49 protein-coding genes (1 of these 49 running past the window's edge) are annotated in these 56,517 nt (G+C 65.4%); 27 read left to right on the top strand and 22 right to left on the bottom strand.

Annotation, left to right across the window (positions count from 1 at the left end; translation table 11 throughout):
- On the top strand, positions 1–1,054 hold the 3' portion of the coding sequence (locus KF796_12305) for a DUF853 domain-containing protein (protein MBX3587415.1). Its footprint begins 428 nt before the window's first position; only the last 1,054 of its 1,482 coding nucleotides appear in the window; its start codon lies off the left edge, out of view; its stop codon occupies positions 1,052–1,054.
- A gap of 16 nt (positions 1,055–1,070) precedes the next feature.
- Here KF796_12305 and KF796_12300 read toward each other — a convergent pair whose 3' ends face one another.
- Positions 1,071–2,303 (bottom strand): MFS transporter, encoded by a 1,233-nt coding sequence (locus tag KF796_12300; GenBank protein ID MBX3587414.1) that lies wholly within the window; start codon positions 2,301–2,303, stop codon positions 1,071–1,073.
- 114 nt (positions 2,304–2,417) lie between these two features.
- Between KF796_12300 and KF796_12295 the strand changes: the two genes are divergently transcribed.
- The 5 genes from KF796_12295 (at position 2,418) to KF796_12275 (ending at position 7,762) form a co-directional block, all read left to right on the top strand.
- Positions 2,418–3,713 (top strand): GTP cyclohydrolase II, encoded by a 1,296-nt coding sequence (locus KF796_12295; protein MBX3587413.1) that lies wholly within the window; start codon positions 2,418–2,420, stop codon positions 3,711–3,713.
- The gene (locus KF796_12290; GenBank protein MBX3587412.1) at positions 3,710–4,999 is read left to right on the top strand and encodes a URC4/urg3 family protein; all 1,290 of its coding nucleotides are present in this window, start codon (positions 3,710–3,712) and stop codon (positions 4,997–4,999) included. Before KF796_12295 ends, KF796_12290 begins: the two co-directional genes overlap by 4 nt.
- Before the next feature lie 33 nt (positions 5,000–5,032).
- Positions 5,033–5,662 (top strand): uracil phosphoribosyltransferase, encoded by a 630-nt coding sequence (upp, locus tag KF796_12285; GenBank protein MBX3587411.1) that lies wholly within the window; start codon positions 5,033–5,035, stop codon positions 5,660–5,662.
- A gap of 136 nt (positions 5,663–5,798) precedes the next feature.
- Positions 5,799–6,788 (top strand): BMP family protein, encoded by a 990-nt coding sequence (locus KF796_12280; GenBank protein ID MBX3587410.1) that lies wholly within the window; start codon positions 5,799–5,801, stop codon positions 6,786–6,788.
- A gap of 5 nt (positions 6,789–6,793) precedes the next feature.
- The gene (locus KF796_12275; GenBank protein MBX3587409.1) at positions 6,794–7,762 is read left to right on the top strand and encodes a 5'-methylthioadenosine/S-adenosylhomocysteine nucleosidase; all 969 of its coding nucleotides are present in this window, start codon (positions 6,794–6,796) and stop codon (positions 7,760–7,762) included.
- Positions 7,763–7,795: 33 nt separating this feature from the next.
- Here KF796_12275 and KF796_12270 read toward each other — a convergent pair whose 3' ends face one another.
- Positions 7,796–8,335 carry a thioesterase family protein gene (locus KF796_12270; protein MBX3587408.1) on the bottom strand — a complete coding sequence of 180 codons (540 nt, stop codon included), beginning with the start codon at positions 8,333–8,335 and terminating at the stop codon, positions 7,796–7,798.
- A gap of 63 nt (positions 8,336–8,398) precedes the next feature.
- Between KF796_12270 and KF796_12265 the strand changes: the two genes are divergently transcribed.
- The 7 genes from KF796_12265 to KF796_12235 all read left to right on the top strand — a co-directional run bounded on the left by KF796_12265 (position 8,399) and on the right by KF796_12235 (position 17,004).
- Entirely contained in the window at positions 8,399–8,863 is a 465-nt protein-coding gene (locus tag KF796_12265; protein MBX3587407.1) for a MarR family transcriptional regulator, read from the top strand.
- Positions 8,864–8,883: 20 nt separating this feature from the next.
- A complete protein-coding gene (locus KF796_12260) occupies positions 8,884–10,545 on the top strand; it encodes an ABC transporter ATP-binding protein (GenBank protein ID MBX3587406.1) in 1,662 nt (553 codons plus the stop codon).
- Positions 10,535–11,596, top strand: coding sequence for an ABC transporter permease (locus tag KF796_12255; GenBank protein ID MBX3587405.1), 1,062 nt, complete (start codon positions 10,535–10,537; stop codon positions 11,594–11,596). Before KF796_12260 ends, KF796_12255 begins: the two co-directional genes overlap by 11 nt.
- 4 nt (positions 11,597–11,600) lie before the next feature.
- A complete protein-coding gene (locus KF796_12250) occupies positions 11,601–12,524 on the top strand; it encodes an ABC transporter permease (protein ID MBX3587404.1) in 924 nt (307 codons plus the stop codon).
- Between the two features lie 267 nt (positions 12,525–12,791).
- Positions 12,792–14,327 carry a BCCT family transporter gene (locus KF796_12245; protein MBX3587403.1) on the top strand — a complete coding sequence of 512 codons (1,536 nt, stop codon included), beginning with the start codon at positions 12,792–12,794 and terminating at the stop codon, positions 14,325–14,327.
- A gap of 155 nt (positions 14,328–14,482) precedes the next feature.
- Entirely contained in the window at positions 14,483–15,721 is a 1,239-nt protein-coding gene (locus KF796_12240; protein ID MBX3587402.1) for a glycosyltransferase family 1 protein, read from the top strand.
- A 14-nt stretch (positions 15,722–15,735) separates the two neighbouring features.
- A complete protein-coding gene (locus KF796_12235) occupies positions 15,736–17,004 on the top strand; it encodes an amidohydrolase family protein (protein ID MBX3587401.1) in 1,269 nt (422 codons plus the stop codon).
- Positions 17,005–17,125: 121 nt separating this feature from the next.
- Here the strand turns inward: KF796_12235 and KF796_12230 are convergent, their stop codons facing one another.
- The 5 genes from KF796_12230 to KF796_12210 form a co-directional block, all read right to left on the bottom strand.
- Positions 17,126–20,122 carry a type I restriction endonuclease subunit R gene (locus tag KF796_12230; protein ID MBX3587400.1) on the bottom strand — a complete coding sequence of 999 codons (2,997 nt, stop codon included), beginning with the start codon at positions 20,120–20,122 and terminating at the stop codon, positions 17,126–17,128.
- Positions 20,109–22,214 carry a DUF1768 domain-containing protein gene (locus KF796_12225; GenBank protein MBX3587399.1) on the bottom strand — a complete coding sequence of 702 codons (2,106 nt, stop codon included), beginning with the start codon at positions 22,212–22,214 and terminating at the stop codon, positions 20,109–20,111. The genes KF796_12230 and KF796_12225 overlap by 14 nt, the downstream gene beginning before the upstream one ends.
- Positions 22,214–23,248, bottom strand: coding sequence for a hypothetical protein (locus KF796_12220; protein ID MBX3587398.1), 1,035 nt, complete (start codon positions 23,246–23,248; stop codon positions 22,214–22,216). Before KF796_12220 ends, KF796_12225 begins: the two co-directional genes overlap by 1 nt.
- Positions 23,245–25,626, bottom strand: a complete 2,382-nt coding sequence (locus KF796_12215; protein MBX3587397.1) for an SAM-dependent DNA methyltransferase — start codon at positions 25,624–25,626, stop codon at positions 23,245–23,247. The genes KF796_12220 and KF796_12215 overlap by 4 nt, the downstream gene beginning before the upstream one ends.
- A 249-nt stretch (positions 25,627–25,875) precedes the next feature.
- The gene (locus tag KF796_12210; protein ID MBX3587396.1) at positions 25,876–26,760 is read right to left on the bottom strand and encodes a GIY-YIG nuclease family protein; all 885 of its coding nucleotides are present in this window, start codon (positions 26,758–26,760) and stop codon (positions 25,876–25,878) included.
- A gap of 424 nt (positions 26,761–27,184) precedes the next feature.
- Here KF796_12210 and KF796_12205 point away from each other — a divergent pair, with 424 nt between their 5' ends.
- Together KF796_12205 and KF796_12200 are read left to right on the top strand one after the other, a co-directional pair.
- Positions 27,185–28,237 (top strand): alpha/beta hydrolase, encoded by a 1,053-nt coding sequence (locus KF796_12205; GenBank protein MBX3587395.1) that lies wholly within the window; start codon positions 27,185–27,187, stop codon positions 28,235–28,237.
- Positions 28,234–28,806, top strand: coding sequence for a hypothetical protein (locus KF796_12200; GenBank protein ID MBX3587394.1), 573 nt, complete (start codon positions 28,234–28,236; stop codon positions 28,804–28,806). The genes KF796_12205 and KF796_12200 overlap by 4 nt, the downstream gene beginning before the upstream one ends.
- Here the strand turns inward: KF796_12200 and KF796_12195 are convergent, their stop codons facing one another.
- Positions 28,807–29,925, bottom strand: coding sequence for a Fic family protein (locus KF796_12195; protein MBX3587393.1), 1,119 nt, complete (start codon positions 29,923–29,925; stop codon positions 28,807–28,809).
- 213 nt (positions 29,926–30,138) lie between these two features.
- On the opposite strand from KF796_12195, the gene KF796_12190 reads away from it, so the two are divergent.
- The gene (locus KF796_12190) at positions 30,139–31,191 is read left to right on the top strand and encodes a hypothetical protein (GenBank protein MBX3587392.1); all 1,053 of its coding nucleotides are present in this window, start codon (positions 30,139–30,141) and stop codon (positions 31,189–31,191) included.
- 76 nt (positions 31,192–31,267) lie between these two features.
- Here the strand turns inward: KF796_12190 and KF796_12185 are convergent, their stop codons facing one another.
- The 3 genes from KF796_12185 to KF796_12175 all read right to left on the bottom strand — a co-directional run bounded on the left by KF796_12185 (position 31,268) and on the right by KF796_12175 (position 32,068).
- Positions 31,268–31,381 (bottom strand): twitching motility protein PilT, encoded by a 114-nt coding sequence (locus tag KF796_12185; protein ID MBX3587391.1) that lies wholly within the window; start codon positions 31,379–31,381, stop codon positions 31,268–31,270.
- A 103-nt stretch (positions 31,382–31,484) separates the two neighbouring features.
- Complete coding sequence (locus tag KF796_12180; GenBank protein MBX3587390.1) at positions 31,485–31,814, bottom strand: CcdB family protein; 330 nt, start codon at positions 31,812–31,814, stop codon at positions 31,485–31,487.
- 8 nt (positions 31,815–31,822) lie between these two features.
- A complete protein-coding gene (locus KF796_12175) occupies positions 31,823–32,068 on the bottom strand; it encodes a type II toxin-antitoxin system CcdA family antitoxin (GenBank protein MBX3587389.1) in 246 nt (81 codons plus the stop codon).
- Positions 32,069–32,242: 174 nt separating this feature from the next.
- Here KF796_12175 and KF796_12170 point away from each other — a divergent pair, with 174 nt between their 5' ends.
- The 3 genes from KF796_12170 to KF796_12160 are packed head-to-tail and all read left to right on the top strand — an operon-like array spanning position 32,243 to position 34,501.
- Positions 32,243–33,247: a DnaJ domain-containing protein gene (locus tag KF796_12170; protein MBX3587388.1), complete on the top strand. Its 1,005-nt coding sequence runs from the start codon at positions 32,243–32,245 to the stop codon at positions 33,245–33,247.
- 2 nt (positions 33,248–33,249) lie between these two features.
- The gene (locus KF796_12165) at positions 33,250–33,549 is read left to right on the top strand and encodes a MerR family transcriptional regulator (GenBank protein ID MBX3587387.1); all 300 of its coding nucleotides are present in this window, start codon (positions 33,250–33,252) and stop codon (positions 33,547–33,549) included.
- Between the two features lie 58 nt (positions 33,550–33,607).
- Positions 33,608–34,501, top strand: a complete 894-nt coding sequence (locus tag KF796_12160; GenBank protein ID MBX3587386.1) for a hypothetical protein — start codon at positions 33,608–33,610, stop codon at positions 34,499–34,501.
- Positions 34,502–34,539: 38 nt separating this feature from the next.
- On the opposite strand, the gene KF796_12155 is transcribed toward KF796_12160, so the two are convergent.
- Positions 34,540–35,244, bottom strand: a complete 705-nt coding sequence (locus KF796_12155; GenBank protein ID MBX3587385.1) for a DUF899 family protein — start codon at positions 35,242–35,244, stop codon at positions 34,540–34,542.
- A gap of 231 nt (positions 35,245–35,475) precedes the next feature.
- Here KF796_12155 and KF796_12150 point away from each other — a divergent pair, with 231 nt between their 5' ends.
- From KF796_12150 to KF796_12140, 3 genes are read left to right on the top strand one after another with little or no spacing between them, the layout of a single operon-like run.
- The gene (locus KF796_12150) at positions 35,476–36,636 is read left to right on the top strand and encodes an FIST C-terminal domain-containing protein (GenBank protein ID MBX3587384.1); all 1,161 of its coding nucleotides are present in this window, start codon (positions 35,476–35,478) and stop codon (positions 36,634–36,636) included.
- The gene (locus tag KF796_12145; GenBank protein ID MBX3587383.1) at positions 36,633–38,840 is read left to right on the top strand and encodes a PAS domain-containing protein; all 2,208 of its coding nucleotides are present in this window, start codon (positions 36,633–36,635) and stop codon (positions 38,838–38,840) included. Before KF796_12150 ends, KF796_12145 begins: the two co-directional genes overlap by 4 nt.
- A 56-nt stretch (positions 38,841–38,896) precedes the next feature.
- Positions 38,897–39,613, top strand: coding sequence for a YebC/PmpR family DNA-binding transcriptional regulator (locus KF796_12140; protein ID MBX3587382.1), 717 nt, complete (start codon positions 38,897–38,899; stop codon positions 39,611–39,613).
- Positions 39,614–39,630: 17 nt separating this feature from the next.
- Here the strand turns inward: KF796_12140 and KF796_12135 are convergent, their stop codons facing one another.
- From KF796_12135 to KF796_12125, 3 genes are all read right to left on the bottom strand, one after another.
- Positions 39,631–42,666 (bottom strand): response regulator, encoded by a 3,036-nt coding sequence (locus tag KF796_12135; GenBank protein MBX3587381.1) that lies wholly within the window; start codon positions 42,664–42,666, stop codon positions 39,631–39,633.
- On the bottom strand, positions 42,663–43,631 hold the full coding sequence (locus tag KF796_12130; GenBank protein MBX3587380.1) for a c-type cytochrome: 969 nt from the start codon (positions 43,629–43,631) through the stop codon (positions 42,663–42,665). The genes KF796_12135 and KF796_12130 overlap by 4 nt, the downstream gene beginning before the upstream one ends.
- A 119-nt stretch (positions 43,632–43,750) precedes the next feature.
- Complete coding sequence (locus KF796_12125) at positions 43,751–44,692, bottom strand: 2-dehydropantoate 2-reductase (GenBank protein ID MBX3587379.1); 942 nt, start codon at positions 44,690–44,692, stop codon at positions 43,751–43,753.
- Between the two features lie 78 nt (positions 44,693–44,770).
- On the opposite strand from KF796_12125, the gene KF796_12120 reads away from it, so the two are divergent.
- Positions 44,771–45,223, top strand: a complete 453-nt coding sequence (locus KF796_12120; GenBank protein ID MBX3587378.1) for an EVE domain-containing protein — start codon at positions 44,771–44,773, stop codon at positions 45,221–45,223.
- Positions 45,224–45,253: 30 nt separating this feature from the next.
- On the opposite strand, the gene KF796_12115 is transcribed toward KF796_12120, so the two are convergent.
- Together KF796_12115 and KF796_12110 are read right to left on the bottom strand one after the other, a co-directional pair.
- On the bottom strand, positions 45,254–46,987 hold the full coding sequence (locus KF796_12115; GenBank protein ID MBX3587377.1) for a bifunctional protein-serine/threonine kinase/phosphatase: 1,734 nt from the start codon (positions 46,985–46,987) through the stop codon (positions 45,254–45,256).
- 61 nt (positions 46,988–47,048) lie between these two features.
- Positions 47,049–47,861 carry a formate/nitrite transporter family protein gene (locus KF796_12110; GenBank protein MBX3587376.1) on the bottom strand — a complete coding sequence of 271 codons (813 nt, stop codon included), beginning with the start codon at positions 47,859–47,861 and terminating at the stop codon, positions 47,049–47,051.
- A gap of 327 nt (positions 47,862–48,188) precedes the next feature.
- Here KF796_12110 and KF796_12105 point away from each other — a divergent pair, with 327 nt between their 5' ends.
- Positions 48,189–48,680: a DUF1499 domain-containing protein gene (locus KF796_12105; protein MBX3587375.1), complete on the top strand. Its 492-nt coding sequence runs from the start codon at positions 48,189–48,191 to the stop codon at positions 48,678–48,680.
- 5 nt (positions 48,681–48,685) lie between these two features.
- Here the strand turns inward: KF796_12105 and sbcB are convergent, their stop codons facing one another.
- The 3 genes from sbcB to clpS form a co-directional block, all read right to left on the bottom strand.
- Complete coding sequence (gene sbcB, locus KF796_12100; protein MBX3587374.1) at positions 48,686–50,131, bottom strand: exodeoxyribonuclease I; 1,446 nt, start codon at positions 50,129–50,131, stop codon at positions 48,686–48,688.
- An 85-nt stretch (positions 50,132–50,216) separates the two neighbouring features.
- Positions 50,217–52,556, bottom strand: coding sequence for an ATP-dependent Clp protease ATP-binding subunit ClpA (clpA, locus tag KF796_12095; GenBank protein MBX3587373.1), 2,340 nt, complete (start codon positions 52,554–52,556; stop codon positions 50,217–50,219).
- Positions 52,557–52,610: 54 nt separating this feature from the next.
- Complete coding sequence (clpS, locus tag KF796_12090; GenBank protein ID MBX3587372.1) at positions 52,611–52,970, bottom strand: ATP-dependent Clp protease adapter ClpS; 360 nt, start codon at positions 52,968–52,970, stop codon at positions 52,611–52,613.
- A 227-nt stretch (positions 52,971–53,197) separates the two neighbouring features.
- Between clpS and KF796_12085 the strand changes: the two genes are divergently transcribed.
- Positions 53,198–53,530: a cold-shock protein gene (locus KF796_12085; protein ID MBX3587371.1), complete on the top strand. Its 333-nt coding sequence runs from the start codon at positions 53,198–53,200 to the stop codon at positions 53,528–53,530.
- A 91-nt stretch (positions 53,531–53,621) separates the two neighbouring features.
- On the opposite strand, the gene icd is transcribed toward KF796_12085, so the two are convergent.
- A complete protein-coding gene (gene icd / locus KF796_12080) occupies positions 53,622–54,875 on the bottom strand; it encodes an NADP-dependent isocitrate dehydrogenase (GenBank protein ID MBX3587370.1) in 1,254 nt (417 codons plus the stop codon).
- Between the two features lie 186 nt (positions 54,876–55,061).
- Here icd and KF796_12075 point away from each other — a divergent pair, with 186 nt between their 5' ends.
- Both KF796_12075 and KF796_12070 read left to right on the top strand, forming a co-directional pair.
- On the top strand, positions 55,062–55,334 hold the full coding sequence (locus KF796_12075) for a hypothetical protein (protein MBX3587369.1): 273 nt from the start codon (positions 55,062–55,064) through the stop codon (positions 55,332–55,334).
- 64 nt (positions 55,335–55,398) lie between these two features.
- Positions 55,399–55,860 carry a DUF192 domain-containing protein gene (locus KF796_12070; protein ID MBX3587368.1) on the top strand — a complete coding sequence of 154 codons (462 nt, stop codon included), beginning with the start codon at positions 55,399–55,401 and terminating at the stop codon, positions 55,858–55,860.
- 69 nt (positions 55,861–55,929) lie between these two features.
- On the opposite strand, the gene KF796_12065 is transcribed toward KF796_12070, so the two are convergent.
- Complete coding sequence (locus tag KF796_12065; GenBank protein ID MBX3587367.1) at positions 55,930–56,511, bottom strand: superoxide dismutase [Fe]; 582 nt, start codon at positions 56,509–56,511, stop codon at positions 55,930–55,932.
- Between the last annotated feature and the right edge of the window lie 6 nt (positions 56,512–56,517).

Here is a 56,517-nt window from a genome sequence, read left to right as displayed (position 1 = left end):
CGCCGGCATGCTGCTGCTCGACCTGAAAGACCTGCGCGCCATGCTGCAGCACGTGGGCGACAACGCCAGCCAGTTCACCACGCAATACGGCAACGTGAGCGCCGCCAGCGTGGGCGCCATCCAGCGCGGGCTGATGCAGGTCGAAACCCAGGGCGGCGACAAGTTCTTTGGCGAGCCCATGCTCAACATCTCCGACTTCATGCAGACGGTGGACGGCAAGGGCGTGGTCAACATCCTGGCCGCCGACAAGCTCATGAACTCGCCGCGCCTGTACGCCACCTTTTTGCTGTGGATGCTGTCGGAGCTGTTCGAGCAGTTGCCCGAGATCGGCGACCCCGAGCAGCCCAAGCTGGTGTTCTTCTTTGATGAGGCGCACCTGCTGTTCAACGAGGCGCCCAAGGTGCTGGTGGAGCGCATCGAGTTGGTGGTGCGCCTGGTGCGCTCCAAGGGCGTGGGCGTGTATTTCGTGACGCAAAACCCGCTGGACATTCCCGACAGCGTGCTGGCCCAGCTGGGCAACCGGGTGCAGCACGCGCTGCGCGCCTTCACCCCGCGCGACCAGAAGGCCGTCAAGGCCACGGCCCAGACCATGCGGCAAAAGCCCGGGCTGGACATCGAGGCCGCCATCACCGAGCTGGCCGTGGGCGAGGCGCTGGTGAGCTTTCTGGATGCCAAGGGCCGGCCCTCGGTGACCGAGCGCGTGTATGTGCTGCCCCCCGGCAGCCAGCTGGGCCCCATCGCCCCGGCCCAGCGCCAGGCGCTGATCGCGGGCTCGCTGGTGGCGGGCGTGTATGAAAAGGCCGTGGACCGTGAATCGGCCTACGAGAAACTCACCGCCCGCACCGAGGCCGCCCAGGCCGAGGTGGCCCAGAAAGCCGAAGCCTCCGGCGGCTTCATGGGGGGCCTGAGCAACGTGCTGTTTGGCTCCACCGGCCCCCGCGGTGGCCAGCGCGACGGCCTGGTTCAGCAGGTGCTCAAGAGCGAGGCGCGCAACCTGGCGCGCCAGGTGCTGCGCGGGGCGCTGGGCGGGATCCTGGGCGGCAAGAAGCGCTGAGCTTCACCGCCCGGGTTCACCGCGCCCGGGCCGCCCCCGGCCACAGGCGCACCGCCAGCGCGGCCGAGGCCGACACCAGCGCCAGCACGGTCACGGCCAGCCACCCCCATCGCGCCAGCAGCAGGCTGCCCAGTGCCGCGCCCAGCGACATGCCCGTGAACATGCCGATGAACAGCACGGCGTTGAGCCGGCTGCGGGCGCCGGGTTCGATGCTGTAGACAATGGTCTGATGCGCCACCAGCGTCGCCTGCACGCCCAGGTCAAAGCCGATGGCACTCGCCACCAGCAGCCACAGCCCCACGCCCGGCCCCACCCAGGGCAAGGCCAGCATGAGCGCAAACGACCCCATGGCCAGCGCAATGCCCAGCCGCGTCACCAATTCCGGGCCCCGGCGGTCCGCCAGGCGCCCGGCCAGCGGCGCCGCCAGCGCACCGGCGGCGCCGGCAAGGCCAAAGGCCCCTGCGGCAGAGGCGCCCAGGTGAAACGGCTCGCCGTGCAGCATCACGGCCAGTGTTGACCAGAATGCGCTGAAACCAATGGCAATCAGGCCCTGCGCCAGGGCCGCGCGCCGCAGCGCCCCATGGCGTTGCCAGAGTTGCCACAGCGAGCCCAGCAGCGCGCCATAGGCCAGCCGGGTGGTGGGCTCAAACCGCGGCAGGCGGCGCCACATGGCCACGCCCATGAGCGCCACGCCCACGGCGGCGGCCACGAACATCACGCGCCAGCCCAGGTGCTCGGCCACAAAGCCGCTGACCACGCGCGACAGCAGGATGCCCAGCAGCAGCCCGGTCATGACCGTGCCAACCACCTTGCCCCGGTGCGCGTCTGGCGCCAGCGTGGCGGCTGCCGGCACGATGTCCTGCGCCAGCGTGGCGGCCAGCCCGGTCACCAGGCTGGCCACCAGCAGCAGCCCGATGCCGGGCGCCAGGCCGCCAGCCAGCAAGGCCAGGCTCAGCAGCGCCGCCTTGGCCACGATGATGAGGCGCCGGTCGTAGCGGTCGCCCAGCGGCGCCAGCAGCAAAATGCCCAACGCGTAGCCCAGCTGGGTCAGCGTGGGCACCAGGCCCATGGCACTGGCGGAGGCCCCCAGTTCGGTCCCCAGCAGCGCCAGCATGGGCTGGCTGTAATAAATCGATGCCACCGCCAGGCCCGCCCCGCTGGCCAGCAAAAGCACCAGCGACCCGGGCAAGGCCGCTGGATCACCGTGCACGGAATGAGTGCCCGAATTCATGGATTGCGTTGATTTCATGGTGCCCGGAGTATGCAAGCCGCGCGGCAAGCCCCGCCGGCGCAGTTGCATTTTTGCCGCAGCTCTTGCCAGCCGCGGGCGCCATCGGTACATTGCATTTTTTGAGGGCCTGCAATGTCCGTTGAAGTACCTGCCACCCCGGCAACCCCGGTGCCCACCAGCACCAAAGACAACTCTCCCCGCCACATCCGCCTGACCTCCCACACCGGGGGTTTCGGCGCCCTGCCCATCCGCTGGGGCGCGGCCACCGCGGCCGAACGCGGCCCCGTGGTGGGCACCACCACCAAGCGCGCCCACCGCAACGTCATTGGCACACACAGCGGCTCCTACAGCATCTACCGGGCGCTGGCCGTGGCCTCGGGCGGCCTGTCGCGCGACCACAAGGCCGACCTGACCAACACCGCGCCCACCGACGTGATCGGCCCCTACCCGCAGTGGAGCGAGCCCGGCCGCATCGTGGCCATGGACCCGTGGGGCGCCACCATCGCCACCGAATTCGCGGCCGAGCTGGCCGCGGGCTACGACATCCGGCCCACCATTGCCGTGACGCAGGCCCATGTGATCCTGCCCGAGGTGATCGAGGCCCTGCAAAAAGGCCGCCTCAAGGCCGACGGCAAGGTGCTGACCGCCGGGGGCGCGGCCATGGTGACCAAGGTGGCCGTGGAGCCCGTGTGGTACCTGCCCGGCGTGGCCGAGCGCTTTGGCTGCAGCGAGACCGACCTGCGCCGCGTGCTGTTCGAGGAAACCGGCGGCATGTACCCCGAGCTGGTCACGCGCTCCGACCTGGAGGTCTTTTTGCCGCCCATCGGCGGCCTGACCGCCTACATCTTCGGCAAGCCGCGCGACCTGGCCAACCCCGAGGTCGAGCTGACCGCCCGCGTGCACGACGAGTGCAATGGCTCCGACGTGTTTGGCTCCGACATCTGCACCTGCCGGCCCTACCTGACCCACGCCATTGAAGAATGCATCCAGGGCGCGCAACGTGGCGGCGTGGGCCTGGTGAGCTACTTCCGCAAGGAGGGCCGCGCGCTCGGCGAGGTCACCAAGTTCCTGGTCTACAACGCACGCAAGCGCCAGGTGGGCGGCGACACGGCCGACCAGTACTTCAACCGCACCGAGTGCGTGGCCGGCGTGCAGGACATGCGCTTCCAGGAGCTCATGCCCGACGTGCTCAGCTGGCTGGGCATCCGCAAGATCCACCGGCTCGTGTCCATGAGCAACATGAAGTACGACGCCATCACGCGCGCCGGCATCGAGGTGGTGCAGCGCATCAACATCCCCGACGACCTGATCCCGGCCGACGCGCGCGTGGAGATGGACGCCAAGATGGCGGCTGGCTATTTCACCCCCGGCGCCGTGCCCGACGCCCAGGAGCTGAAGAAAGCCAAAGGCCGGGGCCTGAGCGCATGAGCGCGCCCGACAGCACCGGGGGCGCTCCTGATCTGATAGCAGCCAGTGCCCGCCAGACAAGCGCTGCAGCCACTTTGCGCACCACCACCGCGATCCGCGCGCGGGCCGCGGCGCTGCTGGCGCGGGCCCGCGCGGGCGAATCAGCCTGGTTCACCGTCAACGATGCGGCGCTGGACAGCGCCGCGCATGAGGTGGCCCAGACCACGCGCGACCGCTACCCCGACCTGAACATCCCCTTCCACAGCCGCTGGCGCCACTTCGAGGCCGGCGGCATCGACCGCAAGGCCACGCTCGACGGCCTGCTGGGCGACGCGCACGCGCCCGCCAAAGCCCGCGCCTGGATCGACCTGGCCGTGGTCAGCGTGCTGCTGGACGCCGGCGCCGGCGCCGACTGGCACTACACCGAGCCGGCCAGCGGCAAGCGCTTCAGCCGCTCCGAGGGCCTGGGCGTGGCCAGCTTCCACGCCTTCATGGGCGGCCTGTTCTCCAGCAACCCGGCGCAGCCGCTGCAGGTGGACGGCATGGGCCTGCGCGGCCTCGTGGCCGACCGGCTGGCCGAGGCCTTTCAGGTCAGCGCCAGCAACCCGCTGGTCGGCCTGGAGGGCCGCGTGGTGCTGCTGCGCCGCCTGGGCGAGGTGCTGCTGGAGCAGCCCGAGGTGTTTGGCGCCGACGGCCGGCCGGGCGAGCTGTTCGACATGCTGATCAGCCCGCTCGGCCCCGACGTGCCGCCCACCGCCACTGTGACCGCGCACGACATCCTCTCGCAGCTGCTGGCCTCGCTCTCGCCCGTGTGGCCGGCCAACAACCGGCTGGGCCCCATCCCCCTGGGCGACTGCTGGCGCCACAGCGCCGTGCGCGGCGAGGGTGACAGCGACGGCTGGATGCCCTTTCACAAGCTCTCGCAGTGGCTGACCTATTCGCTGCTCGAGCCCTTCCAGTGGGCCGGCGTGCGGGTGCTGGGGCTGGACGCGCTGACCGGCCTGCCCGAGTACCGCAACGGCGGCCTGCTGCTCGATGCCGGGGTGCTGCAGCTCACCGACCCGGCCCATGCCCAGCGGGTCTGGCAGCCCGGCGACGAGCTGGTGGTGGAGTGGCGCGCCCTGACCGTGGCCCTGCTCGACGAACTGGCGCCCCTGGTGCGCGCGCTGCTGCGCCTGAGCGAGGCACAGATGCCGCTGGCCTGCGTGCTTGAAGGCGGCACCTGGGCTGCGGGCCGGGTTCTGGCACAGCGCTTGCGTGGTGGCCTGCCCCCCCTGGGCATTGCCAGCGATGGCACGGTTTTTTAGAAGAACGACATTTCCAGAGAAGGCAACATTCCAATGAGCAACGTCCACCTGATCGACCACCCGCTGGTGCAGCACAAGCTGACGCTGATGCGCAAGAAAGAGGCCAGCACCAACAGCTTTCGCCGGCTGCTCAACGAGCTGGCCTCGCTGATGGCCTATGAGGTCACGCGCGACATGCCGCTGCAGGACGTGGAGATCGAAACCCCGCTGGAGACCATGACCGGCAAGATGATCGACGGCAAGAAGCTGGTGTTCGTCTCGATCCTGCGCGCGGGCAACGGCATCCTGGAGGGCATGCTCAACGTGGTGCCCGGCGCGCGCGTGGGCCATGTGGGCCTGTACCGCGACCCCAAGACGCTGACCGCCGTGGAGTACTACTTCAAGATGCCGCACGACATGCAGGAGCGCGACATCGTGGTGGTCGACCCGATGCTGGCCACCGGCAACTCGGCCATTGCGGCGGTGGAGCGGCTCAAGGAGCTCAATCCCAAGTCCATCAAGTTCGTCTGCCTGCTGACCTGCCCTGAAGGCATTGCCGCACTGCAGAAGGCCCACCCCGACGTGCCGATCTACACCGCCGCGATCGACCGTCAGCTCAACGACCACGGCTACATCCTGCCGGGCCTGGGCGACGCCGGCGACCGCATCTTCGGGACGAAATGACGCCCACCCCCGAAGCGGCCTGCGGCCGCCTCCCCCTCAAGGGGGCAACGCCTGCGGCCCGGCAAAGCCGGTTCCGCGGCGTTCCCGAATTTCAACCCGTGCACTCCCCTGTTTCTTCCTTATAGAGGTACTTTTCATGACCAAACGCCGTTCCCTGATCGCCCTGGCCGCAGTTGCGGCGCTGTCCGCCCCCGCCTTTGCGCTGGACCACCCCAAGCTCAAGGTGGCCGCGGTCTACACCGTGCCCTTTGAACAGCAGTGGGTCAGCCGCCTGCACAAGGCGCTCAAGGCCGCCGAGGCGCGCGGCGAGATCGAGTACAAGGCCAGCGAGAACGTGAGCAACGCCGACTACGAGCGCGTCATGCGCGAGTACGCCACCGGCGGCAACCAGCTCATCGTGGGCGAGGCCTTTGCCGTGGAGGCCGCCGCCCGCAAGGTGGCCAAGGACTTCCCCAAGACCTCGTTCCTGCTGGGCAGCTCGGGCAAGCCGCAGGCGCCCAACTTCAGCGTGTTTGACAACTTCATCCAGGAGCCGGCCTACCTGAGCGGCATGGTGGCCGGCGGCATGACCAAGAGCAACAAGATCGGCATGGTCGGCGGCTTCCCCATCCCCGAGGTCAACCGCCTGATGAACGCCTTCATGGCCGGCGCGAAAGAGGTCAACCCCAAGGTCGAGTTCACCGTGAGCTTCATCAACAGCTGGTTTGACCCGCCCAAGGCCAAGGAAGCCGCCTTTGCCATGATCGACAAGGGCGCCGACGTGATGTACGCCGAGCGCTTTGGCGTGAGCGACGCCGCCAAGGAAAAAGGCAAGCTCGCCATCGGCAACGTCATCAACACCCAGCCGCAGTACCCCGACACCGTGGTGGCCTCGGCGCTGTGGAACTTCGAGCCCTCGGCCGACCGCGCCATCAAGCTCGTGAAGGAAGGCAAGTTCACCGCCGAAGACTACGGCCAGTACTCCATGATGAAGTACAAGGGCTCCGAGCTCGCGCCGCTGGGCACGTTTGAGAAGAAGGTGCCCGCGCCCATCGTGGCCAAGGTCAAGACCAAGGAGGCCGAGATCCTGGCCGGCAAGTTCACCGTCAAGGTGGACGACAGCCAGCCCAAGTCCACCGCCAAGTGATGGCCATGCCCACCATGGCATCGGGGCTGCGTCGTCTGCTGGGCCCGGCGGCTCTCGCGCTCACCCTGGCCGGCGCCAGCCTGCTGGGCGGCTGCGCGGCCACCGGCCCGGCCGTCACAGCCCAGGGCGGCAAGCTCGACAGTGCCGAGCGCATCGTCGTCATGTCGGCCTTTGCGCCCGAGCTGGTGCTGCTCAAGAAGCAGCTGCAGTCGCCGGCGGTGCACAGCGTCAACGGCGTGGAGTTCACCACCGGCCAGCTTCAAGGCCACCCCGTGGTGCTGATGCTCTCGGGCATCAGCATGACCAACGCGGCCATGAACACCCAGCTGGTGCTGGACCGCTTCAAGGTCAGCCGCATCGTGTTCAGCGGCATTGCGGGCGGCGTCAACCCGGCGCTGCACATTGGCGACGTGAGCGTGCCCGAGCAGTGGGGCCAGTACCTTGAGGTGGTCATGGCACGCGAAACCGCGCCCGGACAGTTCACGCCTCCTTCCTGGACCAAAGGCACCACCCTGCCGCCCTACGGCATGCTGTTTCCCCGCCCCGTTGAAACGCGGGTTGAAGGCCAGCCGCAACCCGTGCGCAAGTTCTGGTTCGAGGCCGACCCGAAGATGCTGGCCGTGGCGCGGACGCTGGGCAGCGTGCCGCTCGCGCACTGCCTGGGCACCAAATGCCTGAGCCACACGCCCAAGGTCACCGTGGGCGGCAATGGTGTCTCGGGCCAGGCCTTCATGGACAACGCCGCCTTCCGCGAATACACCTTCAAGACCTTCCAGGCCAACGTGCTCGACATGGAAACCGCGGCCGTGGGCCACGTGGCCTACAGCAACGGCGTGCCCTACATCGCCTTCCGCTCGCTGAGCGACCTGGCCGGCGGCGGCGAGGGCGAGAACGAAATGGGCACCTTCCTGGGCCTGGCGGCCGACAATTCGGCCAAGGTCATGCTGGCGTTTCTGGCGGCCTGGAAGCCCTGACGCGCCCGAATGCGCGGCCCCACACGTCAAGCCTCAGGCCTGGGCCTGCCACTGGCGGTCCATGACGCCGCTTTCTGCGGCCAGCCAGTCGCGCACCGGCTGGGGCAGCTCGCCGCCCGGCAGGGGCAAGCCCAACGCCGCGTACGACTGCTGGTTGGGCACCAGCCCCTGGCGCGACACCGCCGCGCCCTTCATGTAGCCCGCCGCGCAGACCTTGCCCTGGCTCACGAACTCAAAGCGCATGTAGTTCCACGCGGCGTCGCTGCCGTCGCTCTTGAACCGCAGCGTGTAGGTCTCGAACGGCGACAGGCCGCGCCGGTAGGTCACGAACGAACCGCCCGCCATGGGCCGCCAGCCGTTGCGCAGCAGCACCGCCGCAAAGCCCGTGCGCACGAAGTACTCCACCAGCATCAGGTCGATCAGGGTCAGGTAGCGGCCATTGTTCATGTGGCCGTTGATGTCCAGGTCGTTGGGCAGCACGCGCATGCGCCGCTCCAGCGTGTCGCCCAGCGTCAGCGGCGGCAGGCGCCAGGAGCGCAGCAGGGTCCAGATCAGTCGCAGGTAGAGATTCATGGCGGCCTACAATGTAGTTCAGTTTTGAACATTGTAGTTCATTGTTGAACCAATTGCACCGCCATGCCCAAAACGACCTCACGCCCCACCCCCGACGATCTGGCCGACACCCGGCGGGCCTGGCTGTCGGTGGTGCGCGCCTACAACCTGTGCACCAACGCGCTGTCCACCCGGCTGGCCGCGATGGACCTGCACCTGAGCGAGCACGAGGTGCTGGTCAACCTGGCCCACACCCCGCACATGACGCAGCAGGAGCTGGCCGCGCGCTGCTTCGTGGCCAAAAGCGGCATCAGCATGCTGCTCAAGCGCATGGAAGCCCAGGGCCTGGTGGCGCGCGAGCCCGATGAAGCCGACGGCCGCATCAAGCGGCTGGCCCTCACGCCCGCGGGCACGCGGCTGGCCACCCGCGTGCGGGCCATCCAGACCGAGGTGGTGACCGCCATGGGCCAGGGCATGAGCCCCGAAGAAACCGCGCTGGTCACCGATGTGATGGACCGCGTGAGCGCCCAGCTCGTGGCGCTGGGCTGATACCGCAGCGCGCCGCCTCCATGCCTGACACCGTTTTGCAGCTGTCCCACATCACCAAGCGCTTTGGCGCGCTGGTGGCCAATGACGACATCTCGCTCACGCTGGCGCGCGGCGAGGTGCTGGCCCTGCTGGGCGAGAACGGCGCGGGCAAGTCCACGCTGATGTCCATCCTGTTCGGCCACTACCGAGCCGACGCGGGCCACATTGAGGTGTTTGGCCAGCCGCTGGCGCCCGGCAACCCGCGCGCCGCGCTGGCCGCGGGCATTGGCATGGTGCACCAGCATTTCACGCTGGCCGACAACCTCACCGTGCTGGACAACGTGATGCTGGGCAGCGAGCCGCTGTGGCTGCCCTTCACGCGCCGCAAGGCCGCGCGCACCCGGCTGCTGGAGGTGGCCCAGCGCTTTGGCCTGCCGGTGGCGCCGGATGCGGCCGTGGGCACGCTGTCGGTGGGCGAGCGCCAGCGCGTGGAGATTTTGAAGGCGCTGTACCGCGGCGCGAGCATCCTGATCCTGGACGAACCCACCGCCGTGCTGACCCCGCAGGAAAGCGAGGCCCTGTTCGACACGCTGGCGCAGATGGTGGCGCAGGGCCTGTCCATCATCTTCATCAGCCACAAGCTGGGCGAGGTGCTGCGCGTGTCGCACCGCATTGCCGTGCTGCGCGCGGGCCGGCTGGTGGCCGACCTGCCCGCCGCGGGCGCCACCCAGGCCGACCTGGCCAATGCCATGGTGGGCCATGCGGTGGCGGCGCCCGAGCGCCGCCCCGCGCGGGCCGCCAGCACGCCCGCGCCGGTGTGCCTGCTGCAGGGCGTGCACACCCACGGCACGGCACGCGACGCGCTGCGCGGTGTGTCGCTCACGCTGCATGCGGGCGAGATCGTGGCCGTGGCCGGCGTCTCGGGCAATGGCCAGGTGGCGCTGGCCGAGCTGCTGTGCGGCACGCGGCGCCTCACGGCCGGCCGCGCCATGCTGCTGGGGCAACCGCTGCGGCCCTCGCCGCTGTGGCTGGTACACCAAGGCGTGGCCCGCATCCCCGAAGACCGGCACGCCATGGGCGTGGTGGGCGATTTGCCGCTGTGGGAAAACGCCGTGTCCGAGCGCCTGCGCAGCCCGGCGCTGCGCCACGGGCCGCTGGTGCGCCGCGCGGCCGCGCGGGCCCAGGCCCAGCGCATCGTGCAGGCGTTTGACGTGCGCGGCGGCGGGCTCGACGCCCCGGCACGCGCGCTGTCGGGCGGCAACATGCAAAAGCTCATCCTGGGGCGTGCGCTGCTGGCGCCTGGCGCCGCTCCACATGGCACGGCTCCCGCTTCCGACGACACGCCCCGCCTGATCGTGGCCCATCAGCCCACCTGGGGCCTGGACATTGGCGCAGTGGCCTATGTTCAGCAGCAGTTGCTGGCCGCGCGCGACGCCGGCGCCGCCGTGCTGCTGATCAGCGACGACCTGGACGAGGTGATGATGCTGGGCGACCGCATTGCCGTGATGCACAGTGGCCAGCTGGGCGAGGCCCGACCCGCCGACGGCTGGACGCGCGAGAGCGTGGGGTTGGCGATGGCGGGGGTGGCTAGCCCTTCGATCCTTCGACACGCTCAGGACAGGCCAGGCTCAGGGGGAACGGAGTTGGCGAGCCCTTCGACAAGCTCAGGGCGAACGGGGGCGGGACCTGACCATGCGCCTTGAAAAACGCCCCGCCCTCTCCCGCACCGCGCAGGTGCTCGCGCCGCCGGGCGCCGTGGCCTTCACGCTGCTGATCACCGGCTTGCTGGTGCTGTGGACGGGCCAGCCCGTGGGCTCGACTTACGCGCTGCTGTTCAAGGGCGGCTTTGGTTCGGTGTTTGCCATCAGCGAGACGCTCACGCGCGCCATCCCGCTCATGCTCACCGGGCTGGCCGCGGCGGTGGCCTTCAAGGCGCGGCTGTTCAACATTGGCGCCGAAGGGCAGCTGTATGCCGGCGCGCTGGCCGCCATTGCCGTGGGCGGCCTGCATGGCGGCGCGGGCTTTGACGCGCCCGCGTGGCTGCTGTTCCCGGCCATGATGGCCGCCGCCGCGCTGGCCGGCGCCCTGCTGCTGCTGGGCCCCGCGCTCATGAAGGCCAGGCTGGGCGTGGACGAGGTGGTGACCACGCTGCTGCTCAACTTCATCGTGCTGCTGGCCGTGGGCGCGCTGCTCGACGGCCCCATGAAAGACCCCACCGCGCTGGGCTGGCCGCAAAGCGTGGCGCTCAACCCCGCGCTGGAGCTGGGCAAGCTGATCGAGCAGACCCGCGTGCACACCGGCCTGCTGTGGGGCGGCGTGCTGGCGCTGGGCCTGTGGGGGCTGCTGAACCACACGGTGCTGGGCTTTGACATCCGCGCCGTGGGCGCCAACCCGCGCGCCGCCGCGTTTGCCGGCGTGGGCACCACGCGCACCCTGGTGCTGGTGGCGCTGCTGTCGGGCGCGCTGGCCGGGCTGGCCGGCGCCATCGAGGTGGCCGGCCGCACCAGCTATGTCACGCTGGACATGTCGCCCGGCTACGGCTACAGCGGCATCGTCATTGCCATGCTCGCGGGCCTGCACCCTCTGGGCGTGGTGCTGGCCAGCGTGTTTGTGGCGGGCGTGCTGGTGGGCGCCGACAGCATGAGCCGCGCCATTGGCGTGCCCACCTACCTGGCCGACGTGATCGTGGCCACCTCGCTGCTGGCCGTGCTGGTGGCGATGCTGGCCGCGCAGTACCGGCTGCGCTGGAAATGAAGCCATGAGCGAGCTGCCCACCATCCTGGCCAATGCCGACTTCTGGGTCGCGGTGCTGCGCATTGCCACGCCGCTGATCCTGGGCACGCTGGGCGTGCTGCTGTGCGAGCGCGCGGGCGTGCTCAACCTGGGCATCGAGGGCATCATGGTTGCCGGCGCCTTCACGGGCTGGCTGGCGGTGTACCAGGGCGCGCCGCTGTGGGTGGGCGTGGGCGTAGCGGCGCTCACCGGCGCGGCCTTTGGGCTGCTGCACGCGGCGCTCACCGTGGGGCTGGCGCTGTCGCAGCATGTGTCGGGCCTGGGCATCACGCTGCTGGCCACGGCGCTCAGTTATTTTGGCTACCGCGTGAGCTTTCCCAAAGTGAGCACACCGCCCACGGTGCAGCCGTTCCAGCCCATGGACTGGCTGCCCGTGCCCGTGCTGGGCGAGCAGACGGCGCTCACGCTGCTGGCACTGCTGCTGGTGCCGTTGATCGGCTGGGCGCTGTACCGCACGCCGCTGGGCCTGGCGGTGCGCATGGTGGGCGAGAACCCGCAGGCCGCCGAGGGCCAGGGCATCTCCGTGGTGGCCACGCGCACCGGCGCCGTGGTGGCGGGCTCGGCGCTGATGGGCGTGGCGGGCTCGTTCCTCACGCTGTCGGCCTTCAACGCCTTCTTTTTCAACATGGTCAACGGCCGCGGCTGGATCTGCGTGGCGCTGGTGGTGTTTGCCAGCTGGCGGCCCGGCAAGGCGCTGCTGGGCGCCATTTTGTTTGCGTTTTTTGACGCGCTGCAGCTGCGCCTGCAGCAGGCCGGCGGCGCCGTGCTGCCCTACCAGCTGTACCTGATGCTGCCCTATGTGCTGTCCATCCTGGCGCTGGTGCTGGTGGCGCGCAAGGCCGCGTACCCGCAGGCGCTCATGAAGCCTTACCGCAAGGGCGAGCGCTGAAACGGGCGGCGTCTATAATTGGAGCCCTTCTCGACGGCACCGCAGCCCGGTTGACCCCGGCCCCCTGCGGACCTTGCTGACTAACCCGTCGTTCATTCCCTCGGATGAACGCACTCCCCGAGGCTGATGGCAGCCGGGCAGTGAACGGGTCCCTGATGTCACATCGGGCTGCCGTTTTCTTATCACCGCCAATCGCCGTGGCAACCGGCGCCAACGGGCTTGACCGACAAGGTCCAGCATGGGCGCCGCCATGGCCGAAGGAAGCACATGCAGCTTTTTGCGTCAGCCGGGTTGATCCTGGCGATGGTCCTCTGGGGCATTTTTTCGCCCGCCACGCTGGGCAGCGTCTTCAATGACGCGCTCGCCGTCATCACCCACAACTTTGGCTGGTTCTACCTGTGGGTGGTGCTGGGCCTGGTGATCATGGCCGTGGTGCTCGCGGTCAGCCGCTATGGCGACCTCAAACTCGGCGCCGAAGACGACGAGCCCGAGTTTTCCACCGGCGCCTGGTTCTCGATGCTGTTTGCCGCCGGCATGGGCATTGGCCTGGTGTTCTGGGGCGTGGCCGAGCCGATCTCGCACTTTGGCGCGCCGCCGCCCGGCATTGCCGCCAACACGCCCGAGGCCGCCAACGCCGCCATGCGCTACAGCTTCTTCCACTGGGGCTTTCACCCCTGGGCGGTGTACAGCATCGTGGCGCTGGCCATTGCGTTCTTCCAGTTCCGCCGCGGTGGCTCGGGCCTGGTCAGCACCGCGGTCGAGGCCCTGCCCTGGCCCGCAGTCAAAAAGCTTGGCCCGCTGGTCAATGTGCTGGCGGTGATTGCCACGGCCTTTGGCGTGGCCGCCTCGCTGGGCATGGGCGCGCTGCAGATCAACAGCGGCCTGCATGCGGTGGTGGGGCTGCCCGTGGCCCCCGCCTCGCAGATCGGCATCATCGTGGTGACCACGGCGCTGTTCCTGCTGTCGGCCGTGAGCGGCGTGACCAAGGGCATCAAGTGGCTGTCCACCATCAACCTGGTGATGGCCGCGGCGCTGGCGGTGGCGGTGTTCATCCTGGGGCCGACCATTGCCATCATTGACACCTTCACCACCACGCTGGGCAACTACGCCACCGAGTTTGTGCGCATGAGCCTGCGCATGACGCCGTTCCGCGACAACAGCTGGGTCGGCGGCTGGACCATCTTCTACTGGGCCTGGTGGGTGTCGTGGTCGCCGTTTGTGGGCCTGTTCATTGCCCGCGTGTCGCGCGGCCGCACGGTGCGCGAATTCATTCTGGGCACGGTGTTTGCGCCCACGCTGGCGGCCTTTGTCTGGTTTGCCGTGTTTGGCGGCACCGCGCTCCACATGGAGATCATGCAGGCCGTGCCCGTGGCTGACGCCGTCAAGGCCGATGTGTCGACCGCGCTGTTTGCCATGTTCAACGCCCTGCCCCTGAGCGGCCTGCTGTCGGGCGTGGCCACGCTGCTGGTGCTGCTGTTCTTTGTGACCTCGGGCGACTCCGCCACGCTGGTGCTGGGCATGATGACCAGCGGCGGCAACGAGAACCCCAGCGCGCGCATCAAGATCGTCTGGGGCGTGCTGGTCTCGGGCATTGCCATCAGCCTGCTGCTGGCAGGCGGGCTCAAGTCGGTGCAAACCGCCACCATCGTGTTTGCCCTGCCCTTCACCGTGGTCATCGTGCTGATGGCCGTGTCGCTATGGCGCGGCCTGCGTGAAGACCACGCCGAAGAACAGGCGCGTGAGCGTGACTTGCGCAAGCGCATGCGCGAGCAGCTGGCCACGGGCAACAGCACGGCGCGCTAAGCCGGGGCCGCCGGCGCGCAAGGGCGCCAAAGGCCGGCCGGGGCCGAGGCCGGCAAGGCCAACGCCCCCGCCTGGACGCCCCGGGCTGAACTCAACCTCGCCAGCCGCTGAGCCGCTCGTCCGCTACCCGGTGTTCATCGCTTATCCTGCTGGCCATGAACATCACCCTGGTCACGGTCGGCACGCGCGGCGACGTGCAGCCCATGGTGGCGCTCGGCCAGACGCTGCAGCAGCGCGGCCACACCGTCACGCTGGCCGCACCACCGGACTGTCGCGAATGGGTGACCGGCCAAGGCATCAATTTCGCGCCGGTGGGCTCAGACATGAAGCAGTGGCTGCACAGCAACCCGGCAGCGCTTTCAGGCAAGCCCGCAGCCGCCATTGCGGCAGCCCGGGAGTTTTTTGCCCGCCAGTTGCCGCTGCAGGCGCAAGACATTGAAGCCGCCTGCCAGGGCGCCGACGCCATGGTCTGGGCCGGCCTGTCGCTGGCGGCGCCGGTGGTGGCGCACCGCCTGAAGCTGCCGCTGCTGGGCGTGTGCTTTTCCACCGGGGTGCTGCCCTCGCCTTCGGGCCAGCACGCGCCCCCTTCGGCCCGGCGCCACGGGTTGCCCCGCTGGATCAACCGGGTGCAGTGGGCGATGCACAGCTTTGTGAGCAACCGCATTGCCGGCAAACCGCTGAACGCCCTGCGCGCGCAGGCCGGCCTGCCGCCCGTGAAGCTGCGCGACGTGCTGATGCAGGGCCAGTTCTTCCTGGCCGTGGACCCTGAGCTTTTTCCGCGCGACCCGGCCTGGGGCGTCAACATCCGCAGCGGCCAGTTCATCTTTCATGACGACCCGCGCCCGCTGGACCCCGACCTGGAAGCCTGGCTGAACCAGGGCGAGCCGCCCGTGTATGTGGGCTTTGGCAGCATGTCGGGCCCCGGCACCGAGCACATTGGCAGCATCGTGCATGAAGCGCTGGCCGCCACCGGCCGCCGCTGCCTGATCAGCGCCGGCTGGGCCGGCCTGGGCACGCAGGGCCTGCCCGCCCACTGGCGCGTGGTGGGCGACGTGGCGCACCCCGCGCTGTTCCCGCGCATGGCGGCGGTGGTGCACCACGGCGGCTCGGGCACAACCGCCAATGCGCTGCGGGCCGGCGTGCCCCAGGTGCTGCTGCCGCTGATCATGGACCAATACCACCACGCGCACCGCCTGTGGAAGGCGGGGCTGACACCCCAACCCGTGGCCATGGAAAAGATCACCGCGCCACAACTGGCCAGCGCCATCCAGGCCACCATGGCCTTGCCCGCCGGGCCACGGCAGCACTTTGCCCGCAGGCTGCGTGAAAGCGACGGCAACGCCCAGGTTGCCGCCGCACTCGAAGCGCTGGCTGCTGCGGCACCTGCAAATTAACTTAAGCTGAAACCATGCTCGACCTGCTCATCACCCAAGCCAGCCTGCCCGACGGGCGCACCCACATGTCGGTGGCCGTGCAAGACGGCAAGATTGTTGAAGTGACCGAAGGGCCGATCCACGGTGCCCAGGCCAAAGAGACGGTCGACGCCAACGGCTACCTGCTGAGCCCACCGTTTTGCGACCCGCACTTTCACATGGACGCCACGCTGAGCTACGGCCTGCCGCGCGTGAACGAAAGCGGCACCCTGCTGGAGGGCATTGCGCTGTGGGGCGAGCTCAAGCCCACGCTCCGTGCCGAAGACATGATCGAGCGCGCGCTGACCTATTGCGACTGGGCCGTGGCCAAGGGCCTGCTGGCCATCCGAAGCCATGTGGACACCAGCGACCCCAGCCTGCTGCCCGTGCGGGCCATGCTGGAAGTGAAAAAGCGCGTGGCCAGCTACATCGATCTGCAGCTGGTGGCCTTTCCGCAAGACGGCGTGCTGAGGACGAAAGGCGGCCTGGACAACCTCAAAAAAGCGCTGGACCTGGGCGTGGACGTGGTGGGCGGCATCCCCCACTTTGAGCGCACCATGGCGCAGGGGGCCGAGAGCGTGCGGCTGCTGTGCGAGCTGGCCGCGCAGCAGGGCAAGCTGGTGGACATGCACTGCGACGAAAGCGACGACCCGCTCAGCCGGCACATTGAAACCCTGGCCTATGAAACCCAGCGCCTGGGCCTGCAGGGCCGCGTGACGGGCTCGCACCTGACCTCCATGCACAGCATGGACAACTACTACGTGAGCAAGCTCATCCCTTTGATGGCCGAGGCCGGCGTGAGCGCCGTGGCCAACCCGCTCATCAACATCACCCTGCAGGGCCGCCACGACACCTACCCCAAGCGCCGCGGCATGACCCGCGTGCCCGAGCTCATGGCCGGCGGCGTGACCGTGGCCTTTGGCCACGACTGCGTGATGGACCCGTGGTACAGCCTGGGCAGCGGCGACATGCTGGAGGTGGCCCACATGGGCCTGCATGTGGCGCAGATGACCAGCCAGAAAGGCATGCGCGCCTGCTACGACGCCGTGACCACCCACGCCGCCAAGGTGATGCACCTGCAGGGCTATGGGCTGGAGGTGGGGTGCGATGCGAGCTTTGTGCTGCTGCAGGCGCGGGATGTGGTGGAGGCGATTCGGTTGAGGGCCAACCGATTGAAGGTTTGGAAAGGTGGCGACAATGTCGCGATAGGTCAGCCCGCTTCGATTGAATTAAGGCTGCCCGGACGCTCAACACTCATTTCTTAGCCGCATAAGTAGTGAGTTGGACCGGCCAGATTCGTTTGCGCGATTTTCCGAGGTAATCGTTCAGCGTCTTAAGTATTGTCAATGCATCAGGTACGCGTTCTTCATTTCCCAAATCAGCTTGTTATGCACCCCCTTTTATGCTTAGCGGCGAATGCTGCAATGACGTTGTTGGTTGATAAGTCGAATCAAACACCATATCGGTCAGCCAGCGCTTGAAACTGGGGTTGTCGCTGAACTGTTTGAAGAGCTCGGTGTGGTCGGAGATCAGCTCTAGCACCACGCGATTGAGCGCCTTGTCGTGCTCCAGCTTGGCGTTCTGCTTGTCGGAGTTGGCCTGCGCGTTTTGGTAGGCCTTGTCCTGAGCCACGCGCGCTGGAATTTCCTCGGTGATGACCTTGCGAATCTTGTCGCCGTCCTTCCATTCGATGTTGCCGAACATGTCGTTAAAGGCTCTGATGATGTTCGACAACTTGTCGATTTCCGGCGTACCGCCACCGCCGCCCCCGCCGGGAGGGGGCGGTTCGATGAAGGCGTCGGCATCGTCCATCGACATCTTCAGTGACGCCTGCGCTTCTACCCGATAGCTGTCCATGTCGATGGCTTCCAGCACACCCTTGGAGAGGTCTTCCTCTTTCGGGGCCGGTAGCTTCGGGATCAGAAAGTTCAGGAAGATCGACAGCTTTTCCCACGCAGGGTGGCCGTAGGTCAGGATCGCTGCAAGAAAGCCATAGCTGCGCACGAAAGCCTTGGCCTTGCCCTTGAACTCGACTTGACCGTCTTCGTCCAGGTTGTCGATGTACTCGGCCACACAGGTATCGAGAATGGGGTCGAGCTTGTCGCGGTCTGCGCCGGTGACATAAAGCGCAACCAAATCTTCAACCTGCTGCCAGCTGTACACCTGTTTGGCATCGAGGTCATTCTTCAAGTCGTGCAGCTTGTTGGGGTCGGTTTCGCCGACCTGCACCGTCGCGCGGTAATAGTCCTGAAATGCGGCTTTCACGGCCTCGGCGTTGTCGGCAAAGTCCAGCACGAAGGTATCGCGCTTTTGCGGGTGAGCTCGGTTCAGCCGCGACAGCGTTTGCACCGCCAGCACGCCCGCCAGCGGCTTGTCCACGTACATCGTATGCAGCAGCGGCTCGTCAAAGCCGGTTACGAACTTGTTGGCGACGATCAGAAAGCGATACGGGCCTTGCTTGAGCTTGGACGGAATGTCCTTGCTCGGGAATTCGTTGAGGTCGGCTTCGGTTTTCCTCACCCCGCTAATTTCAAAGTCGCCCGAGTACGCCACGATGGCCTTGAATGGGCTCTTGATTGAGGCGAGGTAGTCCGACACCTCACGGTAGTAGTCGATGGCCCGTGCGATGCCGTTGCAAACGATCATCGCCCGCGCCTTGCCACCGATCTTTTGCTTCCCCGCCACCTGCGCGACGAAGTGGTCAACCATGATCTCGGCCTTCTTGCGGATGGCCTTATCGTGGGATTCGACGTAGTGACGAATCTTCTTCAGCGCCTTCACCTTGTCGAAGTCGGGATCGTCCTCCACCGTCTTGGCGACGTGATAGAAGCTGTCCACCGACGTGTAGTTCGCAATCACGTCGAGGATGAAACCCTCCTGAATCGCCTGCTTGGTGGTGTAGGTCAATTCCTCCGGCGAGCGGTAACGCGCCTCGCCGCCCTCGATGAACCGCTCTCCGAACAACTCCAGCGTCCGGCTTTTCGGCGTGGCCGTGAACGCGAAGTAGCTAGCGTTCGACAGCATCTTGCGCGACTCGATCAGTTTGTTGACGGCATCCTCAACGGATTCCTCGTCGTCCTCGTCGTCACCAGGGGCGCCTGACAGGGCCATGTGCATCTTGGCCGTCGTCTTGCCTCCCTGGCTGGAATGCGCTTCATCGATCAGCAGCGCGAACTTTTTGCTGCCAAGGTCGCCCAACTCATCGAGGATGAACGGGAATTTCTGTACCGTCGTCACGATGATCTTCTTGCCTTTGCGCAGAAAGGTGCGCAGCTCGGCGGCATCCTCGGAATGGCCGAAGATTGACGCGACGTGGTCGTAGCTTTTGATGGTGCGGGCTATCTGGGTGTCCAGCGCGCGTCGGTCGGTGATGACGATCACCGAATCGAACTGAGCCAACATCGCATCGGCGGCGGTCTTGAGTTCGACCAACTGGTGAGCCAGCCAAGCAATGGTGTTGCTCTTGCCGCTGCCTGCCGAATGCTGGATGAGATAACGCTTGCCAACCCCATCCTCGCGGGAGCGGCGCAGTAAGGCACGGACGGTACGCAGTTGATGAAACCGTGGGAATACCTGCTTGCGCCGCTTCTTGCCCTTTTCGTCTTCCTCTTCCACCACCTGCGTGAAGTTCTCGATGATGTTGGCCAGCGAGTCCTTGACCAGCACCTGCTTCCACAAATAGTCGGTTTTCAAGCCGTGCGGGTTGGGCGGGTTGCCCGCGCCGCTGTTCCAGCCCTGGTTGAATGGCAGGAACCACGAGGTCTTACCGGTGAGATGCGGGCAGAACCGCACCTCGGCATCGTCCACCGCCATGTGCGCCACGCAGCGGCCCAACTGGAACAGCAGCTCGCCCGGGTTGCGGTCGGTCTGGTACTGGGTGATGGCATCGGCGACGGTCTGCTTGGTCAGCGAGTTTTTCAACTCGAATGTCATCACCGGCAGGCCATTTATGAAGATGGCGGCGTCCAGCGAGCGCTGAGCCTCGTCATTGCTGTAGCGCAACTGGCGGGTAACGCTGAAGATGTTCTTGCCGAAGTTCTCAGCAGCACTGGCGTTGCCCGGCGTGGGTAGCAGTTTGTACAGATCAACGTGAACCGGGCCGTGGCCCATGCCCTTGCGCAGCACATCGACCACGCCCCGTTTCGCGATCTCGCCCTGGATGCGGTGCAAGAACTGGGTGCGCTTGATGCCCTCGCTTGCCAGTTCCAGTGTTTCGACCCCCTTGGGCTGGGTGACCTGCAGAAACGCCAGCAACTGCACCACGTCCACCGCCACGTCGCGGTTGTAGTCGCTGGGGTTGCCCTGCACATAGCCGCCGCTGTTGCAGAGGTCGCGCACGATCAAGGCCTCCAGGCCCTTTTCGCTGGTGTCAGTCGTCGCCATCGTCTTCCTCCCCATCGGTATACAACTCTTCGTCGCCGCCTAGCACTGCTAGGTCTTCGTCGGCCATCCCGTCATCAGAGCCCGGCACCCAGCCACGCACGTCGACTTGGCCGGTGACTACATCGGCAATCTGGCGTTCGCGGTACTCGTGGATGAGCGCAATTTCGCTCCTAATCCTGTCAATGGCCGAGTCCTGTTCTGTTGTCGCAGTTTGGAGAGCCATCAAGATGCTGTCTTGCTCAACCAGGGGGGGCAAAGCGATCTGAAAGTTCTTCACAAAATCCAGAGAAACGCGCTGCTGTCCAGCAGCCCCGGTCATGGCGTCGGCTCCGAGAGTTCTGAACGTCTTTATCGACAACAGCTTGGCCAGAAAGGCCGGACGAATGCGCAGAGCTTTAGCACGCAGGACAATGAATTCCGTGGTGCCAAAACCAATGTCTGTGGGCAAAGCATCCAACAGTCCGCCTTTGCCGTTCTCGAAGCACGGCGTGATTTTGGCCATGACTACATCGTGTCGTCGGAAGTACGTGTAGCCCTCCCAGACGTCGGATGTCTTTCGCCGATTGACGTTCTGGAGCTTGCCGTCCGTCGTGATGCATTCCATTGGTAGGAATGACACCATCTCATCGCTGAGCCGGAATGCTGCACTCTCCGAGCGCGACGGGTTGAACTGCGCAACGTGCTTGAGCTTGCATGTTCCCCAATGCGCCGGGACATGTGCGATCCAATGAATACCCGAGTCGCGCTGTGTCGCAGTTGCATCGAGGCCCTTGGTGACAGCCTGCTCAACAATGTTCTGCTTCTGCTCAGTGAGTAGTCCAATTAGGTTGCGTTTTGCCTTGATGAAGCGGGCAATGTTGGCGTCCTGCGCCCGAAGGTAGGCGACCATCTGGTCTTGCTCGGTGCGAGGCGGCTGAATCAGCGCGATGTCGAGAAACTGGTTCGGGTAAAGGCGCAGACGCGAGGATCGGATGCCGGTTGAGCGCCCGATGTATTCAGCAACGTAGGCACGGGTGCGCAGTAGGTAGTCGAGATACGCTGGGTTAAAGCTGTCGGCACGGTGCGGCCGATACACGCCGTAGGCGGGACTGACGATCCCAACGTGCCTGCTCGCACCAAGCGCTGCCATCCACGCCCAAAGCGTGTTGATCACGATATCCCCAGGACGGCACAGCTTGGAGCCAACATAGCTCGCAGACTTGAACATCGTCACGTTCTTCTGGCTGCGCGGCGTAACCCCGGTCAGGTGCGATACCGACAGAAGCTCCTCTTCGCCGGTGCGCGAGCGCTCATCCACCTCACGAAAGAAGACCTTGGCGCGCTGCTCGTCCCAGTGCTCGGGCACCGGCGGCAGCCAACGCATTCGCGCCGTGCGGTAGGCTTCGTATGCAGCCTTGTGTGATTGAGCCGCAGCCGGAGCATCCGGAAGAGCTGTAGCCAGGACGGTGACAGTAGCATCCGTCCCAAAGAGGGCGCCTTGTTCCTGATCGTCGGCGGCCTGCGATGGCGAACCGGATGCGACTTCAATCGGCCGCCCCAGCAGCAGGAACTGCGGAATGTCAGGGGGCGCAACATCAAGGGCTGCGTCGCGCCCTTGCTGCTTCACCTGTTCGCGTAGTTCCATCAGCAGCCTACCCAAGACGTTCATGCCAACGAGGGTGTCGCCGTTGTCAACGACCTTTGCACCCCAAAAATCATCCTTACGCGACTCCTCGACGATGGGCCGCTCGCCCGTTCTCAACAGCAGCGTGCTGAAGGTGTTCCAGTTGTTGGCCAGCTTCATGCGCAGGCTCCAGCGCATGATGCGAACTCGTACCTGATCCCAATCGGGGCGCGAATCCTTGCGATAGGGCTTGCTCCGCATCTTGGCTGTCATCGGGCTAATCTGTCCGATGATCATTTGCTGCACATCGGGAAGATGCGGGAAGCGGCAGACCTGATACAACGCCTCGGAGGTTAGTATCCTCAGCCCATTCACCTGGATCGGGTAGCCACCTGCCATGTTGGAGAGTCCGCCAAACGGTTCGCTCGTCTTGAGAAAGACGATGCTCTCCTTACGGATGTAGGTTCGAGTCTTATCTCTATCGCCCATCAGAGACCGCCTCCGGTCAGGTCGGCGAACATTCTTCTCACAGCAGTCTGCGTGTTCGTGGTGCGCGGGAACAGCGGGTACCACGGCGCATCCACCCAGAAAACCAGCGGAGCGTTGTTGGGGCAGTTGCGATAGGTCACGATGAGCGAGCCGAAGCCCAGTGTCTCCAGCGTCATGTGCCCCAGCGGTCGCTGAGTGGCACCAAGGTTGGGGCAAATCTGGCGGATGTGGACACCGGCTTTCAGGAATTCCTGCTCCAGCAGAATCTTGGCCGCGTCGCTGGAGAAAAGGCCCGCTGCGCCGGGGCTGCCTGCGGCTCTGAGGGTTGGCTGATATTGCATGGCGGCCACGTAGGCTTGCACTGCCGGGTCATTCGGGATCGCCGTCGGGCGCAGTACGTCCGATGTTGCGCTGTAGGTCCGTCTGTCCTCCAACTCTATGGCGTGCCACCAAGTGATGTCGATCTTCTTTCCCGAAGCTCTAATGACTTCTTGAATCTTGCCGTTGGCGTAATACTGTCCGCCACTGTGCTGGGCGATGCACATCACATGTACTTTCGCCTGTGCGGGCGCCTGGTCACGAACCCATCCCTCAAGGTCGCGCCGCACACGGTTGCCGGTGAAGATGCCATCGTCCAGATAAACGAAAACATCATCACCGCGCCCGCATTCGTCGATGCCGAACCCGAACTTCTCCGTCAGTTGCTCAGAGAACAGGGCCAGCATGTCGGTCTGGCTGTCGCCGCCACCCTGAATGTCGAGGAAGTTGGCGTTGCGCCAGAACTGGTTGGCGTCGTTGCCTGTGAGCTTTTCGGCGCTGATCGCTCCGCTGATGAATTGAGACACCTTCTCCTTCGAGAAGTAGATGTTCTTCAGGACGTGGTCTATCTCCTGCAGGATAGGCAACTGCACAGCAGCGTCGAACTGCTGGACCCAGCGCTCAACGTGGTCGGTGATGGGCTGAGGGAGCGAGCCATTCCTGTAATCCTGAATAGTCTGAGCGATAGACGCCAGAAGGTTGTTCCGTTGGCTCATGCTGGAATTTCTCCCACGATCTTGTGCAGCAAGCCCTCTGTCTGCTGCTCCAACTTCAGGATGTCGGCGCGGATCTGATCCAGCGTCCTAAGCGGCGTCGGCTTATAGAAATAGCGGGCAAACGAGATCTCGTAGCCGATCTTGGTGCCGTCCATAGCGATCCAGGCGTCGGCAGCGTGCGGCAACACTTCGCGGGCGAAGAACGCCTCTATGCCCCCCGGCTCCTTGAGCGGCACCTGCTCGGTATCACGCAGGTCGGTATCGGCCTCGTATTCGACCATGAAGCGATCCTTGCCCGCGGTTTCCAGGTACGCGCCATCGTAGCCGGGTTCGAAATGCTCACCCGTCTTGAGCTTGCTGCGCTTGGCGATAACAGGCGGCGCTGTTTCGTCGCGCCAGCTCACCGCTTTGTAGATGGCCTTTTTCTCGGGCGCACCCAGCTTCTTGCTGTGCGCCTTCATCGTGGCATCAAATCGCGTGCGGAACTCGTTGTGGTCGTCGAAGACGCCTTCGCCAAGTTCCCGCTGCGCCAGCTTGGCCAGTTCCACCAACGTCTTGTCACGCAACCACGTTGCGGGGTCGAGCAGCTTCTTGCGCCGTTTTTCCGGCATCGCTTTCTTGGTGGTCTTGACGTCTTCGTCGTCCGACTCGTCGTCGGCATCCTCGTCGCCATCGTCACCCTTCAGCCACGCTTCGATTTCGGGCTTGAGCTTGGCGAATTCCGTGTACACCTTGTCGCTGTACTTGGTGTAAATCTCGCTGCGCAGGGCTTCGTCGCCCGTGGCAAAGCGCAGGCTTTCGATGGCGTTGCGTTTGAGCTGGCTTTTGAGGCGTAGCGGGCGTTCAACCGTGATCTTCCAGTAGCCGAAGTCGGCGTTGTCGAACCACTTGCATTCGGGCGTTTCTTTCGCGGCCTCTGCATCGGCGGGGGGCTGGTCGAGGTAGTACTTGAGGATGCGTTCAATGTCTGCATCTGCCAGCTCGCAGTTCTTCTTGCCAAGGTTGCGCCGCATCGGCAGGAACCACTTAGAAGCGTCGATCAGCTGCACCTTGCCGCGTCGGTGCGCGGCCTTCTTGTTGGCCAGCACCCAGATGTAGGTCGCGATGCCGGTGTTGTAGAAGATGTTGAGTGGCAGGGCGATGATGGCTTCAAGCCAGTCGTTCTCCAGCACCCAGCGGCGCACATTGCTTTCGCCCTGGCCCGCGTCGCCAGTGAACAAGGCTGAGCCGTTATGCACCAGAGCAATGCGGCTGCCCAGCGGCGTGTTGTGCTTCATCTTCTGCAGCTTGTTCACCAGGAACATCAGCTGCCCGTCGCTGGAACGGGTGATGAGCTTGAACTCGGCATCGCCGCCGTGATTGACGATGAAGCGCGAGTCGCTGAATTCCTTCTTGCCGCCCATCCGGTCAAGGTCGGTCTTCCAACTCTTGCCGTAAGGCGGGTTAGAGATCATGAAGTCGAACTCGCGCGACCGGAACTGATCGGCCGACAGTGTCGACTTGTCCGCACCGCCGACGATGTTCTCGGCCTCATCACCTTCGCCCTTGAGCAGCAGGTCAGCCTTGCAGATGGCGTAGGTTTCGGGATTGATCTCCTGACCAAACAGGTGAATCGAGACTTCCTTGTCGTGGCTCGCGGCCAGTTCGTGCAGCGCCTCTTCGGCCACGGTCAGCATGCCGCCCGTGCCGCAACTGCCGTCGTACAGCAGGTAGGTGCCTGACTGGATTTGGTCGGCCACTGGCATGAACAGCAACTTGGCCATCAGTTTGACCACGTCACGCGGAGTGAAGTGCTCGCCAGCCTCTTCGTTGTTCTCTTCGTTGAAGCGGCGGATCAACTCCTCGAACACCGTGCCCATGCCGTGGTTGTCGAGTGCGGGCAGTTTGATCCGACCATCCGAATCCTTGACAGGAAGCGGCGCGAGGTTGATCTCCGGGTCGAGGAAGTCGTTGATCAAGTGGCCGAGAATGTCGGCCTCGACCATCGTTTGGATCTGGTCTCTAAATTTGAACTTTGCCAAGATGTCCTGAACATTCGGGGAGAAGCCGTCCAGGTAATCAACAAAGTTATCGCGAAGGCGCTGTCCTTGTCCACTGACAGTGAGAGTGGCGAGGGTGAATTCCGACGTGTTGTAGAACGCCTGTCCGGCTGCCATGCGAAGCGCGCCGTCCTGCTCGGCCACCTTATGCGTGTCGAGGAACTTCTTGCGCTCCAGCACCGCCTGCTTGTTCGATTCCAGCACGGCATCGAGCCGCCTGAGCACGGTGAACGGCAGGATCACATCGCGGTACTTGCCGCGCACGTACACGTCGCGCAGGCGGTCGTCCGCGATGTTCCAAATGAAATCGGCGATCCACTTAAGGTTGGTTTTGTCCATTGAAAACTAACGAGCGCCAACACACGAGTATTGACGCACCGACTCCTCTATTTGTTAATGTACGGTTTCTGCTTGCCAACAAGGTTTCATTTTCAGTTGGGGAATTGAGTCGGATGATTTTCTTGTACTTTGTCAGACATGAGACGGCACTTAGTTGGTCAGAGGCATAGGTGGCCAGTGTCGCATCCATCACGCTCCCATCTGCCAGCGATTTGAGACGGCAGATCATCATAGAAACGTGCGGTCGCGCTATACCAGCGGCTGCTGGCGCCTCACAGCATCAAGAGTACGGCCATCTGCCGTCTTCCACTCCAGCCACCCATTGGCCGTCCGCCCAAGCAGAGCCAAGGCAGCCATGCTTGGGGACCTGAACAGATGATCGCGGCGAAAAACGACCTTATCGCCCTGCGCTTCCATCGCACCAGACTCCAACAGCCGTTCACGCAGTCGCCCGCCCGCAGTCCCAATGATGGAAGGGACGCTTTCGAGGCGACCCACCGAGCCGGCCAGCACAACAAACCCCTCTTCGGTGTACAGGCCTCGCCCTCTTGCACCAGTAGCTGTGCACACAAATTCATCCTCCGTTTCTGTACTGGCTGCAGGTGAAGGTTTAGCGACGGGCTCAAACAGCGGGAAGCCCAGAGTTGCCAACAGCGTTCGGCCGGTGTCGTAAATCTCCAGGCAATCCGCCTCCAACGGCGCGGGGGTGTGCGGGCGCGACCCGGAGTTGCCGTTCTCATCGCCATATCGGCCTGCCCGCCGTGCACTTTGGACGCAGAGCCATTCCAGAAAAAGCGCATGGGTATTTGTGAGGCTGTTGGTACGAGATATCAACACCAAGGCCCGTTCCCAGAATTCTTTTTCTCTGTGATGCTTTGCCAACCGTTGGCGGAGGTCGCCCGTCTGGCCGATGTAGACACGAGGTTCCGCGCCATCGTCGGCGCCACCAAACAGAAAATAGAGTGCAACCTGTTCGCTTTCTGGCATCCGCACGAACTCGGGCAACAGCTTGCGAGGTACTTCGATGATCTGCACGATCCGCGTTGTTAGCTCGGCAATGCGAATACCGCGCGGGTCCCCGTGGGGCAAGAAAATCTGGATGGTTTGCGGACGAACTGCCTGGTTGCTTGTCATTGGAGCGCAAGGGTTTGCTAGAACCGCCATAGTGTCGCCGCTATTGCCCATTTTCGGCCCCTTCGGCAAGGCATCTCCTACGAACTGGGGATCGAATCGCCTTGCAGGGAACGCACCGCTCTCCTCCCCCGCGAGACTCAAAAAGTCAACAAGCGCGTCGAGAACGCTTGAATGGCCGCCTGGCACCACCACAAGATCAGTTTCAGTGCCAAAAGTGCCTGGAGTCCAATACCGGCGGCCACTGCGCGCTACACAAACCATAGCAATTCACACCACCACGGCACCCGGCCACAGGCCCGCGTGCTCGCTTCCTCCCCAGAATTGATTACGCGAAAACACCCGCATGGGTGCCCGCTGCCACGGCATAAACTCGGGCCCGCCCGCCGTCGCGGGCCCTCGCAACCCAACTCACCTTAACCTTCCCATGCTTGTCTTCACCAACCGCGAAATTGGGCCCGGCAGCGGCGCCTCAGCATTCAAGCGCAGCTTCCAGCCAGGGGGCACCCGCCTGGCCCTGGCCGACGTCACCGCCGGCGGGAGCGGCTGGAAGCTGCAGGGCATCAAGGACAACGTCAGCCAGAAGGACGCGCTTGACCAGTTGCAGCCGCTGTTCCAGGGCGCGGCGCCGCTGCTGCTGTACGTCCATGGCAACAACAACACGCCGGCCGACTGTTTCCGCCGCTCGGCGGACCTGCAGAAGCTCTATCCCGGATGCTTGGTTCTGGCGTTCTCGTGGGCATCAGAGGGGTTTCTGGCAGACGGCTCGCCGTTGCCGGGCCTGAGCGCCAACGAAGGCGGCGGCGACGAGGAAGAGTTCAGCGGCGTCACGCCTCAAAACCGGACCAAGGGCCCCATCCAGAACAAGATCCGCCGGTACCGCCAGGCCCAGACCAACGCCAGGGATTCGGTCGATGCCTTCGCCCGCATGCTGCGGCTGCTGGGCACCGCGCGGCTTCAGGCCAACGCCCAGCCGTTTTCGCTGGCCATCCATTCACTGGGCGGCCAACTGTTCCAGTACAGCCTGCAGGTTCCGGGGGCGACCGAATCGGCCAGCACGGCCCACAACGTGGTGCTGCTCGCGCCCTGCGTGCGGTCGTCAGGGCATGCCGAGTGGCTGACCCGGTTCAGGCCCAAGGGCCGTACCTATGTGACCTACAACCGGGGCGACAGCGTGCTGTTTGCCGCCTATGTGGCCGATGGCGAGCAAACCAAGCTGGGCACCGACCCTGGCCCCGACCTGCTGCACCGCGAAGGGGTGCGTTACATAAGCTTCTCCGACGCACCGAACGACTTCGGCGGCCACGCCTATTTCGTCAAGAGCCCCACCAAGGCGGCAAAAAAGCTGTTCTCGCGGCTGTTTGCCTCGCAGGTGGACTTCGGGCTGGACGAATCCCCCAAAACGGTCTACCCCCAGCGCTGCGAGCCCGATGGCTCCGTGTGCTACATGGCCGTGCCCAAGCAAGGTGACGTTGCATGAGCAGGGCCTGGGCACGCACTGCGCTTTGGTGCATGGGCTGCCTGCTGGCGGCGGGGTGCACAACCCTTTCGCAAGAGGCCAGGGACTACATCCAGACCTGCGACCACCGGCTGCAGCCGCAGCCGCTTTGCCTGGTGCAGCCCACCCCGCAGGCACGCACGCTCAAGGCCGGCGAAGGCGCCAGGGCCATGGTGGATGCCCGCTGCCTGTGGAACCGTACCGGTGTGCTCCTGGAGCCCGGCGCGCGGTACGTGGTCAGCGCGGGCCCCGCCCGCGATTGGCGCGACAAGGGCATTGAGAGCGACCTGGCCTCGGGCTGGACCGGCACCATGGCGTCGGCCCTGGAGCGGCTGGCCCGGCTTTTTGCGCGCGACAGCCACTCGCCCATGTATTCGCTGGTCGGTGCGCGTGGCAAGGAGGCGGCCGATTACGTCCTCATCGGCCACGGCCGGACGATCGAAGGCACCGGGCAGGCGACCGTCGAGCTCCAGGCCTTCGCCAACGACTGGCGTGCGATGTACGGCAACAACCATGGCTGCGTCGAGCTGACGATCTTGCGGGAGAAGTAATCAGGCGTACAGCTGGAACCGGTTGCTGTCGCGGCTGATCAGTTGCATCAGCTTGGGGTGGATAAAGAGCCTTTCTTTGCCCGCAGCCATTTCAACCAGCACGCCCAGGGCGGCCAGGGCGTGCAAATAGCGCGACGCAGCCTGGCGCTGCGCAATGCCTTTGTCCACCAGGTTGCCGATGCGGCAATAGGGTTGCTCAAAGATCACATCCACCAGTTCGCGGCTGTAGATTTTTGGCAGGCGGGTGCGCACGTGCTCGGTTGTGTGTTCGGCCAATTGGCGGATTGCGGCAATCTTGGCCGTGGTCCACTTCGACGTTTCGGCCACCGCCTGCAACATGAACAGCAACCAGGGCTCCCAGGCTTGGTCACGCGTTACCTCCAGCAGGAGTCGGTAGTAGTCGGCCTTATGCGCAATGACATGCCGGCTCAGGTACAAGATGGGTAAGCCCAGTAGTTCCTGCTGGATAAGAAACAGGATGTTCACAACCCTGCCGGTACGGCCATTGCCGTCAGTAAACGGGTGGATGGCTTCAAACTGATAGTGCCCAACGGCCATGCGGATCAATGGGTCGAGCTCGGTCTGGTTGTGCAAAAAGCGCTCCCAATTGGCCAGCAGCTCGCGCAGCATCGCCTCGCCCTCTGGCGGGGTGTACACCACCTCGCCGGTGCGGTCGTTGGCCAGCTGAGTACCCGGCGTACGGCGGATGTCCATGTCCACGCCCTTGAGGGTCCGGCAGATTTCCACCGCCGTGGCGGTGCAGAGCGGGCGGTCTTTGAGTGACTGGAAGCCTTGATGCAGCGCAGTGCGGTAGCGCAGCGCCTCTTTGGTCGCCGGGTCCGCCATTCCTTCCCCTTGGGCATGCTGGAACAGCTTGTCGGTCGTGGTGACGATGTTCTCAATTTCCGAGCTGTCTTTGGCTTCCAGCAACGGAATAGTGTTGATGAGCATTGCCTGGTTGGGAATCAGCTCCGCTGCCTGCTTCAGCTCGGCTAGCGCGGCGCGGGCCTCGATGCAGGCCTTGAGCACGGCACGGCTTTCCAGCTCATGCGTTGGCGGCAACACTGGCAATTGGTTGTACGGAATTTCTGGGCGCCAGGCGCTTGCGTGCTCGCTCATGATGGAAAAACCCGGTTTTAGCGACAGATTGACTAGCCTATGTGATCTGCAGCGACACGTCAACAAAACATGTCGTCATTTCAAATAAATAACGACATGTTCAAGAATGATGGCGCGGGCAACGACATCAAGTCAAAACGGCCTGATCGTCACCCAAAGGGCCCCACAATCCCCACTGGGCTGCCGCTGGGCCCAGCCACCTCTGCCCTGCCCATGACCACCCTCACCCCCCTCGCCCTCATCCTGGTCTACACCGCCGCGGCCGCCGCCGTCTGCGGCGCGGGCGTGGTGCTGGCCCGCGCCACCGACGCGCTGGACGAGGCCTTTGGCTGGGGGCAAGAGATGGGCGGCCTGCTCCTGCTGGCCATCGTGACCAACCTGCCCGAGATCGCCATCACGGTCAGCGCCGCGGCCAGCGGGCGGGTGGAGGTGGCCGTGGGCAACCTGCTGGGCGGCATTGCCATCCAGACGCTGCTGCTGGCGCTGTTTGACGTGGCGGGCAACAAGGGCCGCGTGCCGCTGCTGGCCCGCGCCGCGTCGCCATCGCTGCTGATCGAGGGCACCTTGGTGGCGGTGCTGCTGGGTCTGGTGCTGGTGGGGCACCAGCTGCCCCAAGGCTGGATTTTCTGGCGCGTCACGCCCGACGGCGCGCTGATGGTGCTGGCCTGGCTGAGCGGGCTGCTGCTGATCCGCCGGGCAAGCCAGGCCAAGGCTGCCAGCGCCCAAAAGCCGGGCCAGCAACCCGCCAGCCAGCGGCCCCCTACTCAAGCTGCCCAAGCCACCCAGGCCAGCCGCCGCCAGCTGCTGCGCACGGGCGCCCTGTTTGCGGTGGCGGCGCTGTTCACGCTGGCCGGCGGCGTGCTGCTGGAGCTGTCGGGCGACGCACTGGCCGAGCACTGGGGCATGAGCGGCGCAGTGTTTGGCGCCACGGTGCTGGCGGCCTCCACCGCCCTGCCCGAGGTGGCCACCGGCCTGCCCGCCACGCTGCGCGGCGAATACGCGCTGGCCACCAGCGACATTCTGGGCGGCAACGCGGTGCTGCCCGTGCTGCTGGTGCTGGCCTCGCTGATCACGGGCCAGGCCGTGCTGCCGGGCACGGGCCTGGCGCCCCTCTTCATGACGGTGCTGGGCCTGGCCATGACGCTGCTGGTCATCGCCAGCCTCAAGCTGCAGCCCCGGCGCAAGTACGCCGGCCTGGGCTGGGATGGCTGGGGGCTGGTGGCGCTCTATGCCGCGGGCATTGCGCTGCTGGCAGTGGTGACTTAGGGGGAATGGCCGGCTGAGGTGGCCGCGTGCGTCCAGGCGGCGCGCGGGGCTGTTCCGGGTTCAAACTTGCCGCTGGTCACCAAACCTGCAGTGCCAGTCGCGCCGGGTCCAGAGCGTTCACCTGCGCAAACGCCTTGTCCCGGCTGACCAAGGTGGCCCCCACAGCAATCGCATGCGCCACAATCATCATGTCGAAGTCACTCAGGTTGATGCCCTGGGCTTCCGGCCCGCTGCACAGCTCGCTGTAGCAGGTGGCCACTTTTTCCGACTCCACCGCCGCAGACGGCGCGGGACTAACGCCAGGACCGGGTCAGCAACTCATCCAGTGCATCGGCAATCTGCTGCCCCTGTTCAGCCAGTGAGCCCACATGCTCGCCCAGCTGGTCAATCGCCACAGACACCATGTCAAGCGGGTGCAGCACCACATCAACGGCCTTGACGCGAAACACAGGGTTCATGCGGGAGCCCGCCATGGCGGCAGTACGCGGCAGCGTGCTGCGTCGGACCAAGGGCACCACCACCCGACGCCGGTAGCCGTCAAAAAGCGACGACTGCACCACCACCACAAAAGGAATCGCCTCCTTCAGCGCCCCCTTGTTCCGGTGAACATCAAACTGGGGCATGGGCAGGCCTACAAGGTGGAATGCTCGTCAGCAAAGGAACCGACCTTTTCGTGCACCGCGTTCCAGCCGGCTGCGCAGTCGTTGGCCCACTGCTGATGGCTGGCGCGTTCGTGTTGCTGCTGCTCGACGTAGCCCGCCAGCAAGGTATCAACCGTGGCAGACAGGTTGGTGCTGTATTGCCGGGCCTTGTCAATCAGGTGTTCGCTCAAGCTCAGGTTGATGGCACGTTTGCGCGCCAATGCGGGTTCAGCCATGTTGACCCTTTCTTTCTGCGCATGGCATGCGCATAGACACCAGAGCATAGCCTGTTTTTTTGGATTGAAAATTGTCAGCAATGCCGGGAAGGCGGTCGCCCAGGCCAGGCGCCCTTGTCTGACGCCATTCTTCCCGCCACCGCGCCACAATGATCGCCTCAGCCAGGAGATCGCATGGAGTTCAAGGACTACTACAAGACGCTGGGCCTGGACAAGTCCGCCACCCAGGACGATGTCAAAAAGGCCTTTCGCAAGCTCGCGCGCAAGTACCACCCCGACGTGAGCAAGGAGGCCGACGCCGCCGCGCGCATGGCCGAGGTGAACGAGGCCAACGCCGTGTTGTCCGACCCCGAAAAGCGCGCCGCCTACGACGCGCTGGGCCAGCAGACGCATGCGCGCGCGGGGCAGGAGTTTCGACCGCCGCCCAACTGGGACGCGGGCTTTGAGTTCTCGGGCGATGGCGGTGGCGGCGCGGGCCTGCACAGCGACTTTTTTGAGGAGCTGTTTGGCCGGGCGGCGCGGGGCCAGCGGGCGCAGCGCCCGGGCGGCGCAGGGCCAGGCGGTGGTGGGGGCGGCGGCTTTGACGGCCGCCAGCCGCAGATGCGCGGCGAAGACCACCACGCGAGGATCGAGCTCGATCTGCTCGACGCTTACCACGGCGCCGAGCGCACGCTGAGCCTGCGCGGCGCGCATCTGGACGATGCGGGCCACGTGGTGCAGCAAGAGCGCGAGCTGCAGGTCAAGATCCCGCAGGGCGTGCGCGAGGGCCAGCACATCCGCCTGGCGGGCCAGGGCTCGCCAGGGTTTGGCGGCGGGCCGGCCGGTGATTTGCTGCTGGAGGTGGTGTTCAAGCCCGACGCGCGCTGGCATGCCCAGGGGCGCGATGTGTACCAGCGCCTGCCGCTGGCCCCGTGGGAGGCCGCGCTGGGCGCGCAGGTCAACGTGCACACGCCCACCGGCGAGGCCGAGGTGACGGTGCCCGCCGGCTGGGGCCCCGCCAAGAAGCTGCGGCTCAAGGGCCGGGGCATTCCGGGCAAGGAGCCGGGCGATCTGTACCTCGTGCTCGAGATCGCCCTGCCCCCGGCCGATACCGCCGAGCAGCGCGCCGCCTATGAAGCCCTGGGCAAGGCTTTTGCCGGGCCCACGCCGTTCAACGCCCGCCAAGCCACAGGAGCCTGACCATGCCACACGACATCACCTATCTGGAGTGCGAGGTGCTGGACGAGCGCGCCTTCACCGCCGAAGAACTGGCCCGCGCCTGCGGCGTGACCGTGACCTGGGTGCACGCGCGCATCGAGGCCGGCGTGCTCAATGCCGAGCCCGCCGCCGGCCGCTTTGACAGCGCCACCCTGCTGCGCGCCCGCCGCATTGCGCAGCTGGAGTCCACCTTCGGGGCCGACCCGCAGCTGGCCGCGCTCACCGCCGACCTGATGGAAGAGGTGGCGCAGCTGCGCCGCCAGCTGCGCGCGCAAGGTTTTTAAGCCAAAAGGGGCTGGAGTCCAGGGCCGGCGGCCACTGTGCGCTACATAATTGGTAGCAATGACGATGGCAAGCACGCACCTGCACAAGACACTTTGGGGCCTGGCCCTGCTCGCCGCCCTGGCCGCCTGCCGCCCCAGCCGCACGCCGCCCACCCCGCCGGTGGCGCCCACGGCCAGGGGCGAGTGCCCCGATCTGGCGGGCGCCTATGCGGCCGACGACTCGGTGGCCCACTACGACCTCGTGCTCAACGCGGTGCGGCTCAACCACCTGACCGGCGGCCACCCGGTGGTCGAGGTGCTGCAGGAGCCGCAAGGCGATTTGACGCTGCGGCCGCAGCAGCCCGCCGGGGAGCGGCAGGTCATCGGCACCCGCGCCGCCTGGGGCAGCTACCGCTGCGAGGGCGGCTACCTGCTTCTGGACAAGCGCTTCAACTACAACTTTTACTTCCGCCAGAGCCGGGCCCGCTCGGGCGGCGAGACCGACGAGTCCGCCGAGCGCGCGTATGCACTGGCGCGCAGCCCGTCGGGCGACCTGATCGTCAAGACCACGCGCTACCAGTGGCTCTCGATCTCGTTCTGGGCCCCGGGTGGCACCGGCGGCCGGGTGCCGGGCACCACCACCGAGCAGGTGAGCTACACCACCTGGCAGCGCCTGGCCGGCGCAGCCGGTGCGCCCGGCCAGCCCGACAAGCCGCGCCTGAGTGAAGAGGCCCTGGTGCAGCAGCTGCTGGCCATCCTGCCGGGCAGTGCCAACCACACCCAGAGCAAGACGCAGGGCGGCTACCGCTACCTGAGCTTTCGCTGGAACGCCAGCGACACAGGCAGGGCCGGCATGTCGGCCCTGCACGCCCGCGTCAACCGCGAAACGCCGGCCGAGGTGCGCGGCATCATCACCTCGCCCACCATCAACGGGTTTGACGTGATGATTGCCACGGGGGCACTGGCCCCCTAGCCGCCGAGCCCCTGGCCGCGGGGGTTCGGGGCGCCGGCTCAGGGCGCGGCGGGGTAGCTCAGCTTGGGGTACCAGTCGGCCCCGCGCCCGGCGGGCGTGAGGTCCAGCAGGTTCCACAGCGGGGCCAGGTCGGGCGCGCCGCGCGCGTCCTGGCCCGGGTCGGCGGTGGGGCCCATCTCGCCGCCCCAGAAGTGGTGCACCGCGCCGCCGCGCCTGACCCACACGTCCAGCGCGGGCCATTCGTCGCCCTCGGGCGAGAGGCCGCGGTAGTCGCGCGCAAAGTCGTCGCCCACGGTTTCGTAAAACTTGAGGTTGCGCCAGCCGCGCTCGCGGGCAAAGGCCAGTTGCCGCGCCACGGGCGAGCGGCCCAGCACGGCAAAGGCCACCTTCTGCGTGAGGTCCACCACCGGCACGTCGAGCGAACCCAGCAGCGAGGTGCACATGGGGCAGGCGTTCTTGCGCTGCGGGCCGTACATCCAGAAGTAGGTGATGAGCGTGTCATGCGGCCCAAACAGGTCGGCCAGCGCCAGGGTGCGGCCCTGCTCGTCCCTGAACTGGTAGTCGGGCGGCTGGCCGCCCAGCGGCAGGGCCCGGCGCAGGGCAGCCACGCGCTCCAGGTGGCGGCGCAGCTCGATTTCTTCGGCCAGCAGGCGGGTGCGGGCTTCGCGGTACGCGGCGCTGTCGTTGGGGTACGGCCGGCTGGCGGCGTCGGCCAGTTCGGCGGCGGGTTTGAGGTTGGGCATGGGGGCTCCTTTGCCGGGGGTCAAGGGTTGGGTTCCCTTGTACGACGGATGGGGGCGCCCAGGATCGACAACCTGTGTGCGTTGTGCCGCGGCCTGGCCCCGCCACCTCTTAGGGAATTTTCTGAACCCTTTCGTCTTTCGATGTGTTTCAATCTGATACACATCGGATGCCATTCCCTCCGCGCACAATGGGTTGCTCCGTCCGCCCCGTCGATCCGAAAGGGAGGCCCCATGAAAGTCGAACAAAGACAATGGACACAGGCCCAGGGCTGGCAGCCGGCCGCGCCCGGCCCCGACGCCGAAGCGGCCCAGGTCGTTTTTGTATTTGGCGCCACGGCGGTGCTCCAGCAGCACGCGCTGTCCGAACAGCTGCGACGCGACTACCCCGGTGCCTGGCTGTTTGGCTGCTCCACGGCCGGCGAGATCGCGGGCACCCAGGTGTCGGACGATTCACTGGTGGCCACGGCCGTGCAGTTCGAGCGCACGCCGCTGCGCCACGCCATGGTGGATCTGGCCCAAACCACCAGCAGCCATGAAGCAGGCGAGGCACTGGGCCGGCAGTTGCCCGCCACGGTGCAAAGCCACGGGGCCGCGCAGGCCCTGGCGCACGTGCTGGTGCTGTCGGATGGCCTGAACGTCAATGGCAGTGACCTGGTGTCGGGCCTGGGCGCCGCCCTGCCCTGCGGCGTGAGCATCACGGGCGGCATGGCGGGCGACGGCCCGCGCTTCGGGCAGACGCTGGTCTACCGCGAGGGCACGCCCTGCGAACAGACGGTGGCGGTGCTGGGCCTGTATGGCCCCCACCTGAAGGTGGGCTTCGGCTCGCTGGGGGGCTGGGACTCGTTTGGGCCGGAGCGCCTGATCACCAAGTCCTGCGGCAATGTGCTGTATGAGCTGGACGGGCATTCGGCATTGCGCCTGTACAAGCAGTACCTGGGCGACCACGCCCACGAGCTGCCCGCCAGCGGGCTGCTGTTTCCCTTGAGTCTTCGCACCAGCCCGGGCGAGCCGCCAGTGGTGCGCACCATCCTGTCGGTGGATGAACAGGCCCAGAGCCTGACCTTTGCCGGGGATGTGCCCGAAGGGGCTTACGCGCGCCTCATGAAAGCCAATTTTGACCGCCTGATCGATGGCGCCACGGGCGCGGCCCGCACCAGCCGCCCGCCACTGGGCGCAGCCCATGCCGATCTGGCCCTGCTCATCAGCTGCGTGGGGCGCAAGCTGGTCCTGAAGCAGCGCATCGAAGAAGAGGTTGAGGCAGTTCGCGAGGTGCTGGGGCATCAGCCCGCGCTGGCCGGCTTTTATTCGTATGGCGAGATTTCCCCTTTTTCCCCCGGAGCCCGCTGCGAGCTGCACAACCAGACCATGACCATCACCACCCTGGCTGAATGACCGGCATGGAGCATCTGCACAGCCTCCTGCGGCGCCAGCTGAGGCGCCATCTTGGGGATCTGGCGGCCATCCCGCCCGAGTGGCAGGCGTTCATTGACGGTGTCAATGACGCCTACCTGGCCAGCGATGCCGACCGCCAGATGATGGAGCGGTCGCTGGAGCTGAGTTCGCAGGAACTGGTCGAGGCCAACGCCGAGATGCGGGCCGTGTTTCAGGCCATCCCCGACCTGGTCCTGCGCCTGGACCGCGGCGGCACGGTGCTGGACGTGAAGGCCGGCGCGAGCCACGAGCTCCAGGTGTCCCGCCGGGACTTTGTCGGCCGCCCGCTGCAGGACACCCCGCTGCGGGAAGCAGCCGCGCAGCTTCTGGCCGCGGCGCATCAGGTGCTCACCTACAACGCCACCGTGAGCGTTGAATACGCCAGGCGGCGCCCTGACGGCGACACGCATTGCGAGGCCCGCCTGCTGCCCCTGGACAGCGGGCAGATCGTGGTCATCATCCGCGACATCACCCAGCGCAAGCAGGCCGAGCTGCGCGTGCGCGACGACCTGCAGACCTTGCGGCGCGCCGCGGAGGCCGCCCAGGCGATTGCGCAGCACCAGTCCCTGGGGCCGCTGCTGCAGGCGGTGGCGGAGCAGGCGCGCGCCGTGGTGCAGGCGCACCAGTGCTTTGTGAGCCTGCAGCGCGTGGGCGACTCGGTTCGCCAGGCCGGCGGCATTTCGTTGTCAGACAAGCATGCGGTGTGGCAGGACAGGGCCGGCCTGCTCGCGGTGGTCCAGCGCAGCACGGGCCAGGGCCTGGACGAGGCCGCCCTGCCGCTTCGGCTCAGCACGGCCGGGCTGCTGGAACACCCCTGCTGGCGGGGGCAGCTGGCGCAGGGCCAGGGCCGCCCGGAAATGCGGGGCTGGCTGGTCACGCCCCTGAAAAACCGCCAGGGCACGACCGTGGGCTATCTGGAACTGTCAGACAAGGTCGAGGGCGAGTTCTCCATGCACGACCAGTACCTGCTGGAAGAGCTGACCCACATCGCCGCCACAGCCATCGAGAACGTGGGCCTGATGGAAGAAGTCCGCGAGCTCAACGCCGATCTCGAAAACCGGGTGCGGGAACGCTCCGAGGCGCTGGCCCGGCAGGAGGCCCTTTTTCAGGCCGCGGCCGAGCAGGCCCCCCAGGTCATGTGGATCGTCAACCCCAAGGGGGCGGTCACCTACCTCAACCGGGCCTGGTACGAGCTGGTGGGAGGCGCGGCACCCAAGTGGCTCGGTCATGAATGGGCCGACGCCGTGGTTGCCGAGGATGTGGCCGAGATGCGGCGGCAGTGGGCGCTGGTCAGTGGTACCGGCGGTGTGTTTTCCGGGGTGCGTCGCGTGCACGCCCAGGACGGCACGCTCCACACCCTGTCGTACCGCGCCTCACCGGTGCGCGGCTCCAAGGGCGAGGTCACCTGCTGGATCGGCATGGACGCCGACATCACCGAGATCAAGGCCATTGAAGCCGCATTGCGCCGCTCCAATAGCGAGCTGGAGGCCTTTTCGTATTCGGTCTCGCACGACCTTCGCTCGCCGCTGCGCGTCATCGACGGTTTCAGCCTGCTGTTATCCAGGCAGCTCCCTCCGGATGCCAGCGAGAAGGCGCACATCTACATCGGCCGGATCCGGGCCGGCGTGGAACAGATGGGGCAACTGATCGAGAGCCTGCTAGCGCTGGCGCGCATCTCGCACAGCAGCCTGCGCCCGCAGGCGGTGGACCTGAGCCGCGTCGCCACCGACGTGGTGGCCCGGCTGCGCGCGCGCGAGCCCGAGCGGGACGTGGTCATCGCCATCGCGCCGGACCTCCAGGTTCATGGCGATGAAGGCTTCCTCAAAATTGCCATGGAGAACCTGATTGCCAACGCCTGGAAGTTCAGCTCGCGCCGCGCCGACGCGGAGATCCGGGTCGGCCGCATCGACAAGCCAGGCACCGATCCGGTTTACTTCGTGGCCGACAACGGCGCGGGCTTTGACATGGCCTATGCCGACAAACTGTTCGGCACGTTCCAGCGGCTGCACTCGGTCAGCGAGTTTCCAGGCACCGGCGTCGGCCTGGCCACGGTCAAGCGGGTGATCGAGCGGCACGAGGGCCGGGTCTGGGCCGAATCCCGGCCAGACGGCGGGGCAACATTTTTCTTTACGCTGCCACCCCAAGGGCTCGCCACGGGCGTTTAGGATCATGGGTTGTGCGCAGCCGCCGGCGGCGCACCCACCCTCAAGGAAATCGACACATGGGCGCGCAGTGGAAAGCAAAGGGCAAGGCACAGGCCGCGGATGCCAGGGGCAAGCTGTTTGGCCGGCTGGCCAAGGACATCATGGTGGCCGCGCGCAACGGCGCCGACCCGGCCAGCAACGCCAGGCTGCGGCTGGTGGTGGAGCAGGCCCGCAAGGTCTCCATGCCCAAGGACACGCTGGAGCGCGCCATCAAGAAGGGCGCGGGCCTCACGGGCGAGACGGTCAATTTCGAGCACGTGATCTACGAGGGCTTTGCCCCGCACCAGGTGCCGGTGATGGTGGAGTGCCTGACCGACAACGTGAAGCGCACCGCGCCCGAGATGCGGGTGCTGTTCCGCAAGGGGCAGCTGGGCGCCTCAGGCTCGGTGAGCTGGGACTTTGACCACGTGGGCATGGTCGAGGCCGAGCCCACCGCCGGCGCCACCGATGCCGACCCCGAAGTGGCTGCCATCGAGGCCGGCGCCCAGGACTTCGAGCCGGGCGAAGACGGCGCCACCATCTTCATCACCGACCCGACCGATGTGGACGTGGTCAGCCGCGCCCTGCCCGCGCAAGGCTTCACCGTGCTGTCGGCCAAGCTGGGCTACAAGCCCAAAAACCCGGTGGACCCGGCCAGCCTGTCAGCCGAGGCCATGGAAGAAGTCGAGGCCTTTCTGGCCGGCATCGACGCCAACGACGACGTGCAGAACGTGTACGTGGGCCTGGCGGGCTGAGGCCTCCCGCGCTCAATTCACTGCGCCGCGGCGGTGGTTGCCGCCGCCTTCTCCTGGTGGCGGGCACTGCCCCCGGCCGACGCCGCAGCCGCTGGCGCGGCTTCAGGTGGCAACTGGGCTTGCAGGTCACTGACCAGTTCTTTCATCGCGCTGTCCAGGACGTGAAGCAGCAGGTCCAGCTGTTCGCGCGGCTGGCGGGTTTTGATGGCCCGCTCCAGTTCACCGGCCGGCTCGGGAATCCTCAAGGCGCCGATGTTGCCCGAAACGCCCCGCAGCGTGTGTGCCAGGCGTTCCGCGGTGTCCCAGTCGCCCTCGTCAAGGGTCCTGCGAATATCGGCGGGAACGCTCTTCTGCCCGGCCACATATTTGCGCAGCATGGACAGGTACAGCGGCTTCTTTCCCATCATCCGCGACAGCCCCGCCGTGACGTCCAGCCCGGCGATGCCCGAGGGCAAGCCGTCGGCCGCCGGCGCCACTGGCGGGCGGGGCGGTTCCGCGTCCGGCGCCGGGGTTGCCGCGCGTGGCTTGATCCAGCGCAGCAAAATGGTCCACATGTCATCGGGATCAATGGGTTTGCCAATGAAGTCGTCCATGCCCGAGTCCAGGCACCTGCGACGATCCTGCTCCATGGCGTTGGCGGTCATGGCGACAATGGGGAGCCCGGCCAGGCGGGCGATCTTGCGGATTTCGATGGTGGCCGTCACGCCGTCCATCACGGGCATCTGCATGTCCATGAAGACCAGGTCGTAGGAAGCTTGCTGCACCATGTCCAGCGCCATCCGGCCGTGTTCGGCGACCTCGACCGTCAAGCCGGCGTCCTGGAGCAGTTCGCGCGCCACCTGCTGGTTGATGTCGTTGTCCTCGACAAGCAGGATGCGGGCGCCGCGAATGGCGGTGAGCCGCGTCAATGCACTGGAGAGCTGTTCCGCCGCCTCGCGGGGCTCGGACCGGTATCCGCCCAGCACGCTCATGGTGGTGTCGAACAGGATGGACGGGTTCACCGGTTTCACCAGCACGTTCTCGATGCCCGCGTCGCACGCCTCCTTGAGCATCTCTTCGCGCCCGTAGGCCGTGACCATCAGGAACATCGGCGGTGACGGCAGCCCCAGAGCCTTGATGCGCCGCGCCGTTTCCATGCCGTCCATGACGGGCATGCGCCAGTCCAGATAAACAATGTCATAGGGCCGGCCATCGATGGCGGCGCAGCGCACGGCCTCCACCGCGGCGGCGCCAGCAGCGACCTCGCCGACCTCAAAGGTCATGCCGCGCAGCATCTCGGCAATGACGGTGCGCGCGTGCTCGTTGTCCTCCACCACCAGGGCCCGGCGACCGCGCAGGTCGGGCACCGGCACGAGTTCGCGCTGCGTCGCGGAGCCGATGCCAAGCCTGGCCGAGAACCAGAACAGGCTGCCCCGTCCGTATTCGCTTTCGACCCCCACTTCTCCGCCCATCAGTTCGGCCAGCTTTTTCGAGATGGCCAGGCCCAGCCCGGTCCCGCCAAACTTGCGGGTGGTGGACGCATCGGCTTGCGAGAAGCTCTGGAACAGCCGGCCAATCTGCTCGGGTGTGAGCCCAATGCCGGTGTCGCGCACGCCAAAGCGCAGCAGCACCTCCTGCCCGGTGCGTTCGACCGCCTCCACGCTGACGATGATCTCGCCTTGCTCCGTGAACTTGACCGCGTTGTTGGCGTAGTTCAGCAGGATCTGACCCAGGCGCAACGAGTCACCCACCAGTTGGGGCGGCACATCGGCGCCGACCTCGAAGACCAGTTCCAGCCCCTTGGAGTGACTCTTCTCGCTGACCAGGTTGCCCAGGTTGTCAAGCAGCTTCTCCAGTTCAAAGTCGGCTTGCTCGATGGCCAGCTTGCCCGCTTCGACCTTGGAAAAATCCAGGATGTCGTTCACCACGCCCAGCAGATGCTGGCCTGAACTCTGGACTTTCCTGATGTAGTCGCGCTGGCGCACCGACAGCTCGGTCTTGAGCACCAGATGCGAGAGACCGATGATGGCGTTCATGGGGGTGCGGATTTCATGGCTCATGTTGGCCAGGAAGTCCGACTTCATCCGGGTGGCTTCCTCGGCCAGTTCCTTGGCCTCCGCCAGCTCCCTGGTGCGCGCCTGCACCCGCAGTTCCAGGTTCTGGTTGGCGTCCTGAAGGTCGAGGTTGATCTGGTTGATCGTGGCATGGCTGCGCAGCAAGCGCGTGGCCGCAAACAGCAACAGCGCCACCAGCGCTGCCGAGAAGATCAGCAGGAACTGGCGGTACTGCTTGTTCTGCGCGGCCGCACCCTGCTGGCTGCGGCTCAGCTGGTTGTGGATCGCATCAATGCGCTGACCGGTGGGCACAAGGGCAATCTGGTCCAGCAGGTCATCCACGATCCGCTGCTCGCGCAGCACGGCCTGAACGTGGCTGCTGAAGATATCCAGCATGTCCTGGGTCTCGGGGCGCACCGCGTGGAGCCCGCCAGCCAGTTGATTCAGCCCCGCCTGGATCTCGATGCCTTTTTCAACCGACGCGTTCTGGCTGTACAGGGTGCTGGCCAGCAGCAGCCTGTTCACCTGGGCCACCATCTGCCGCATGGCCGGCGGCAGGCCGCCATTGCCCCCCTTGAGCGACTGCTGGATGTCCTCAGCCGCCGTGGGCAGAAAGGCCAGAGAATTGCGCAGCACCGCGTTGTGCGACTTGAACCGCTCGATCAGCGCCGTCTTCTGCTCGAAGGCAAGCCGCAGCGCTTCGCGGCCTTGCGCCAGCGTGGCATCTTCAACGTGTTCGGGCGCCTGGAGCTCAAGCTTGAGCTGCTCCAGCATCTGGGTGAATTCGCTCACCGATCCGGCCAGCGGGTCGTAGTTGCGGTTGATGCCCATCTTGGACTTCAGCACATCCGTTTCCCATTGCGCGTCCAGTTGCTTGAAATGCCGTAGCAAGGCCACGTTTTCAAAGTAGTCGGCCTCGCCGTAGCTGCGCGTCTTGGAATAGAAAAAGGCCAGCACCGACAGAAGCAGCGCCAGCAGAATGGCGATGGGCAGCCAGGCCAGTTGACGAGGCGCTTTCATGGCCTGACTCCAAGTTGACCGTTGAGGGTGCCCAGAAACTTGATGATCAGATTCTTGTCCTCCCGGGAGGCAAGCCGGCCCAGCTGGTACCTGAACATCACATCCACGGCCTCGTCCAGAGTCCTGGCCGAGCCGTCGTGGAAATATGGCGCGGTCAGGGCCACATTGCGCAGGCTGGGGACCTTGAAGACATGCCGGTCGCTGTCCATTTCTGTCACGAGAAAGCGCCCCAGATCAGCCTGCGTCGGATTGCCCCGCTTCTCGAAATAGTTGCCCATGACGCCGAATTTCTGGAACATGTTGCCGCCAACGTTCACCCCCTGGTGACAGGCCACGCAACCATATTGCTTGAAGCGGGCGTAGCCGGCTTTCTCCTCGGCGGTGATGGCATTCAGGTCGCCGCGCAGGAATTTGTCAAAACGCGCATCCGGCGTCACCAGCGTCCTCTCGAACGTGGCGATGGCGTTCTGGATATTGGCTTTGGTCACTCCGTCCTTGTAGGCAGCCCCGAAGGCGGCCTTGTATTTGGAGTCGCCTGACACTTTGCGCACCACGTCTTCCCATTTGGAACCCATCTCCACCGGGTTCTGAATCACCTGGTCAACCTGGTCCTCCAGGGTGTCGGCGCGGCCGTTCCAGAACTGCTTGAAGTTGAGCGCCGCATTCAGCACCGTGGGCGCGTTCACGCTGGTCAGTTCGCCGTTCAATCCGGGCGAGCGTGCACGCCCATCGGCCCCGCCCTTGTTCACGTCGTGGCAACTGGCGCAGGACACCCGGCCATTGCCAGAAAGCCGCGCATCACTGAACAGCAGGCGTCCGATGGCCGTGCGGGCCGGGTCTTGCCTGGGCTGGGGTGGGATCGGTTGTATGGGTTCGGACTGGACCGCCATCGCGGCCAGCGGCAGGCCCAGGGCACACGCCACACTCATGGCAAGCGCCATCCCGTAGATGCGGCAGTTGGTCATCTCATGGCCCTCCTAGGCGACAAGCTTCAAAAAGATGCTTACCTGCGCATTGGGCGCTACCCCAGGGGCCACACTTCAGGCGATTTCCTCCATCGACTTAAGAAAAACACCTACGCCGGTTACCGCGTTGCCCGTGGCTTCGCGGCCGCCTTGCTCTCAATCAGCTTCACCAGCGCCCACAGCACGCGGTTGGCGGGCGTGGCAATGCCCAGCGCCTGGCCGCGCCGCACGATCAGGCCGTTGAGGTAGTCGATCTCGCTGCGCTTGCCGCGTGCCAGGTCCTGCGCGGTGGACGAGAACTGGGCGGGCATGGTTTCGACAATCTTTCGGATGGCCGCGTGGATGTCGCCCGGCAGTTGCACGCCCTCGGCCCGTGCCACGGCCAGGCATTCGGCCACCACGTCGGCCATCACGTCCTGCACGCCCTCGCCCACCGCCGTTTCGCCATAGGGTCGCTGGGCAATGGCCGAGACGGCGTTGTACGCGCAGTTGAGGATGAGCTTGGACCACAGCGCGCCGCGCACGTTGTCTGAGATATCGGTGGGCACGCCAGCCGCGATCAGCGCCTGCGCGGCGGCCTGGCTGGCGCTGGCGCCCGCCACGGGCTCGATCACCAGTTCGCCGCGCCCATGGTGTTTGACGTGGCCCGGGCCCGCCATTTCGGTGGCCACATAGACCACGGCCGCGGCCACGGCATGCCCGGGCAACACGGTGCGCAACCGGTCGGCGTTGTCCACGCCGTTTTGCAGGCACAGCACCAGGGTGTTGGGCCCCAGGTGGGGGCGGATTTGCGCGCCTGCGGCCTCGGTGTCGGTGGACTTGACGCAGAACAGCACCAGGTGGGCACCCTGCACCGCACTGGCATCAGGGCTCGCACCCAGCCGCACCTGCTCGTCAAAGCTACGGGTTTCCATGCGCAGGCCGTCACGGGCCATGGCGTCCACGTGTTGTGGCCGCGCGATCAACACCACGGAGTGTCCGGCACGGGCCAGCATGCCGCCGTAGTAGCAGCCCACGGCGCCGGCGCCCATCACGGCGACCTTGAGAAGGGATTGGGTCATGCCCTGCATTCTAGGAACGTAGACCGGTTTCCCGTGCGCTGGTAATCTTCGGACCCTGACTTTGGAGACATCCCGAGCATGAACCATTGGCTGATGAAGTCCGAGCCCGAAGAATGCTCGGTGGACGACGCGCTGGCCGCGCCCAACGCCACGGTGCCCTGGGTGGGCGTGCGCAACTACCAGGCCCGCAATTTCATGCGCGATGCGATGCGCATCGGCGACGGCGTGCTGTTCTACCACTCCAGTTGCGCCGTGCCCGGCGTGGTGGGGATTGCCCGGGTGGCATCGGCCGCCTACCCCGACCCGACGCAGTTTGACCCGCAATCGCCCTACTACGACGCGGCCTCCAAGCCCGAGGCACCGCGCTGGTGCCTGGTGGACGTGCAGGTGCTGCGCAAGCTGCCCGTGATCACGCTGCCTGCGCTGCGGGCCCGCCCCGAGCTGGCCGACCTGCTGGTGCTGAAGAAGGGTAACCGGCTGTCGATCACGCCCGTGTCGGCGGCGCACTGGGCCTTGCTCACGGCGCAGTGACGCCTCCTGGCGCCGCCTGGAGGCGGCGCGTCAGCGAAACGCGTGGAGCGCCATGAGCGCCACCACCAGCACGGCCAGCACCAGCGACAGCCCTTTCCAGAACAGCACCGGGCTGCGCTCGATCAGCGGCGGGCGCGAGCGGCTGAGGAATTCGAGATTGGGGTGGCGCAGGTCGTATAAAAACTCTGAAAGTTCGCCGTAGCGCTTGAGCGGGTTGGGGTGCACGGCCCGGCGCAGCACGCCATCGATCCACACCGGGATCTCACGCGTCTCATCCAGCACCGGGTCATAGACCAGCTTGTTCTGCGCGGCGCGGCTGCGGGCCCGGGACACCTCGGCGCCATACGGCAGGCGCCCGCTGAGCATCTGGTAGGTGATGACGCCCAGCGAGAACAGGTCCGAGCGCGGCGTGCCCGTTTCACCCAGAAAGTATTCGGGCGCGGCATATTGCAAGGTGCCCAGGATGTCTTCGCGCGCGCCCGGCGCGGCAGATTCCACCAGGCCGGCCACACGGGTGGAGCCGAAGTCGATGATCTTCACCGTGCCGGTGGCGTCAATCATGATGTTTTCGGGCCGCAGGTCCTGGTGCAGCATGTCCATCCGGTGAAAGGCCTGCAGCCCGCGGGCGATCTGTTCCACCAGGCCGCGCACGGTTTCAAGGTCGGGCCGCGGGTTGTCGATCATCCACTGGGTCAGCGTCTGTCCGTCAATGAACTCGGTGGCCACATAGATGGCGTGGCGCTGGCGCGTCTGCGGGCACGGCTTGAGCACATGCGCGCTGTTGATGCGCCGCGCCACCCACTCCTCCAGCAAAAAGCGCTCGACGTAGGCGGGGTCGTTCTGCAGGTCGATGGACGGGGTCTTGATGACAACCACCTGGCCGGTCTCCATGTCCTCGGCCAGGTAGATGTGGCTGCGGCTGCTGCCGCGCAGCTCGCGGATGATGCGGTAGCCGTCAAATTCGGCGCGGGGCGAAAGAATGGGCGGAAACGGCAGGCCGCTGAGCTGTCGGTACAGCTCATTGGGCTGGGGGTCGGGCAGGCTGTCGACCCGCACGATCTGCACCGTGAGGTTGTCGGTGCTGCCACGGTCAAAAGCCGCCTGCACGATGGCCCGGGCGGCCGCATCCAGGTCTGCCGCATGCACCTCCACAGTGCGAACCACGTCCGCGGCGTCCCAGCCTTCATAGGCGCCATCGGTGGCCAGCACGAAGATGTCGCCACGCTCGATGTCCAGCGCCTGGTAGTCCACCTCCAACTGCGGCCCGGCACCGAGCGCGCGGCTGAGGTAGCTTTGTTCAGGGCTGACCTGCAGCCGGTGGTCCGTGGTGAGTTGCTCGAGTGCACCGGCGCGCAACCGGTAGATGCGCGAATCCCCAATGTGAAACAGGTGCGCGGTGGCCGACTTGATGACCAGTGCACTCAGCGTGCACACGTAGCCGCGGTCTGGGTCATGGCGGTACTGGCTGAGCCTGCCTTGTGAGTGCAGCCACGAGTTGGTGGCACTCAGGATGCGCTCGCCCGAGGTCTTGACGGACCAGGCGTCCGAAGTGCAGTAGTAGTCTTCAAGAAAGGCCGCCACGGCCGCCTGGCTGGCCACATGGCTGACCTGGCTGCTGCTGATGCCATCGGCCAGTGCAATGGCAATGCCCTTGCTGCCAAGCTGCGGCGGTGCAGGCACGCACAGGCCGTGAAAGTCCTGGTTGCTTTCCTTGCGGCCCTTGTCGGAATGCTGCCCCGCCGAGATGTTCAGTTCATTGGCCATGCGTCATGTCAAAAAGCGCCAGCCCCGTCAGAGGCTGGCGCTGCGGGATTGTCGCCCGTGATCAGGCGGCAACGCGGCGGGGGCTGGTCTTGACGTGGGTGGCGTACAGCGTGAGGCCGGTGAACGCGAGGCCGCCCACCAGGTTGCCCAGCACCGTGGGGATTTCGTTCCACAGCAGGTAGTCGATGAACGTGAAGTTCGCGCCCAGCAGCAGGCCCGAGGGGAACAGGAACATGTTCACGATGGAGTGCTCGAACACCATGTAGAAGAACAGCATGATTGGCATCCACATCGCAATCACCTTGCCGCTAACATGCGTGGAGATCATGGCGCCAACCACGCCCGTGGCCACCATCCAGTTGCACAGCATGCCCCGGATGAACAGCGTGAGCATGCCGGCTGCACCGTGCGCCTGGTACCCCAGCGTGCGGCCTTCGCCGATGTGGCCGATGGCCTTGCCCACCGCGTTGGGCTCGGTCGTGAAGCCGAAGGTCACGTAAATGGCCATCATCACAGCCACCGTGAAGGCGCCTGCAAAGTTGCCGGTGAACACCAGTCCCCAGTTGCGCAGCACACCGGCGACAGTGACGCCCGGGCGCTTGTCAAGCAAGGCCAGCGGGGCCAGCACGAACACGCCGGTGAGCAGGTCAAAGCCCAGCAGATACAGCATGCAGAACCCCACCGGGAACAGCACGGCACCCAGCAGCGGCTGGCCGGTCTGCACGTTGATGGTCACGGCAAACCAGGCGGCCAGCGCCAGGATGGCCCCCGCCATGTAGGCCCGGATGAGCGTGTCCTTGGTGGACATGAAGATTTTGGATTCCCCAGCGTCCACCATCTTCGTCACAAACTCTGAAGGCACAAGATAAGCCATGCAAGCACTCCTTAGGTCAGAAAATTGAAGCCAAAAAAAAGCGCCCACCCTGCTCCTCAACTCAATTGAGGAGCAGAAATGGACGCCTTTATCCGTTCGAGTCAGTGGGCTCGCGAACTGGTTCGCTGTGCCCTGATCAGGCCGCCGTTGGCTTGATGGGGGAGTAGAAGCATTTACCGTGCCATCGAAAATCCATCTATAAACAGCAGAACCAGCATCCGCCACCGGGTTTTGGGCGGCAATGACTACCAAGGTAGTGCATTTGACAGGCTGATTGACCGTTTATGGTGCAACGCAACATTTGACCCATTCCATCCAGGAGAAATCATGATCACTGCCCTGAAACTCGTTGTGGTGCTGGTGGCTGGCCTGCTGGTCATGCTGCTGGTGGCTGGCCAGCTGGGCCTGCTCAAGGGACGGGTCCCCTCCGATCTGGGCGTCAAGGAAGGCCGGCTGAAGCCCCCGGCGAACCGCCCCAACAGCGTGAGCAGCCAGGCCTCGCTCTATCCGGACCATCGGTTCAGGGCCTATGCCGATATCGCGCCGCTGGCTTACCAGGGCGACGGGCCAGCCGCCTTTGCCCGTGCCGCCCAGGCTGTGAGGGCGCTGCCGCGCACCGTGGTGGTGGAGCAGACGCCGGTGTACCTGTATGCCCAGTGCAGCACCCGCCTTCTTGGCTTCACCGACGACCTGGAACTGCTGCTGGATGACACGGCCAAGGTGATCCACGTGCGCTCGGCCAGCCGGCTCGGTCACGGGGACCGCGGCGTGAACCGCGCGCGGGTGGAGGCCCTGCGGGCGGCGTTCGCCGCGCCCTGAGGCGGTCAGGCCTGAGGCACGATGGCCTCTGCATAGTCCTGCAGCGCGGCCAGCAGGGCTTCTGCCCGCTCGTTCGCGGATGCGGACAGCGTCTCGATTTCGGCCAGGAAGCCGTCAATGTTGCGCGCTCCGCCCTCGCCTTCAAGCAGGCGCGCCGCGCGATGCGCTTCCCAGCGCGCGGCTTCATCGGGGTTGAGCGTGTCGGCGAAGTTTCTCGCGCGGTAGCGGAACAGGATCTCCTCAAGCCGGGCGTCGTCAAACCCGGTGCGGGCCGTGGCCAGTTCGGCGCCCGACAGCCTGCGCAGCTGCTCGAGCCGGCGGCGGTCGGCGTTGCCCACGAAGCCGCCGTAAAGATCTTCGTCCACATCCGGGGGGGAATCTTCAACGGGGCGTTTGAAAACTTCGGCCCAGATGGCGCTCATGTCGGGCAGGTCGCGCGCAATGGCCGCGTGGCGCATGGCCTGGTCGAGATCGATGGACCATTTGGCGGCGGTCGCGGGTTGCAGCGTCTTGAGGTTGCCCACCACCATGGGCGACTTGTTCAGGTGCACGCTCTTGACGGGCAGCCGCGTCATGCCTTCGGGCAGGTCTGCGGGGCGGGTGAACAGGCGCGTGCGCAGGGTGGGCGCGTCCAGCAAGGGCAACTCGCTGGGGTCGTAGGCCAGGTTCCAGGCCAGCAACTCGTTCTTGTTGGTGGGGTGGGTGGCCAGCGGCCACATCACGGCCAGGCAGCCCTGCTCGGGCGGAAACATGCCCGAGGCATGCAGGAACGGCTTGGCATGGGCCTGCGTGGTGGGCAAGCCCAGCTCGGCGGCCACGTCCAGCTTCCGGTGCAGGCGCAGGGCGAACTCGAACAGCTTGGGCTGCTTTTGCCGGATCAGGCGGGCCAAGGCAATGGTGGCACGCACGTCAGACAGCGCGTCGTGGGCGGCTTCATGAGCCAGGCCATTGGCCCGGGTCAGGTCCTCGAGCTTGAAGCTGGGCCGGCCATCGGGGTGCCGGGGCCATTCAATGCCCTCGGGCCGCAGCGCGTAGGTCAGCCGCACCACGTCCAGCAGGTCCCAGCGGCCGCAGTCGTTCTGCCACTCGCGCGCATACGGGTCAATCAGATTGCGCCAGAACATGAAGCGCGTGACCTCGTCATCGAACCGGATGCTGTTGTAGCCCACGCCAATGGTGCCGGGTTCGGCCAGGGCCTGCTCGATGCGCGCCGCAAACTCGTGCTCGGGCATGCCGCGTTCCAGGCACACCTGGGGCGTGATGCCCGTGATCAGGCAGGCTTCGGGGCTGGGCAGAAAGTCGGGCGCGGGCTGGCAGTACAGCATGAGCGGCTCGCCGATTTCATTGAGCGCTTCGTCGGTGCGGATGCCGGCGAACTGGGCCGGCCGGTCGCGCCGCACTTCGGCACCAAAGGTTTCGTAGTCGTGCCAGAAGAAGGTGCGTGAGGTCATAAAAAGGAAAAGGTTGGCAGCTTGATGCTACCAACCTTCCGGGATGCCAGCGGTGCCCAGAGGCGCCGCTGAAGTCAGGCGGCCATCAGCCCGCCGTGGTTTCCTCGGCTTCGGGCTTGGCCCGGCCCTCCTTCTTGGGCAGCGGCTGGATGTCCAGCATGACCTCGGAGGTCTCGACGCCCTTGTCGTCGGTCTTGACCTCGATGTCGACCGTGAGCCGGCCGCCATCGGTGAGCCGGCCGAACAGCAGCTCGTCGGCCAGCGCGCGGCGGATGGTGTCCTGGATCAGCCGCTGCATCGGGCGCGCGCCCATCAGCGGGTCGAAGCCCTTCTTGGCCAGGTGCTTGCGCAGGGTGTCGGTGAAGGTCACCTCCACCTTCTTCTCGGCCAGCTGGGTCTCGAGCACCAGCAGGAACTTGTCGACCACGCGCAGGATGATGGTCTCGTCGAGCGCCTTGAAACTCACCGTGGCGTCCAGGCGGTTGCGGAACTCGGGCGTGAACAGGCGCTTGATGTCGGCCATCTCGTCACCCGCCTCACGCGGGTTGGTGAAGCCGATGGTGGCCTTGTTCATGGTCTCGGCGCCCGCATTGGTCGTCATGATGATGATGACGTTGCGGAAGTCGGCCTTGCGCCCGTTGTTGTCGGTCAGCGTGCCGTGGTCCATGACCTGCAGCAGCACGTTGAAGATGTCCGGGTGGGCCTTCTCGATTTCGTCGAGCAGCAGCACGCAATGCGGCTTCTTGGTCACGGCCTCGGTCAGCAGGCCGCCCTGGTCAAAGCCCACATAGCCGGGCGGCGCGCCGATCAGGCGGCTCACGGCATGGCGCTCCATGTACTCCGACATGTCGAAGCGGATCAGGTCAATGCCCATGATGTAGGCCAGCTGCTTGGCGGCTTCGGTCTTGCCGACGCCGGTGGGGCCGCTGAACAGGAACGAGCCAATCGGCTTGTCGCCCTTGCCCAGGCCCGAGCGCGCCATCTTGACGGCGCCGGCCAGCACCTCAAGCGCCTTGTCCTGGCCGAACACCACGCTCTTGAGGTCGCGCTCCAGCGTCTGCAGCTTGCCGCGGTCGTCGTTGGACACATTGGCCGGCGGAATGCGCGCGATCTTGGCGACGATCTCTTCCACCTCGGTCTTGGAGATGGTCTTCTTGCGCTTGCTCACCGGCAGGATGCGCTGGGCGGCGCCGGCTTCGTCGATCACGTCGATCGCCTTGTCAGGCAGGTGACGGTCGTTGATGTACTTGGCGCTGAGCTCGGCCGCGGCCTGCAGGGCGGCTGCGGCGTACTTGACGCTGTGGTGCTCCTCGAAGCGCGACTTCAGGCCCTTGAGGATTTCAACCGTCTCCTGCACCGTGGGTTCGACCACGTCCACCTTCTGGAAGCGGCGTGACAGCGCAGCGTCTTTCTCGAAGATGCCGCGGTACTCGGTGAAGGTGGTCGCGCCAATGCACTTGAGCTGGCCGCTGGACAGCGCGGGCTTGAGCAGGTTGGACGCATCCAGCGTGCCGCCCGAGGCCGCACCCGCGCCAATCAGCGTGTGGATCTCGTCGATGAACAGGATGGCATTGGGCTTGTCCTTGAGCGACTTGAGCACGCCCTTGAGGCGCTGCTCAAAGTCACCGCGGTACTTGGTGCCCGCGAGCAGCGCGCCCATGTCCAGCGAATACACGTGCGATTCGGCCAGGATTTCGGGCACATCCTTCTGCGTGATGCGCCAGGCCAGGCCCTCGGCAATGGCGGTCTTGCCCACGCCGGCCTCGCCCACCAGCAGCGGGTTGTTCTTGCGGCGGCGGCACAGGATCTGGATCACGCGCTCGACCTCGTACTCGCGGCCGATCAGCGGGTCGATCTTGCCGTCCTTGGCCAGCTGGTTGAGGTTCTGGGTGAACTGCTCGAGCGGCGAGGCCTTTTCAGACTTCTCGGCGCCCTCTTCGTTTTCGCTGGCCGCGGCCTCGCCGCTCTTGGCGGGCTCGGGCGGATCGCTCTTCTTGATGCCGTGGGCAATGAAGTTGACCACATCCAGGCGCGTCACGCCCTGCTGGTGCAGGTAGTACACGGCGTGCGAGTCCTTCTCGCCAAAGATGGCGACCAGCACGTTGGCGCCGGTGACTTCCTTCTTGCCGTTGCCGGTGGACTGCACATGCATGATGGCGCGCTGGATCACCCGCTGGAAGCCCAGCGTGGGCTGGGTGTCCACGTCGTCGGTGCCCGCCACTTGTGGCGTGTTGTCCTTGATGAAGTTGGCGAGCGACTTGCGAAGATCGTCAATATTGGCCGAGCACGCACGCAGGACCTCTGCGGCGCTCGGGTTGTCCAGCAGGGCAAGCAGCAGATGCTCCACCGTGATGAACTCGTGGCGTTGCTGCCGGGCCTCGACAAAGGCCATGTGCAGGCTGACTTCCAATTCCTGGGCAATCATGTGACTTCCTTCTGCCTTGCTGTTAACTCAACTCTACTTCGGTGTGACCCGGGTTTATTCAATGGGTTCACTGACACATTGCAGCGGATGCCCTGCTTCCTTGGCTGCTTCCCTCACCTGATCCACCTTGGTGGCGGCAACGTCCCTTGAATAGACACCGCACACCGCCTTGCCGTCCAGGTGGATTTTCAACATGATCTGCGTCGCGGTTTCCCGGTCCTTGTTGAAAAACTCCTGGATCACCACCACCACGAACTCCATCGGGGTGTAGTCATCATTGAGCATGAGGACCTGGTACATCTGCGGCGGCTTGGTCTTCTGGGTCCGTCGCTCCAGGACCACCGAGCCGCCGTCATCCCCGCGTGCCGGCTTGTTGTGAGGCGCCGGTGGTTTGGAGGGGGTTTTCGTTGCCATGAATTTCATTCTATCGAGCAGCATTACGCGCTGCACCATGCAGCTGAAATGGTGACGGAACCGTCACATTCAAGCGACAGCCCGCCATCGTGGTCCAGCTGCCTTTTTTCCTGTGGTCACAGGCACGAAAGCGCGCGGCCCCTAAACTTTAGTTCGTGAAAATGTTGACATTCCGGCCCCTATTCCCTCACACTCAATGGGGTTTGAGGGACAGCGGGGACCGAACAATGGCAAGCGGAACAGTCAAATGGTTCAACGACGCAAAAGGCTTCGGCTTCATCGAGCCTGACGGGGGCGGCCCCGATGTCTTTGCGCATTTCTCCTCCATCGCGATGGAGGGCTTCAAAACGCTCAAGCAGGGTTCGCGCGTGAGTTTTGAACTCACCGACGGGCCCAAGGGCCAGCTGGCGCAGAACATTCTGGCAGAAGCCGGCTTGCCCGAGGCCGACGCTGCGCGGCTACCGGCGGCCAGCCGCCAGCCCGCCAGGCCCTCCAGGGTGCGGGCACCCCAGTTTCATGCCGCGCTGCAGGGCGAACTGATGGGTTCCAAGCAGGCCTGAGGCACGCCAGGCTCCGCAAATAAAAAGCCGCCCGCAGGCCATCCCGGGGCGGCTTTGTTGCGTCAGCAGGCAGCGCCGGGCTGCCTTGCCATCACATGTTGTCGATCATCACCTGGCCAAAGCCCGAGCAGCTTACCTGCGTGGCACCATCCATCAGGCGCGCGAAGTCATAGGTGACCTTCTTGCTGGCGATCGATTTTTCGATCGAGCTGATGATCAGGTCAGCGGCTTCGATCCAGCCCATGTGGCGCAGCATCATCTCGGCCGACAGGATTTCGGAGCCGGGGTTCACATAGTCCTTGCCAGCGTACTTGGGCGCCGTGCCGTGGGTGGCTTCAAACATGGCGACGGTGTCGCTGAGGTTGGCGCCCGGGGCAATGCCGATGCCACCCACCTGCGCGGCCAGCGCGTCAGACACGTAGTCGCCGTTGAGGTTGAGCGTGGCGACCACGCTGTACTCGGCCGGACGCAGCAGGATCTGCTGCAGGAAGGCGTCAGCGATGCTGTCCTTGACCACGATGTCCTTGCCGGTCTTGGGGTTCTTGAACTTGCACCACGGGCCGCCGTCGATCAGCTCGGCGCCGAATTCCTTTTGCGCCAGGCCATAGGCCCAGTCGCGGAAGCCGCCTTCGGTGAACTTCATGATGTTGCCCTTGTGCACGATGGTCACGCTGGGCTTGTCATTGTCGATGGCGTACTGCAGGGCCTTGCGCACCAGGCGCTCGGTGCCCTCGCGCGAGACCGGCTTGACGCCAATGCCGGAGGTGTTGGGGAAGCGGATCTTCTTGACGCCCATCTCCTCCTGCAGGAACTTGATGAGCTTCTTGGCCTTGTCGGACTCGGCTTCGAACTCGATGCCCGCGTAGATGTCCTCGGAGTTCTCGCGGAAGATGACCATGTTGGTCTTTTCCGGCTCTTTCACGGGCGAGGGCACGCCCTTGAAGTACTGGATGGGGCGCAGGCAGACATACAGGTCCAGTTCCTGGCGCAGCGCCACGTTCAGCGAGCGGATGCCGCCGCCCACGGGGGTGGTCAGCGGGCCCTTGATGGAGACCACGTACTCACGCACCACGTCCAGGGTTTCCTGGGGCAGCCAGACGTCGGGGCCATAGACCTTGGTCGACTTTTCACCGGCATAGACTTCCATCCAGTGGATCTTCTTCTTGCCGCCGTAGGCCTTGGCCACGGCCGCGTCCACCACCTTCAGCATCACGGGCGTGATGTCCAGGCCCGTGCCGTCGCCTTCGATGAACGGGATGATGGGCTGGTCCGGCACGTTGAGCGACGTGTCGGCATTGACGGTGATTTTCTGGCCTTCGGCGGGCACCTTGATGTGCTGGTACATGGAAAAACGTCTCCGTTGAACGCTGAAAGGCAGGGTTTCAGCAGGTTAGGCAAAACCCTAGGATTCTAGCTTCAAAAATATTTGGAGCCGGCTGTCAACCGGCCGTAAACCGCCGCCGTTACGGATGGGCCTTCCGATAGTTGGGAGGAATTTTTCGAAAAAGTAACTTCACCTAAGGACTCTGAAATGAACAAGCTCATCGCTGCCCTGATCGCCGGTCTGTTCTCCGTTGGCGTGTTTGCCCAAGCCGCCGCTCCCGCCGCCAAGAAGGAAGAAGCCAAGCCCGCGGCCGCCGCCGCTGCTCCGGCCGCTGCCCCCGTCGCCAAGATGGAAGAAAAGAAGGAAGACAAAGCCGCCATGAAGGCCGAGAAGGCCGCCGCCAAGGCTGAAAAGAAGGCCGCCAAGAAGAAGGTTGCCAAGAAGGCCAAGGCCGAGAAGACCGAAGAAAAGAAGTCCTGATCCCAGGCCTTTTCAGTGAAATGCCCGCCCTGCGCGGGCATTTTTCTTGGTTGCCGCAAAATGCATGGCCATGAATAAATTCCTCTGCTTGCTGGGTACCGCCCTGCTCACCGCCTGCACGGCCGCCGCCATGGCGCAAGACGCGCAAATGGACCTGCCCCGTGTCAAGCTGCGCGCCGACATCCACCAGATCGACGCCCAGGTGGCCCTGACCCCCGAACAGCGCAGCATCGGCCTGATGTTCCGCAAGGCCATGCCCCAGCATGAAGGCATGCTGTTCGTGTTCGAGCAGCCGTCGGTCCAGTGCTTCTGGATGAAGAACACATTGCTGCCGCTGACCGCCGCCTTTGTGGCCGACGACGGCACCATCGTCAACCTGGCCGACATGAAGCCGCAAACCACCGATTCGCATTGCTCCACCCAGCCCGTGCGCTTTGTGCTGGAGATGAACCAGGGCTGGTTTGCCAAAAAAGGGATCAAGGCCGGCTTCAAGCTGGGCGGCAAGCCGTTTGAGTCCAGACGCTGAGCCGTCTTTTTCAGGCCCGCCCATGAAAAAAGCCGACCCGCGGGTCGGCTTTTTGCTGTGCAGCGGGCTTCAGGCGAAGTTGGCTTCGGCAAAACCCCAGTTCACGAGCTTGTCGAGGAAGGCCTCGACGAACTTGGGGCGCAGGTTGCGGTAGTCGATGTAGTAGGCGTGCTCCCAGACGTCCACGGTGAGCAGGGCCTTGTCGGCGGTGGTCAGCGGGGTGCCGGCGGCGCCGGTGTTGACGATGTCCACGGAACCGTCGGGCTTCTTGACCAGCCAGGTCCAGCCGGAACCAAAGTTGCCCACGGCCGACTTGACGAAGGCCTCCTTGAAGGCGGCGTAGCTGCCCCACTTGGCATTGATGGCCGCGGCCAGCGCGTCCGAGGGCTCACCGCCGCCGGCGGGCTTCATGCAGTTCCAGAAGAAGGTGTGGTTCCAGATCTGGGCCGAGTTGTTGTAGATGCCGCCGCTGGATTTCTTGATGATTTCCTCCAGCGTCATGCTTTCAAACTCGGTGCCCTTTTGCAGGTTGTTGAGGTTCACCACATAGGCGTTGTGGTGCTTGCCGTGGTGGAATTCGAGCGTTTCTTTCGAATAGGCCGGCGCCAGCGCGTCAATCGCGTAGGGCAGCGGAGGCAGGGTGTGTTCCATGGTTTT

It is taken from the genome of Ramlibacter sp. (genome assembly GCA_019635435.1).
Classification (GTDB): Bacteria; Pseudomonadota; Gammaproteobacteria; order Burkholderiales; family Burkholderiaceae_C; genus JAHBZM01.
Note: the sequence above shows the minus strand (reverse complement) of the source record. Positions and strands in the feature narration are given on the sequence as shown.

Excerpts from the sequence above, each read along its gene's own strand:
- KF796_12300 (MBX3587414.1), bottom strand. The coding sequence starts at position 2,303 with ATGAAATCAACGCAATCCATGAATTCGGGCACTCATTCCGTGCACGGT.
- KF796_12295 (MBX3587413.1), top strand. The coding sequence starts at position 2,418 with ATGTCCGTTGAAGTACCTGCCACCCCGGCAACCCCGGTGCCCACCAGC.
- KF796_12290 (MBX3587412.1), top strand. The coding sequence starts at position 3,710 with ATGAGCGCGCCCGACAGCACCGGGGGCGCTCCTGATCTGATAGCAGCC.
- upp (MBX3587411.1), top strand. The coding sequence starts at position 5,033 with ATGAGCAACGTCCACCTGATCGACCACCCGCTGGTGCAGCACAAGCTG.
- KF796_12280 (MBX3587410.1), top strand. The coding sequence starts at position 5,799 with ATGACCAAACGCCGTTCCCTGATCGCCCTGGCCGCAGTTGCGGCGCTG.
- KF796_12275 (MBX3587409.1), top strand. The coding sequence starts at position 6,794 with ATGCCCACCATGGCATCGGGGCTGCGTCGTCTGCTGGGCCCGGCGGCT.
- KF796_12270 (MBX3587408.1), bottom strand. The coding sequence starts at position 8,335 with ATGAATCTCTACCTGCGACTGATCTGGACCCTGCTGCGCTCCTGGCGC.
- KF796_12265 (MBX3587407.1), top strand. The coding sequence starts at position 8,399 with ATGCCCAAAACGACCTCACGCCCCACCCCCGACGATCTGGCCGACACC.
- KF796_12260 (MBX3587406.1), top strand. The coding sequence starts at position 8,884 with ATGCCTGACACCGTTTTGCAGCTGTCCCACATCACCAAGCGCTTTGGC.
- KF796_12255 (MBX3587405.1), top strand. The coding sequence starts at position 10,535 with ATGCGCCTTGAAAAACGCCCCGCCCTCTCCCGCACCGCGCAGGTGCTC.
- KF796_12250 (MBX3587404.1), top strand. The coding sequence starts at position 11,601 with ATGAGCGAGCTGCCCACCATCCTGGCCAATGCCGACTTCTGGGTCGCG.
- KF796_12245 (MBX3587403.1), top strand. The coding sequence starts at position 12,792 with ATGCAGCTTTTTGCGTCAGCCGGGTTGATCCTGGCGATGGTCCTCTGG.
- KF796_12240 (MBX3587402.1), top strand. The coding sequence starts at position 14,483 with ATGAACATCACCCTGGTCACGGTCGGCACGCGCGGCGACGTGCAGCCC.
- KF796_12235 (MBX3587401.1), top strand. The coding sequence starts at position 15,736 with ATGCTCGACCTGCTCATCACCCAAGCCAGCCTGCCCGACGGGCGCACC.
- KF796_12230 (MBX3587400.1), bottom strand. The coding sequence starts at position 20,122 with ATGGCGACGACTGACACCAGCGAAAAGGGCCTGGAGGCCTTGATCGTG.
- KF796_12225 (MBX3587399.1), bottom strand. The coding sequence starts at position 22,214 with ATGGGCGATAGAGATAAGACTCGAACCTACATCCGTAAGGAGAGCATC.
- KF796_12220 (MBX3587398.1), bottom strand. The coding sequence starts at position 23,248 with ATGAGCCAACGGAACAACCTTCTGGCGTCTATCGCTCAGACTATTCAG.
- KF796_12215 (MBX3587397.1), bottom strand. The coding sequence starts at position 25,626 with ATGGACAAAACCAACCTTAAGTGGATCGCCGATTTCATTTGGAACATC.
- KF796_12210 (MBX3587396.1), bottom strand. The coding sequence starts at position 26,760 with ATGACAAGCAACCAGGCAGTTCGTCCGCAAACCATCCAGATTTTCTTG.
- KF796_12205 (MBX3587395.1), top strand. The coding sequence starts at position 27,185 with ATGCTTGTCTTCACCAACCGCGAAATTGGGCCCGGCAGCGGCGCCTCA.
- KF796_12200 (MBX3587394.1), top strand. The coding sequence starts at position 28,234 with ATGAGCAGGGCCTGGGCACGCACTGCGCTTTGGTGCATGGGCTGCCTG.
- KF796_12195 (MBX3587393.1), bottom strand. The coding sequence starts at position 29,925 with ATGAGCGAGCACGCAAGCGCCTGGCGCCCAGAAATTCCGTACAACCAA.
- KF796_12190 (MBX3587392.1), top strand. The coding sequence starts at position 30,139 with ATGACCACCCTCACCCCCCTCGCCCTCATCCTGGTCTACACCGCCGCG.
- KF796_12185 (MBX3587391.1), bottom strand. The coding sequence starts at position 31,381 with ATGATGATTGTGGCGCATGCGATTGCTGTGGGGGCCACCTTGGTCAGC.
- KF796_12180 (MBX3587390.1), bottom strand. The coding sequence starts at position 31,814 with ATGCCCCAGTTTGATGTTCACCGGAACAAGGGGGCGCTGAAGGAGGCG.
- KF796_12175 (MBX3587389.1), bottom strand. The coding sequence starts at position 32,068 with ATGGCTGAACCCGCATTGGCGCGCAAACGTGCCATCAACCTGAGCTTG.
- KF796_12170 (MBX3587388.1), top strand. The coding sequence starts at position 32,243 with ATGGAGTTCAAGGACTACTACAAGACGCTGGGCCTGGACAAGTCCGCC.
- KF796_12165 (MBX3587387.1), top strand. The coding sequence starts at position 33,250 with ATGCCACACGACATCACCTATCTGGAGTGCGAGGTGCTGGACGAGCGC.
- KF796_12160 (MBX3587386.1), top strand. The coding sequence starts at position 33,608 with ATGACGATGGCAAGCACGCACCTGCACAAGACACTTTGGGGCCTGGCC.
- KF796_12155 (MBX3587385.1), bottom strand. The coding sequence starts at position 35,244 with ATGCCCAACCTCAAACCCGCCGCCGAACTGGCCGACGCCGCCAGCCGG.
- KF796_12150 (MBX3587384.1), top strand. The coding sequence starts at position 35,476 with ATGAAAGTCGAACAAAGACAATGGACACAGGCCCAGGGCTGGCAGCCG.
- KF796_12145 (MBX3587383.1), top strand. The coding sequence starts at position 36,633 with ATGACCGGCATGGAGCATCTGCACAGCCTCCTGCGGCGCCAGCTGAGG.
- KF796_12140 (MBX3587382.1), top strand. The coding sequence starts at position 38,897 with ATGGGCGCGCAGTGGAAAGCAAAGGGCAAGGCACAGGCCGCGGATGCC.
- KF796_12135 (MBX3587381.1), bottom strand. The coding sequence starts at position 42,666 with ATGAAAGCGCCTCGTCAACTGGCCTGGCTGCCCATCGCCATTCTGCTG.
- KF796_12130 (MBX3587380.1), bottom strand. The coding sequence starts at position 43,631 with ATGACCAACTGCCGCATCTACGGGATGGCGCTTGCCATGAGTGTGGCG.
- KF796_12125 (MBX3587379.1), bottom strand. The coding sequence starts at position 44,692 with ATGACCCAATCCCTTCTCAAGGTCGCCGTGATGGGCGCCGGCGCCGTG.
- KF796_12120 (MBX3587378.1), top strand. The coding sequence starts at position 44,771 with ATGAACCATTGGCTGATGAAGTCCGAGCCCGAAGAATGCTCGGTGGAC.
- KF796_12115 (MBX3587377.1), bottom strand. The coding sequence starts at position 46,987 with ATGGCCAATGAACTGAACATCTCGGCGGGGCAGCATTCCGACAAGGGC.
- KF796_12110 (MBX3587376.1), bottom strand. The coding sequence starts at position 47,861 with ATGGCTTATCTTGTGCCTTCAGAGTTTGTGACGAAGATGGTGGACGCT.
- KF796_12105 (MBX3587375.1), top strand. The coding sequence starts at position 48,189 with ATGATCACTGCCCTGAAACTCGTTGTGGTGCTGGTGGCTGGCCTGCTG.
- sbcB (MBX3587374.1), bottom strand. The coding sequence starts at position 50,131 with ATGACCTCACGCACCTTCTTCTGGCACGACTACGAAACCTTTGGTGCC.
- clpA (MBX3587373.1), bottom strand. The coding sequence starts at position 52,556 with ATGATTGCCCAGGAATTGGAAGTCAGCCTGCACATGGCCTTTGTCGAG.
- clpS (MBX3587372.1), bottom strand. The coding sequence starts at position 52,970 with ATGGCAACGAAAACCCCCTCCAAACCACCGGCGCCTCACAACAAGCCG.
- KF796_12085 (MBX3587371.1), top strand. The coding sequence starts at position 53,198 with ATGGCAAGCGGAACAGTCAAATGGTTCAACGACGCAAAAGGCTTCGGC.
- icd (MBX3587370.1), bottom strand. The coding sequence starts at position 54,875 with ATGTACCAGCACATCAAGGTGCCCGCCGAAGGCCAGAAAATCACCGTC.
- KF796_12075 (MBX3587369.1), top strand. The coding sequence starts at position 55,062 with ATGAACAAGCTCATCGCTGCCCTGATCGCCGGTCTGTTCTCCGTTGGC.
- KF796_12070 (MBX3587368.1), top strand. The coding sequence starts at position 55,399 with ATGGCCATGAATAAATTCCTCTGCTTGCTGGGTACCGCCCTGCTCACC.
- KF796_12065 (MBX3587367.1), bottom strand. The coding sequence starts at position 56,511 with ATGGAACACACCCTGCCTCCGCTGCCCTACGCGATTGACGCGCTGGCG.